This window comes from Alicyclobacillus sp. SP_1 (genome assembly GCF_024706985.1).
Classification (GTDB): domain Bacteria; phylum Bacillota; class Bacilli; order Alicyclobacillales; family Alicyclobacillaceae; genus Alicyclobacillus_I.
The window spans coordinates 1-57,671 of sequence record NZ_JAMCCX010000007.1 but is presented as its reverse complement, the minus strand read 5'-3'; the positions used below and the strand labels follow the sequence as shown (position 1 = coordinate 57,671).

Annotated in this window: 59 protein-coding genes and 1 pseudogene (1 of these 60 running past the window's edge); 48 read left to right on the top strand and 12 right to left on the bottom strand. The window is 51.9% G+C overall.

The features are described 5' to 3' along the window. The 18 genes from M4I36_RS00345 to M4I36_RS00260 form a co-directional block, all read left to right on the top strand. A protein-coding gene (locus M4I36_RS00345; protein ID WP_258109612.1) for an RluA family pseudouridine synthase crosses the window boundary here: on the top strand, positions 1–856 show its 3' portion. It extends 95 nt beyond the left edge of the window; only the last 856 of its 951 coding nucleotides appear in the window; its start codon lies off the left edge, out of view; it ends in the stop codon at positions 854–856. Positions 857–867: 11 nt separating this feature from the next. Continuing rightward, on the top strand, positions 868–1,941 hold the full coding sequence (locus tag M4I36_RS00340; RefSeq protein WP_258109611.1) for a M42 family metallopeptidase: 1,074 nt from the start codon (positions 868–870) through the stop codon (positions 1,939–1,941). Beyond that, positions 1,932–2,957, top strand: coding sequence for a M42 family metallopeptidase (locus M4I36_RS00335; protein ID WP_258109610.1), 1,026 nt, complete (start codon positions 1,932–1,934; stop codon positions 2,955–2,957). The genes M4I36_RS00340 and M4I36_RS00335 overlap by 10 nt, the downstream gene beginning before the upstream one ends. Beyond that, entirely contained in the window at positions 2,954–3,940 is a 987-nt protein-coding gene (locus M4I36_RS00330; protein WP_258109609.1) for a M42 family metallopeptidase, read from the top strand. Before M4I36_RS00335 ends, M4I36_RS00330 begins: the two co-directional genes overlap by 4 nt. Before the next feature lie 19 nt (positions 3,941–3,959). Then, positions 3,960–5,117, top strand: a complete 1,158-nt coding sequence (aroC, locus tag M4I36_RS00325) for a chorismate synthase (protein ID WP_308660920.1) — start codon at positions 3,960–3,962, stop codon at positions 5,115–5,117. Further along, a complete protein-coding gene (gene aroB, locus M4I36_RS00320; RefSeq protein ID WP_258109608.1) occupies positions 5,114–6,199 on the top strand; it encodes a 3-dehydroquinate synthase in 1,086 nt (361 codons plus the stop codon). The genes aroC and aroB overlap by 4 nt, the downstream gene beginning before the upstream one ends. Before the next feature lie 37 nt (positions 6,200–6,236). Beyond that, positions 6,237–6,611 (top strand): chorismate mutase, encoded by a 375-nt coding sequence (aroH, locus tag M4I36_RS00315; RefSeq protein WP_258109607.1) that lies wholly within the window; start codon positions 6,237–6,239, stop codon positions 6,609–6,611. Between the two features lie 388 nt (positions 6,612–6,999). Continuing rightward, a complete protein-coding gene (gene trpD, locus M4I36_RS00310; protein ID WP_258109606.1) occupies positions 7,000–8,043 on the top strand; it encodes an anthranilate phosphoribosyltransferase in 1,044 nt (347 codons plus the stop codon). Continuing rightward, entirely contained in the window at positions 8,040–8,840 is an 801-nt protein-coding gene (trpC, locus tag M4I36_RS00305) for an indole-3-glycerol phosphate synthase TrpC (RefSeq protein ID WP_258109604.1), read from the top strand. The genes trpD and trpC overlap by 4 nt, the downstream gene beginning before the upstream one ends. Then, positions 8,837–9,529, top strand: coding sequence for a phosphoribosylanthranilate isomerase (locus M4I36_RS00300; RefSeq protein WP_258109603.1), 693 nt, complete (start codon positions 8,837–8,839; stop codon positions 9,527–9,529). The genes trpC and M4I36_RS00300 overlap by 4 nt, the downstream gene beginning before the upstream one ends. Further along, on the top strand, positions 9,513–10,730 hold the full coding sequence (trpB, locus tag M4I36_RS00295; protein WP_258109602.1) for a tryptophan synthase subunit beta: 1,218 nt from the start codon (positions 9,513–9,515) through the stop codon (positions 10,728–10,730). Before M4I36_RS00300 ends, trpB begins: the two co-directional genes overlap by 17 nt. Further along, the gene (gene trpA / locus M4I36_RS00290; RefSeq protein ID WP_258109601.1) at positions 10,717–11,544 is read left to right on the top strand and encodes a tryptophan synthase subunit alpha; all 828 of its coding nucleotides are present in this window, start codon (positions 10,717–10,719) and stop codon (positions 11,542–11,544) included. Before trpB ends, trpA begins: the two co-directional genes overlap by 14 nt. A 3-nt stretch (positions 11,545–11,547) precedes the next feature. After that, positions 11,548–12,582, top strand: coding sequence for a 3-deoxy-7-phosphoheptulonate synthase (aroF, locus tag M4I36_RS00285; RefSeq protein ID WP_258109600.1), 1,035 nt, complete (start codon positions 11,548–11,550; stop codon positions 12,580–12,582). After that, a complete protein-coding gene (locus M4I36_RS00280) occupies positions 12,579–13,478 on the top strand; it encodes a prephenate dehydrogenase (RefSeq protein ID WP_258109599.1) in 900 nt (299 codons plus the stop codon). Before aroF ends, M4I36_RS00280 begins: the two co-directional genes overlap by 4 nt. A 1-nt stretch (position 13,479) precedes the next feature. Continuing rightward, a complete protein-coding gene (aroA, locus tag M4I36_RS00275) occupies positions 13,480–14,802 on the top strand; it encodes a 3-phosphoshikimate 1-carboxyvinyltransferase (RefSeq protein WP_258109598.1) in 1,323 nt (440 codons plus the stop codon). 300 nt (positions 14,803–15,102) lie between these two features. Further along, positions 15,103–16,749 (top strand): DEAD/DEAH box helicase family protein, encoded by a 1,647-nt coding sequence (locus M4I36_RS00270; protein WP_258109597.1) that lies wholly within the window; start codon positions 15,103–15,105, stop codon positions 16,747–16,749. Between the two features lie 12 nt (positions 16,750–16,761). Then, entirely contained in the window at positions 16,762–18,174 is a 1,413-nt protein-coding gene (locus M4I36_RS00265; protein WP_258109596.1) for a helicase-associated domain-containing protein, read from the top strand. 137 nt (positions 18,175–18,311) lie between these two features. Continuing rightward, a complete protein-coding gene (locus tag M4I36_RS00260; RefSeq protein ID WP_258109595.1) occupies positions 18,312–18,881 on the top strand; it encodes a YpiB family protein in 570 nt (189 codons plus the stop codon). Between the two features lie 130 nt (positions 18,882–19,011). On the opposite strand, the gene M4I36_RS00255 is transcribed toward M4I36_RS00260, so the two are convergent. Then, positions 19,012–19,869: a YitT family protein gene (locus tag M4I36_RS00255; RefSeq protein ID WP_258109594.1), complete on the bottom strand. Its 858-nt coding sequence runs from the start codon at positions 19,867–19,869 to the stop codon at positions 19,012–19,014. Positions 19,870–19,935: 66 nt separating this feature from the next. Then, a complete protein-coding gene (locus M4I36_RS00250; protein WP_258109593.1) occupies positions 19,936–20,985 on the bottom strand; it encodes a YkvI family membrane protein in 1,050 nt (349 codons plus the stop codon). A gap of 238 nt (positions 20,986–21,223) precedes the next feature. Here M4I36_RS00250 and M4I36_RS00245 point away from each other — a divergent pair, with 238 nt between their 5' ends. Further along, entirely contained in the window at positions 21,224–22,039 is an 816-nt protein-coding gene (locus M4I36_RS00245) for an undecaprenyl-diphosphate phosphatase (RefSeq protein WP_258109592.1), read from the top strand. A gap of 130 nt (positions 22,040–22,169) precedes the next feature. Here the strand turns inward: M4I36_RS00245 and ylbJ are convergent, their stop codons facing one another. Next, positions 22,170–23,501: a sporulation integral membrane protein YlbJ gene (ylbJ, locus tag M4I36_RS00240; protein WP_258109591.1), complete on the bottom strand. Its 1,332-nt coding sequence runs from the start codon at positions 23,499–23,501 to the stop codon at positions 22,170–22,172. A 187-nt stretch (positions 23,502–23,688) separates the two neighbouring features. Here ylbJ and M4I36_RS00235 point away from each other — a divergent pair, with 187 nt between their 5' ends. The 18 genes from M4I36_RS00235 to M4I36_RS00150 all read left to right on the top strand — a co-directional run bounded on the left by M4I36_RS00235 (position 23,689) and on the right by M4I36_RS00150 (position 42,778). Continuing rightward, a complete protein-coding gene (locus tag M4I36_RS00235; RefSeq protein WP_258109590.1) occupies positions 23,689–24,024 on the top strand; it encodes a nucleotide pyrophosphohydrolase in 336 nt (111 codons plus the stop codon). 80 nt (positions 24,025–24,104) lie between these two features. Beyond that, positions 24,105–24,506, top strand: a complete 402-nt coding sequence (locus tag M4I36_RS00230) for a tetratricopeptide repeat protein (RefSeq protein ID WP_258109589.1) — start codon at positions 24,105–24,107, stop codon at positions 24,504–24,506. Beyond that, a complete protein-coding gene (dapB, locus tag M4I36_RS00225) occupies positions 24,507–25,286 on the top strand; it encodes a 4-hydroxy-tetrahydrodipicolinate reductase (protein WP_258109588.1) in 780 nt (259 codons plus the stop codon). Between the two features lie 19 nt (positions 25,287–25,305). After that, positions 25,306–26,451 carry an N-acetyl-alpha-D-glucosaminyl L-malate synthase BshA gene (gene bshA, locus M4I36_RS00220; RefSeq protein WP_258109586.1) on the top strand — a complete coding sequence of 382 codons (1,146 nt, stop codon included), beginning with the start codon at positions 25,306–25,308 and terminating at the stop codon, positions 26,449–26,451. Between the two features lies 1 nt (position 26,452). Beyond that, positions 26,453–27,787 (top strand): CCA tRNA nucleotidyltransferase, encoded by a 1,335-nt coding sequence (locus M4I36_RS00215; protein WP_258109585.1) that lies wholly within the window; start codon positions 26,453–26,455, stop codon positions 27,785–27,787. 6 nt (positions 27,788–27,793) lie between these two features. Beyond that, positions 27,794–28,798, top strand: coding sequence for a biotin--[acetyl-CoA-carboxylase] ligase (locus M4I36_RS00210; RefSeq protein WP_258109584.1), 1,005 nt, complete (start codon positions 27,794–27,796; stop codon positions 28,796–28,798). Between the two features lie 163 nt (positions 28,799–28,961). Then, positions 28,962–31,784, top strand: coding sequence for a helicase C-terminal domain-containing protein (locus M4I36_RS00205; RefSeq protein WP_258109674.1), 2,823 nt, complete (start codon positions 28,962–28,964; stop codon positions 31,782–31,784). Further along, positions 31,781–32,452 (top strand): redox-sensing transcriptional repressor Rex, encoded by a 672-nt coding sequence (locus M4I36_RS00200; RefSeq protein ID WP_258109583.1) that lies wholly within the window; start codon positions 31,781–31,783, stop codon positions 32,450–32,452. The genes M4I36_RS00205 and M4I36_RS00200 overlap by 4 nt, the downstream gene beginning before the upstream one ends. After that, complete coding sequence (gene mtnP, locus M4I36_RS00195; protein ID WP_258109582.1) at positions 32,446–33,264, top strand: S-methyl-5'-thioadenosine phosphorylase; 819 nt, start codon at positions 32,446–32,448, stop codon at positions 33,262–33,264. The genes M4I36_RS00200 and mtnP overlap by 7 nt, the downstream gene beginning before the upstream one ends. Positions 33,265–33,273: 9 nt before the next feature. Continuing rightward, a complete protein-coding gene (gene mtnA, locus M4I36_RS00190; protein ID WP_258109581.1) occupies positions 33,274–34,329 on the top strand; it encodes an S-methyl-5-thioribose-1-phosphate isomerase in 1,056 nt (351 codons plus the stop codon). Between the two features lie 74 nt (positions 34,330–34,403). Continuing rightward, complete coding sequence (locus M4I36_RS00185; RefSeq protein WP_258109580.1) at positions 34,404–35,723, top strand: amidohydrolase; 1,320 nt, start codon at positions 34,404–34,406, stop codon at positions 35,721–35,723. Between the two features lie 174 nt (positions 35,724–35,897). Next, positions 35,898–36,653: a 5'/3'-nucleotidase SurE gene (surE, locus tag M4I36_RS00180; protein ID WP_258109579.1), complete on the top strand. Its 756-nt coding sequence runs from the start codon at positions 35,898–35,900 to the stop codon at positions 36,651–36,653. A 108-nt stretch (positions 36,654–36,761) separates the two neighbouring features. Continuing rightward, complete coding sequence (locus tag M4I36_RS00175; RefSeq protein WP_258109578.1) at positions 36,762–36,947, top strand: YpmA family protein; 186 nt, start codon at positions 36,762–36,764, stop codon at positions 36,945–36,947. A gap of 568 nt (positions 36,948–37,515) precedes the next feature. Then, positions 37,516–38,052, top strand: a complete 537-nt coding sequence (locus M4I36_RS00170) for a hypothetical protein (protein ID WP_258109577.1) — start codon at positions 37,516–37,518, stop codon at positions 38,050–38,052. Between the two features lie 56 nt (positions 38,053–38,108). After that, positions 38,109–39,599 (top strand): AAA family ATPase, encoded by a 1,491-nt coding sequence (locus tag M4I36_RS00165; protein ID WP_258109673.1) that lies wholly within the window; start codon positions 38,109–38,111, stop codon positions 39,597–39,599. A gap of 143 nt (positions 39,600–39,742) precedes the next feature. Next, a complete protein-coding gene (asnS, locus tag M4I36_RS00160; RefSeq protein ID WP_258109576.1) occupies positions 39,743–41,038 on the top strand; it encodes an asparagine--tRNA ligase in 1,296 nt (431 codons plus the stop codon). 59 nt (positions 41,039–41,097) lie between these two features. Next, entirely contained in the window at positions 41,098–41,850 is a 753-nt protein-coding gene (locus tag M4I36_RS00155) for a DnaD domain protein (protein WP_258109575.1), read from the top strand. Positions 41,851–41,884: 34 nt separating this feature from the next. Further along, a complete protein-coding gene (locus tag M4I36_RS00150) occupies positions 41,885–42,778 on the top strand; it encodes a complex I NDUFA9 subunit family protein (protein ID WP_258109573.1) in 894 nt (297 codons plus the stop codon). A gap of 27 nt (positions 42,779–42,805) precedes the next feature. Here M4I36_RS00150 and M4I36_RS00145 read toward each other — a convergent pair whose 3' ends face one another. Further along, positions 42,806–43,978: a D-alanine--D-alanine ligase gene (locus M4I36_RS00145; RefSeq protein WP_308660916.1), complete on the bottom strand. Its 1,173-nt coding sequence runs from the start codon at positions 43,976–43,978 to the stop codon at positions 42,806–42,808. On the opposite strand from M4I36_RS00145, the gene M4I36_RS00140 reads away from it, so the two are divergent. The 7 genes from M4I36_RS00140 (at position 43,967) to M4I36_RS00110 (ending at position 49,378) form a co-directional block, all read left to right on the top strand. After that, on the top strand, positions 43,967–45,415 hold the full coding sequence (locus tag M4I36_RS00140; RefSeq protein ID WP_258109571.1) for a UDP-N-acetylmuramoyl-tripeptide--D-alanyl-D-alanine ligase: 1,449 nt from the start codon (positions 43,967–43,969) through the stop codon (positions 45,413–45,415). The genes M4I36_RS00145 and M4I36_RS00140 overlap by 12 nt on opposite strands. A 154-nt stretch (positions 45,416–45,569) precedes the next feature. Continuing rightward, the gene (locus tag M4I36_RS00135) at positions 45,570–46,220 is read left to right on the top strand and encodes an HlyD family secretion protein (RefSeq protein ID WP_258109570.1); all 651 of its coding nucleotides are present in this window, start codon (positions 45,570–45,572) and stop codon (positions 46,218–46,220) included. 71 nt (positions 46,221–46,291) lie between these two features. Beyond that, positions 46,292–46,621, top strand: coding sequence for a tRNA-binding protein (locus M4I36_RS00130; protein WP_258109672.1), 330 nt, complete (start codon positions 46,292–46,294; stop codon positions 46,619–46,621). 149 nt (positions 46,622–46,770) lie between these two features. Next, a complete protein-coding gene (locus M4I36_RS00125) occupies positions 46,771–47,376 on the top strand; it encodes a CPBP family intramembrane glutamic endopeptidase (protein ID WP_258109569.1) in 606 nt (201 codons plus the stop codon). Between the two features lie 95 nt (positions 47,377–47,471). After that, complete coding sequence (locus M4I36_RS00120) at positions 47,472–47,888, top strand: DUF1284 domain-containing protein (protein ID WP_308660914.1); 417 nt, start codon at positions 47,472–47,474, stop codon at positions 47,886–47,888. An 828-nt stretch (positions 47,889–48,716) separates the two neighbouring features. Continuing rightward, positions 48,717–48,989 carry an AbrB/MazE/SpoVT family DNA-binding domain-containing protein gene (locus M4I36_RS00115; protein WP_258109568.1) on the top strand — a complete coding sequence of 91 codons (273 nt, stop codon included), beginning with the start codon at positions 48,717–48,719 and terminating at the stop codon, positions 48,987–48,989. Further along, on the top strand, positions 48,986–49,378 hold the full coding sequence (locus tag M4I36_RS00110) for a hypothetical protein (protein WP_258109567.1): 393 nt from the start codon (positions 48,986–48,988) through the stop codon (positions 49,376–49,378). Before M4I36_RS00115 ends, M4I36_RS00110 begins: the two co-directional genes overlap by 4 nt. A gap of 261 nt (positions 49,379–49,639) precedes the next feature. Here the strand turns inward: M4I36_RS00110 and M4I36_RS00105 are convergent, their stop codons facing one another. From M4I36_RS00105 to M4I36_RS00080, 6 genes and pseudogenes are all read right to left on the bottom strand, one after another. Beyond that, complete coding sequence (locus M4I36_RS00105) at positions 49,640–50,263, bottom strand: hypothetical protein (RefSeq protein ID WP_258109566.1); 624 nt, start codon at positions 50,261–50,263, stop codon at positions 49,640–49,642. 7 nt (positions 50,264–50,270) lie between these two features. Continuing rightward, positions 50,271–50,931 (bottom strand): annotated as a pseudogene (locus M4I36_RS16960) (transposase); the annotation flags it as partial. A 158-nt stretch (positions 50,932–51,089) separates the two neighbouring features. Beyond that, positions 51,090–51,641 carry a short-chain dehydrogenase gene (locus tag M4I36_RS00090; protein WP_258109563.1) on the bottom strand — a complete coding sequence of 184 codons (552 nt, stop codon included), beginning with the start codon at positions 51,639–51,641 and terminating at the stop codon, positions 51,090–51,092. Between the two features lie 106 nt (positions 51,642–51,747). Further along, positions 51,748–52,029, bottom strand: coding sequence for a CPBP family intramembrane glutamic endopeptidase (locus M4I36_RS16750; RefSeq protein WP_374984997.1), 282 nt, complete (start codon positions 52,027–52,029; stop codon positions 51,748–51,750). Positions 52,030–52,407: 378 nt separating this feature from the next. After that, positions 52,408–53,538, bottom strand: coding sequence for an IS91 family transposase (locus M4I36_RS00085; protein WP_258109562.1), 1,131 nt, complete (start codon positions 53,536–53,538; stop codon positions 52,408–52,410). Continuing rightward, positions 53,531–54,385 carry a tyrosine-type recombinase/integrase gene (locus M4I36_RS00080; protein ID WP_258109561.1) on the bottom strand — a complete coding sequence of 285 codons (855 nt, stop codon included), beginning with the start codon at positions 54,383–54,385 and terminating at the stop codon, positions 53,531–53,533. The genes M4I36_RS00085 and M4I36_RS00080 overlap by 8 nt, the downstream gene beginning before the upstream one ends. A 206-nt stretch (positions 54,386–54,591) precedes the next feature. On the opposite strand from M4I36_RS00080, the gene M4I36_RS00075 reads away from it, so the two are divergent. The 4 genes from M4I36_RS00075 (at position 54,592) to M4I36_RS00065 (ending at position 56,687) form a co-directional block, all read left to right on the top strand. Then, positions 54,592–55,191: a Mu transposase C-terminal domain-containing protein gene (locus tag M4I36_RS00075; RefSeq protein WP_258109560.1), complete on the top strand. Its 600-nt coding sequence runs from the start codon at positions 54,592–54,594 to the stop codon at positions 55,189–55,191. Continuing rightward, positions 55,188–55,985, top strand: a complete 798-nt coding sequence (locus M4I36_RS00070; RefSeq protein WP_258109559.1) for an ExeA family protein — start codon at positions 55,188–55,190, stop codon at positions 55,983–55,985. Before M4I36_RS00075 ends, M4I36_RS00070 begins: the two co-directional genes overlap by 4 nt. After that, positions 55,964–56,224, top strand: a complete 261-nt coding sequence (locus M4I36_RS16745) for a DUF5348 domain-containing protein (RefSeq protein ID WP_374984994.1) — start codon at positions 55,964–55,966, stop codon at positions 56,222–56,224. Before M4I36_RS00070 ends, M4I36_RS16745 begins: the two co-directional genes overlap by 22 nt. Before the next feature lie 142 nt (positions 56,225–56,366). Beyond that, complete coding sequence (locus M4I36_RS00065) at positions 56,367–56,687, top strand: hypothetical protein (RefSeq protein WP_258109558.1); 321 nt, start codon at positions 56,367–56,369, stop codon at positions 56,685–56,687. 144 nt (positions 56,688–56,831) lie between these two features. On the opposite strand, the gene M4I36_RS00060 is transcribed toward M4I36_RS00065, so the two are convergent. Beyond that, a complete protein-coding gene (locus tag M4I36_RS00060; protein ID WP_258109557.1) occupies positions 56,832–57,050 on the bottom strand; it encodes a hypothetical protein in 219 nt (72 codons plus the stop codon). Positions 57,051–57,138: 88 nt separating this feature from the next. Next, positions 57,139–57,671: hypothetical protein (locus M4I36_RS00055; protein ID WP_374984991.1), on the bottom strand; the 533-nt coding region annotated here is incomplete at its 5' end.

The window sequence follows — 57,671 nt, the reverse complement described above, 5'->3', positions numbered from 1 at the left end:
TGACCGACTGTACAGACGGGTCACGCACGGGGATGTTCTCACGGTCCTACTCCCCGAAGAGACAAGCGATATTGCCCCAGAGTCCATGAATCTGGAGGTCTGTTATGAAGATTCTGGTGTTGTCATGGTCAACAAGCCTCCAGGCGTTCTGACGCACCCCACAGCACGGGAACGACGAGGCTCCTTATTGGCGGGAGTCCGAGCTTACTTGGAGCCTGATGGCCTCGTGCCACACTGTATCCATCGGTTGGACCGCGACACCTCGGGACTACTGCTGTTCGCCAAACATGCGTATGTGCACCATTTGTACGACCGATTGGTCCGCAGACATGCTCTTCACCGCGAGTATCTGGCGCTTTGCTACGCGCCAGATACGCGTGGAACCGACGGAACTTGGCAGACCATTCAGTCGTCCATTGCCGGGGACGAATCGAAGCCCTCGCGTCGCGTGCTTGTTGAAACTGGCGGGCAGACAGCGGTCACGCACTACCGAGTACTGGCTCGAACGGCCCGTGCAGCCGTTGTTCAATTGTCACTAGAAACGGGCAGAACGCATCAAATTCGCATTCACCTCGCAAGTGTGGGATTGCCACTCATCGGAGACACAGACTACACGTACCAACTCTATGGCAACGCCCCACGCGATGCAGCGACTTACGCGCACATGGCGAATGGCCAACAGTTGCATGCGTTTCGTCTCTCCTTTTCGACTCCAATCGAGCAACATCCGGTCTGCGTAGAGTCACCACTTCGACCGGAGATGTTGGAACTGTGGGAAATGCTTGGCGGTCATCAGACGGACTGTAACTTAGTCAATTGCGAATTCTTCTGCGGCAATGCTACAGTAGAGGAATGAAGTAGAGAGGAGTGAGTGTCGCAACCGTGGAAAACCATTTAGAAACCTTAAAATCAATGTTGCAGGGACACGGTGGACCTGGTTTTGAGCAGGACATCGCCGGCATCGCAGAAAGTGCATTTCGTACATATACCCCGGATGTTCAGCGAGATACCCTCGGCAACGTGATCGCAACGGTGAGTGGGGAAGGAGCCGGAGTGCGCCCGAGAGTTATGTTGTCAGCGCATATGGACGAGATTGCATTAGTTGTGACCAAAGTGGATAAAGGCGGGTTTTTACGAGTATGGCAGTCGGGTGGATTTGATGCGCGGACACTCGTTGGCCAAGAAGTCATCGTGCATGGGCACGAGCAGCTTCACGGTATCGTCGGGTCCAAACCTCCCCACCTGACAACACCGGAGGAGCGAAGCCAAGCCGCACCCTTGACGGATTTGTTCATCGATGTCGCCATGCCGGAGGATCGCGTTCGAAAACTGGTGGATGTAGGGTCTCGCGTCACGCTCTATCGACAGACGATGGATTTGTTAAATGACCGAATTAGCGGCAAGGCGCTCGATAACCGCACCAGCGTCGCAGTCATCCTCGAATGTCTCAAAGCGCTCAAAAGCTATCACCATTCAGCTGATGTCTTAGCCGTTGCAACGGTTCAAGAAGAAGTGGGTGTGCGTGGAGCACAGACTGCCGCTTATGGACTCCGTCCGGATATCGCGATTGCAATCGATGTCACTTTTGCGGATATGCCAGGGCAGGCGCCAGACGAAAGTTACAAAATAGGCAAGGGGCCCGCAGTCTGTTTTGGACCCAACATTCATCCGAAAGTCTTTAAGGGTCTGCAAGCGACGGCGACTCAATTGCGCATCCCGTACCAATTGGAACTCTCACAGGGTCCAACAGGGACAGATGCACGTGCATTCCAAATTACTCAATCAGGCATCGCTTCAGGATTGGTAGGGATTGCAATCCGCTACATGCACACATCCGTTGAAACGGGAAGTTACAACGACATCGTCGACTGCGGTCGACTGTTGGCCGGATACGTGGCGAGTATCAATCAGGCGTCCGTGGAGGAACTGTCATGCTATTAAAACAATTAACGGAAGCAATGGGTCCATCTGGATTTGAAGACGAAGTGCGGAATCTTCTCCGTGAGCAACTTTCAGACAAAGTCGACCACATGTACACCGATGTCCTCGGCAATTTGTTTGCAGAAAAGCATTCGGACAAAACTGGCCCGCGGGTCATGCTGGATGCGCATATGGATGAAGTGGGTATGATGATTGTCCATGCCGAGGACAACGGATTGCTGCGCTTTCGCCCTCTCGGAGGCATTGACCCACGAGTGCTCGTGTCAAAACCAGTGCGCATCGGGTCCGAAAAACGGTATGGAGTCATCGGGTCAAAACCGATTCACCTCCAAACCATGGAAGAGCGCAAAAAGCCACTTCGTATGGATCAGCTCTATATCGACATCGGAGCTCAGTCAAAAGACGAGGCACTGGCGCACATTCAACTCGGCGACGTGGCTGTCTTTGCCACGGAGTACGCGGAAATTGGCGAGCGTGCCGCAAAGGCAAAGTCTTTTGACGACCGCGTCGGTTGCTCAATCGTTGCAGAAGCCATGGAGCGGCAGTGGCAAATTCCCGTAACTGGCGTTTTCACTGTTCAAGAAGAAATCGGACTGCGTGGAGCGACGGCAGCTGCTTATCGCATCAACCCGGATATTGCCATTGCCGTTGAGGGCACGGTCTGTTTCGACGTCGTGGATGCGCCTTCCCATGGACAGTCGACCGTCCTTGGAAAAGGCCCGGCACTCACCGTGCAAGACGGCCAGACCCTCGCAGACGCACGGTTTCTGGAATTTTTAATCGCCACCGCCGAAAAGCACAATATCCCATGGCAGTTGAGGCGAGTGAAGGGCGGATCGAACGATTTTGGCGCGATTCACAAAGTTCGCGAAGGAATTGTCGGCGGAGCCATTTCCGTGCCCGTTCGCTACATTCACGCTCCCGCACAAATTATTTCTCTCGACGACTATCAAGCCTCTTTGCAACTCGTCTGTGCTGCCATTACGGAAATTCAGGAAGGACGATGGAACGCATGAAAGAATTTATTCGACAACTCGCCAGTCAAATCATCCCCTCCGGATATGAACGCAACGCATTGCCAGACCTTCTTCGGTCCTTGGAAGACATCGCCGATGAGACGCACATCGACGTGCTCGGAAATGGCATCGTCAAGAAAGCAGGTCATGGACCGCACGTAGCTATCTCGGCGCACATCGACGAGCCGGGAGTCATGGTGATTCACGTCGAGGACAACGGCTATCTGCGCATTCTGTCCGTCGGCGACCTGCAGCCTGGCCGTTTGATTGGCCGCCATGTGCAGTTTACGGGCGGCTCTATCGGTATTGTTGGTGTGGAATCGGAAGTGCGTGCGGAAAATGTGACCTACGACCACCTTTATGTCGATCTCGGTTGTCAAACTGCCGCCGAGGCGAATGCCCTTACTCCAATTGGCACGTGCGGCGTTGCCCTGGAACCGGTCGTTGAACTCGAAGGCGATTGCCTTGCGGGACGCGCGCTGGACAATCGCGCTGGCTGTGCTGCAGCCATCGAAGCATTTCGCGCGTTGGCCGGTGAAGGTCGGCGTGTCTCGCTCGTATTGGCGGCCCAGTCTACGGTGGGGGCCCGCGGCGCAAAAACTGCTGCGTTCGCGCTTGAACCGGACGTCGTCTTTGTGATTGATGCTGCTCCTGCAGGCGATATGCCGAAAGCAACTCGTATGGAACTATCGCTTGGCCAAGGGCCCGCCATTAAAATTCTCGATGGAACGATTGTCATTCCGCTCGCGATGAAAGACCTGTTGCGAAAGGCTGCGGATGAAATGAAGATAAACGTCCAGTACGAGGTTTGGCCAAATGGAAAGTCGGATTCGGGGGCTTATCATTTGTCGCAATCCGGAGTGCTGGTAGGCTCCATTTCCTATCCAGCGCGTTACGTCGGCGGCATTTCCACGGTCGTCAACATCAACGATGTGCAAGCTGTCAAAGACTTGGTCATTGCTGCCGCCAAGGCGTATCAATAAGACAACGGAGGGGTTGCCGATGCTGCGTTATTTGTCTGCTGGAGAAAGTCATGGTCCAGAATTGACCGTCATAGTCGATGGAATGCCGAGCGGACTGCAACTCAGCAAGCCGGCTATCGATGAACAGTTGCGGCGTCGGCAACTCGGTTATGGTCGGGGGCGGCGCATGCAAATTGAAACGGACACCGTAGAAATTACCAGCGGCGTCCGGTTTGGGTACACGCTAGGTTCTCCCATTACGATGCATGTCGCCAATCGTGACTTTAAAAATTGGACCGAGAAGATGGCAGTGTGGGATGCTGCTCCGGAAAATCTCCGCGAGGTGAATCGCCCTCGCCCTGGACACGCAGATTTAGCGGGCGGACTAAAATACGAACACGTCGATCTGCGCAACGTGCTCGAACGTGCGAGCGCGCGAAATACAGCTACGATGGTTGCTATCGGAGCCCTCGCCCGCCAACTGCTCGCCGCCTTTTCTATTGACGTGACTGCGTTTGTGACGGAAATCGGTGGAGTACAGGCGACCGTGGACACGAGCGATTGGAGCAAACTGACCGAAGCTACAGCAACCTCTGTGATGCGTACGGCCGATGCTGTAGCAGAGGCGCAAATGATTGCAAAAGTAGACGAAGCCAAAGAGCGCGGAGACACCGTCGGCGGTGTGTACACCGTTGTGGTGCGCGGATGTCCTGTGGGGCTCGGGTCCCATGTACAACCGGATCGCAAGCTGGATGGTCGTTTGGCGGGTGCGTTGATGAGTGTTCAAGCTATGAAAGGCGTGGAAATAGGCGATGGATTTGAAGCGGCCCGGAAATTTGGGTCGGAGGTTCACGATGCCATTCTATATGAGCACGGGAAATATTCGCGACCGACGAATGGAGCTGGCGGAATTGAGGGCGGCATGAGCAATGGCGAAGACATTCTAGTGCGAGTCGCGATGAAGCCCATCTCAACTTTGTACAATCCGCTGCCGAGTGTGGACATGGTCACGAAGGAAGTTCAGTTAGCCAGCATCGAGAGATCAGATCACTGTGCCGTGCCTGCCGCTTCGGTCGTCGGTGAAAATGTGGTGGCATGGGTCATTGCCGAGGCATTTTTAGAGAAATTTGGCGGCGATTCCATGGCGGAAATTAGAACAAACTATCAGTCTTATATGAACCAGGTGGCAAAGCGATGACTCGCTTATGGGTGGAGTCCCAACTCAGAACGTATCCTGTGTTGGTGGAACAGGGGCTGTTGCAGAGAACCGCAGACATTTTACAGTCGGAGGGTCTGTCCTCGCCGATGTTTCTCGTGATTACCGACGACCATGTCGACAGAGCGGGCCACGTTCAGCGAATGGTTAAGTCGCTCGAGGCTGCGTCTTTATTCGTGGACACCATCTCGGTACCCTCTGGAGAAGCCTCCAAGTCGCTAGCCATGGCGGAATTTCTCTACAGTCAATTGGCCACTCGCAGAGTTCGCAGAAATACGGTGATATTGGCTGTGGGCGGAGGAGTCGTGGGGGACTTGGCTGGCTTTGTCGCCTCCACGTACCTGCGAGGAATTCGATACGTTCAAGTTCCGACCACTCTGTTGGCGCATGATAGTGCAATTGGTGGAAAAGTTGGCGTCAATTTAGCGGTGGGGAAAAATTTAGTCGGCTCTTTTTACGCTCCCTGGGCCATCCTTATGGACCCCGAGACACTCGCAACGTTACCAGTCCGGGAATGGAAATCCGGAATGGCGGAAGTCATCAAGCATGCGATTCTTGGAGACGAATCTCTGTTCCAAGAATTGGGTTATGTGCCGTATTCAGAATACCCTGGACCAGAGCGGACGGAGGATTTGCTGACACGGGCGATGCGCGTCAAGGTGAAGGTGGTCTCAGAGGACGAACACGAACAGGGACCGAGGATGCTGCTCAACATTGGCCACAATCTTGGTCATGCGGTTGAATCTTGGAGTCATTATCGATGGTCTCACGGAGAGGCGGTTGCGATTGGGCTCGCCGTTGAAGCTCATCTCGCGGTGCTGATGGGCGTGCTCAGTCCGGCAGACAGAGATGCCATTCAGGATGTCTTGACACGACATGGGTTGCCAATTCGGGCAAAGTCCGTAACGTATGAAGATTTGCGGAGCAAACTGGAGATGGACAAGAAGAACACGACCAGCGGTTGGACATTCGCGTTACCCACGGGCATCGGCAGAGCGGAAATATTTCATGACGTCCCTGAGGCGCTCGTCAAACGCGCGTGGACGGACATGAACGATGCTTGAGTGGCCTCGTTCATATCAGAGAGAGGGAGCAGAGAGAATGAAAGTTCGTGGTCTTCGAGGGGCGACATCGGTGGAAGAAAATACGGAATCAGCCATTTCCTTTGCAACCAGAGAGCTGATGGACACGATTATTCGCGAAAATGAACTGGATGTGGACGACGTTGCCAGCATTTTGTTTACGATGACGCCGGATTTAACGGCGGCATTTCCAGCCAAAGCTGTTCGCTCTCGCCCAGGTTGGCAGTGGGTACCGCTCATGTGCGCGACGGAACTTAACATTGACGGAAGCCAGCCGAAGTGCATTCGCCTGTTGCTCCACATTAACACCGACAAAGAGCAATCTGAGCTCCACCACATCTATCTTCGAGACGCCGTCCATCTACGTCCAGATTTAGTGAAATCCAGCGGTTGAGCTGAGGATAGAGCTCACAAACATCCGGAGGCCAGCGTAAAATCTCAGGAAACGGTTGACGAATACCGTGGATTTGCGTATGATCCGTTAGAAACAGTGAGTGTCTAAATTTCGCGTGTACCGCCCGGGACGTCCGTAGCACGATGTCCGGTGTAGTAGAGCAGAGAGTTAGTTGAGGCGAGCGGAGACGAGACCTGATGTATTGGTGAACCATTTGACATCAGAGCGGAAGTTGCAAAGCTTCCGATTGGGATACGTCCACGCGTTAGGTTGCCTTCCTAACTAGTGGATTTTTTTGTATCTCAGTTCGACTTCTGACATGCCTTAACAGCAAAGTCCTCCGACGGGTTGTGGCCGGAGAAAAGATGAGAGGAGTGGAGCGGAGTTTATGAGCACGATTGAAACAGTGTTACAAACCGTAGGGTCCGGAAAAACGTTGACGTTCGAACTCGCTGAAGCCTTTACCTTAGAACTGATGAGTGGTGGCGTGTCGGAAGTTCAGACAGCCGGGGTATTGGCTGCGATTGCGGTGCGCGGCGAGACACCGGACGAAATCGCCGGCTTCGCAAGTGCCATGCGCTCGCACGGTATTACTGTACAAGCAGACCTAGGCGCAGTCGACACATGTGGAACTGGTGGAGATGGTTTGAACACCTTTAATATATCGACGGCTGCGGCTATCGTGGCTGCTGCGGCCGGTGTACCGATTGCCAAACACGGTAATCGTGCAGCGACGAGCAAAAGTGGCAGTGCAGACGTCCTTGAGGCGCTTGGCGTACAAGTGGATTCTCAACCAGCGTCCGCGAGAGCCTGCTTAGAGTCTTGCGGAATTTGTTTCCTCTTTGCCCGCAATTACCATCCAGCCATGAAATATGCGGCGGGTCCTAGAAAACAACTGGGATTTCGAACCATTTTTAATGTCCTTGGTCCCTTGACAAATCCCGCAGGAGTTAAGAGACAGGTGCTTGGCGTATATGCCGAGCGGCTCGTACCGATTGTCGCGGAAGCCCTTCGGCAGTTGCAGAGCGAGCATGCACTAGTCGTGCACGGTCAAGACGGTTTGGACGAATTTTCTTTGTCGGGCCCAACTTATGTGGCAGAATTAAAACATGGAACTGTACAGCTTTACGAAATCTCTCCATCCGATGTCGGATTGAACGCGGCTCCGGTCAGTACGTTGGCGGGCGGAACAGCAGTGGAAAATGCGTCCATCGTCGAGGCCATTCTGTCCGGAGAGCAGCGCGGACCTACTCGTGACGCTGTACTGTTCAATGCAGGTGCCGCCCTCTACGTAGGAGGTCGCGCATCGTCCATTCGCGAGGGAGTATGTTTAGCTGCCGATACCATCGATTGCGGTCGGGCACAAACGACACTCAAGCAATTGGTTCGAGCGTCCCGTCAGACAGACTTCTCCGAGGCGGTGAGTCATTGAATACGTTTTTGGAACGCATTTTGCAGACAAAAGAGGCCGAAGTCGCCTCCTTAAAATCGCACCGAGTCACACAAACAAGGGCGTTTCCACGGCCGGAACATCGGTTTTCTCAGGCAGTAACTCGAGGTGACCATCTGCAAATTATTGCGGAAGTGAAGAAAGCGAGTCCGTCAAAAGGTGCCATTGCGTTAAAGGTCGTTCCCAGAGAACGTGCTGCACAGTACGCTGAGGCTGGCGCTGCAGCCGTGTCAGTACTGACGGATAGAACCTATTTTCAAGGCTCCATAGACGATTTGGTATCGGTTCGCGGTGCCGTCTCTCTACCTATTTTGCGAAAGGATTTTATTGTCGACGAAGTGCAAATTGACGAGGCGTACGAAGCCGGAGCCGATGCAATTCTGTTAATTGTGGCAGCCCTGCCAAGCAATCGCCTCGTGGAATTGAGCGAGTATGCGAAGCATCTCGGTCTGGATGTATTGGTTGAAGTCCATGAAGAGGAGGAATTAGACTCTGCCTTGACTGTGAATCCGGACGTTCTTGGCATCAATCACCGCAATCTGCACACATTTGAGGTCTCTCTAGAGACAACTGAGCGGTTAATGCCGCTGATTCCCACAGGAATCCCGGTTATTTCCGAGAGTGGAATTCGCAGCCGCGAAGACGCCCGGCGCATGGCGAATGCCGGAGCGCAAGGATTGCTGGTAGGGGAAACACTGATGTTACAAGGCGAAGAAGGACTAGCGGGAATGCTCGAGACGTTACGTGTGCCTCGTCTACGGATGGCCGATAGGTCATGAAATCAACGATTCAACTGAAGATTTGCGGCTTACAACCGGGGGACGACCTGTCTTTTACGGAACATCCTGCGGTAACCCATATCGGATTCATTCGTGTCCCTGCCAGTCGTCGATGCGTTTCGCGTGAAGCGATGAGGTCGATGGTCGATGATGTCCGCGATACCGTACAAACCGTGGCAGTCTATGTCGATGAATCGCCGGAGACTATTTTAGCAGAGCGCGAAATGGCACACTTTGATATCGTGCAGCTTCACGGGAAGGAATCGATAGCGGATTGTTCATATCTCCGTCAACAAGGATTGCGACTGTGGAAGTCTGTTTCTGTCAAGAACTTTACGTCGGTTGAGGATGTCAATGCTCAAATTGCTGCCTATTCTGGCCATGTGGAGGCTGTTTTACTGGACGCGATGCCTTCCTCACCACGGCAATTCGAACTGCAGCCATCTCTGACGGGCGGGAACGGTGAAGTCTTTGATTGGAACATCCTACCGCAGATAAAAACCACTCCGGCGAGCCCAAATATCTGGGTTGCGGGCGGGATTCGACCAGAAAACGCGCACCAGTTACTGAACATCTTTCGGCCCATCGGAATTGACGTTTCGTCCGGTGTTGAGAAAAATGGACGAAAGTCCAATGAGCGAATTGACCAACTGATAAAGGCGGTGACAAGTGATGTCGGTCCAAAGTGATAGGATTTTCCCAGATCAGCATGGACGATTCGGAGCGTACGGCGGACGCTATGTTCCAGAAACCCTGATGTCCGCGCTCCATCAACTAGAACGCGACTATGACCGCCTGATGAGTGACGCAAACTTTCAGCGGGAACTCAACTACCACTTGAAAACTTTCGCTGGCCGCCCTTCCGGACTCTACTATGCGGACCGATTGACGCGCGAACTGGGTGGTCCACGAATTTATCTAAAGCGCGAAGATTTAAACCATACAGGTGCGCATAAGATCAACAACACAATTGGACAGGCACTGCTCGCTATTCATACTGGGAAGAAACGAATTATTGCGGAGACGGGTGCTGGACAACACGGCGTAGCTTCCGCTACTGTGGCTGCGAAATTTGGGCTTTCCTGCACCGTATTCATGGGTGAGGAGGACATGCGCCGTCAAGCGTTGAACGTATTTCGTATGCGGATGTTGGGAGCCGAAGTCGTACCCGCAGTGTCCGGGACGCGAACACTCAAAGACGCCACAAACGAAGCCATTCGCCATTGGGTGGAACACGTGGAGGATACGTATTACATCATCGGGTCCGTCGTGGGGCCACACCCGTATCCGCGCATTGTCCGAGATTTCCAGCGGGTCATCGGCGATGAGACGAAAGACGCCATACTTGAGTTAGAAGGTCGACTTCCCGACCGGATTTATGCCTGCGTCGGCGGTGGCAGCAATGCGATGGGCATGTTCTACCCCTTCTTGGAAGATGAGGAAGTGGCGCTCGTGGCGTGTGAAGCGGCAGGTCGAGGCGTAGACACGACAGAACATGCTGCCTCCATTCATCGCGGTCGGCCTGGTATTCTCCATGGCTCGCTAACCTACTTGCTCCAGGATGAGTTCGGTCAGGTCACACCTGCTCACAGCATCTCTGCGGGACTAGACTATCCAGGGATTGGCCCAGAACATGCCTGGTTGCACGACATGGGCCGCGCCCGTTACGTTCCAGTGACGGACCGTGAGGCACTCGACGCTTTTTACCTTCTGTCCAAGTTGGAGGGTATCATTCCCGCTTTGGAAAGCGCTCATGCCGTAGCTCAAGTGGTCAAAGAAGCACCGCACATGACGCCAGACGAGATTGTAGTCATTTGTCTGTCCGGTCGAGGCGACAAAGATGTCGAACAGATTGCTACCATGGAGGAGGCGCCTCATGGAGAGAATTGAACAGTCTTTTCAGAGCCGCGTCGGACAGTCTGCACTCATTCCATTTTTAACAGCAGGAGACCCGACCTTCGAGGACTCTCTGCAACTCTTTCGCGCCCTGCTCCGTGCTGGCGCCGATGTGATAGAAATTGGCATCCCTTATTCCGATCCGCTTGCGGACGGCCCGGTCATTCAAGCCGCAGCGCTGCGCAGTTTGAGTCACGGTTTTACGCTTCCTCGGGCATTTGAACTAACAGCCGCTCTGCGAAAAGAAACGAACAAAGCTCTCATTCTCTTTACGTACGTCAACCCACTCCTGCAATACGGCTACGACAAATTTTTCCGAGATGCTGCGTCGGCTGGCGCAGACGGGGTGATTGTTCCCGACTTGCCCTACGAAGAAAGTTCTCCGGTCAGAGCCTACGCGGATGCAGCCAACGTGGCACTGATTCCTTTAGTCACGCCGACCTCTGGAGCAGAACGCATCGAAGCGATTGCTAAGCAAGCACGTGGTTTCGTCTACTGTGTCTCGTCTTTAGGGGTCACTGGAGAACGGGCTCAAATGTCCGCACGAGTTCAGGATTCCGTGCGTACGGTACGACAATTCACCTCCTTGCCAGTAGCGGTTGGGTTCGGAGTGTCTAGTGTGGAACAAGCTCGCTACGTCTCCACCTTTGCCGATGGAGTCATTGTCGGCAGCGCATTGGTCCGCCGAGTGGAAGAGAGCACCGAGAGCCCATCCGCCTCCACGGTGTCACGGGTCGAGGACTTTTGCAAGGAACTGTCGCAGGCCGTTGTAGGGGACAAAATTCACTTACAGGAGAAAGAGGGATGACGAATGATCGTGGTGATGAAGTCCGGCGCAACGGAGGAAGAGATTGAGGTTGTTCGAAAACTTTTGGAAAACAAAGGTCTGGGTGTTCACGTTTCGGCAGGAGTAGAAAAGACTATTATCGGCGTAATCGGGTCTAAAGATCGCGTCCGGGAATTGGCGGTGGAGTCTATGCCTAGTGTAGAAAAAGTAGTGACGGTCAGCAATCCATTCAAATTAGCTTCTCGTGATTTTCATCCCTTAGATACTGTGGTTCGCGTAGGTGATTTGGAAATTGGAACTGACAATCCAGTCATCATGGCTGGCCCGTGCTCAGTCGAGTCGAAAGAAGGCATCATCGACATCGCTCGTCGCGTCAAGAAAGCAGGCGGCCAAGTGTTGCGCGGTGGTGCGTTTAAACCGAGATCGTCCCCGTACTCGTTTCAAGGGCTTGGTGAAGAAGGTTTAAAGTACATGGCCATGGCGCGTGAGGAGACGGGTCTGCCCATTGTCAGCGAAGTGATGGAGCCAGACACCGTAAACCTGATGGTATCGTATGTAGACATTTTGCAAATTGGTGCCCGCAACATGCAAAACTATCCTTTGCTGCGCGCTGTTGGAAAAACCGAAACTCCTGTGCTGTTGAAGCGTGGTTTCAGCAACACGATGGAAGAATGGCTGATGTCAGCAGAGTACATCTTGGCAGAGGGCAACCGTAATGTCATTCTTTGCGAACGAGGTATTCGCACATTTGAGACATACACACGAAATACGCTCGACTTGAATGCCGTTCCAGTCATTCGGCACCTTTCTCACTTGCCAATTATTGTCGATCCGTCCCATGGCGTCGGCAAATGGCGCTACGTGACGGCTATGAGTCGTGCGGCGATTGCGGCGGGTGCTCACGGTGTCATTGTCGAAGTGCATCCAAAACCGGAAGAAGCTCTGTCTGATGGAGCACAATCACTGACATTGGAGAAATTCGAATCGATGGTCAAAGAAGTAGAACTGCTGGCCGACGCCATGCGGAGCATACATCCGGAAGTGATTGCCAGCCGATGAGTGGCAACATCATCCGCATTCTGGTGGTGGGCTGCGGCTTGATGGGAACCTCTCTGGCCCTTCGGTGGAAAGAAAGTACGACTCTCCATGTACGATTGACCGGAGTGGAACCCTGCCAAGGCCACCGCCAGGCTCTACTTTCTTGTGGTGCCTTCGACGATGTCTACGCATCCCTCGAGGCGCTATCCGAAACGGAGCAGAACTTGCAGAAGTTTGACTACGCGGTGCTAGCCACCCCTGTCACTGCTGCCTGTGAGATTTTAGAACGCGTGCAGAAGATATCCACTTGGATGATGGACATCTGTTCGGTCAAGACGTCGGTCTGCCAAACTGCATCGCATCTTGGTCTGTTCGAGACATTTTTACCAGCACACCCAATGGCCGGGCTGGCGCAGGAAGGGCCATTGGCAGCACATCCGAAGCTATACGAAGGAACTCATTTTCTCTATATAGAATCGTGGCCAGCCATTCACGCTTGGAGACCTCTCCTTGAAGAGACCGGGGCAGAGTTATTTTCGATGCCATCCGCCGAAGAGCACGACCGTGCCATGAGTGTGGTCTCCCACTCCATTCACGTGACCTCTCTGGCGCTTATGAATATGTACGGGTCGATGGTCAAAGAGGCAGAGAACTCATATCGTGGTTCGGGACAGGCCAAACTTCACAGCGTGACAGGACCAGCTTTTCGAGATTTGACTCGGTTGGCCGCCTCTCCTATTGAATTTTGGGCGGACACCTTGCTCGAAAATGCTTCACATACATCAGATGCCCTGTGTGCGATTACGCGTCAGATGGGTCGATTTCAGGTGGCCCTTGCAAACAGAGACAGAGGCGCACTTGTGGAGCTTCTGAAAGAAGCGAAAAACACTCGCCAAGAGTGGGAAGGAGAGCACTGAGATGATCTTACACCACTCCGAGTCGGACATTGTTTCTGTCTCGCGCGCCCGTCAGATATCGGGTACGGTTCGTGTACCTGGCGACAAGTCCATCACACACCGCGCGATTCTTCTCGGAATGCTCGCAGAGGGCAGAACGACCGTAGAAGGTTGGCTTGACGCAGCGGACTGTCGTTCGTCCATCGCAATCGCCAAGCTGCTTGGAGCTCAGATTGAAGTCGAGCCTGACGTGTTGCACATCGACGGGTGTGGCGGACAGGTTACAGAACCGTCGGATGTGCTCGATTGCGGCAATTCGGGAACGACCATGCGTTTATTCCTCGGCGCTATTGCAGGACGAGTACCATACGCAGTCTTTACGGGCGATCCATCCCTCCGTAGCCGACCCATGCGCCGCGTGGTCCAACCTTTGTCAGCTATGGGCGCAAGCATTCATCAACGAAGCAATGGATGTGCCCCCATCACGGTCACTCGAAGCGACCTCGAGAGCATGACTTATCGACTGCCGGTCGCAAGTGCGCAAGTGAAGTCTGCCATTCTACTGGCTGGCTTATCGACTCAAACGGGCCATACGGTCGTCGTTGAGCCCATTTTAACCCGCGACCATACCGAACGTTTACTCGATGGATTTCAAGCGAAAGTAAACATCTACGAGGAGAATTGCGAACGTCACATTGCCGTTCGGGGGGGACAGACTCTCCAGGGAACCAGCGTGCACGTACCTGGAGACGTCTCCTCAGCAGCGTTTCTTCTTGTTGCTGCCGCCATTGTTCCTGGCAGTGACCTCACCATCGTGGGAGTTGGATTGAACGAGACGCGTACGGGAGCATTAAGCGTGTTGCAACGAATGGGCGCCGATATCCAACTGAAAAATGTACGCGAAATTGCAGGAGAGCGCATTGGTGACATCCGGGTCCGTTCTTCTAGCCTTTCCGGCACCAACATCGAGGCAGAAGAAATACCGTCATTGGTCGACGAGATTCCAATTTTGTCTGTCGCGGCAGCTGCCGCTCATGGCACGACGACAGTTCGCGGAGCACAGGAGCTGCGCGTCAAAGAAACAGACCGAATTACGGCCATAGTCCATGGATTACAGCAATTGGGTGTTGACGCATTAGAACAACCCGATGGACTCATCATACATGGCAACGGGATGATCGGTGGAGGACGGGTCGACAGTTATCACGACCATCGAATCGCAATGAGCTTCGCGGTGGCCGCACTGATAGCTCGCCATTCTGTGGAAATCGCACACTGGTCCGCTGTGGATATTTCATTTCCGACCTTCTCCACTCTGTTAAAAGCGGTGGCAGACCCGGAATAACTTCTGGTGCGCAAAATCCCCATTGACAGCGCTTCCATTACAGGTTATTCTACATTTCGAAGGGTGATTGTTCTGATTTCTCTCCACTCCTAGCAACTACGCTTGGCCCGCGATGAGCGGGCTCTTTTTTATAGATGGTCATCGTAGTCCTGTGGTCCTCGCGTTCGGTTTTAGAAAAGTAACGGACTAAATGGCCATAAACTTGTGTTCTGCGAACATTTCCCACATTTCAACGTATAGCGATACGGCGCTCGACCATACTGGAAAATAAATCGATCTCGTTCACAAAGGAGGAGACCCTTGTTTCCAGTAGTGTACGCGCGTGGAGACCGAACACTACTCGTAACGACAGACGGTGACAAGGCCGCTGACATCCCTTCTGTTCTTACAGATATTGCTGAATTGGTGCGCGTATCCGACCAAGTTCTCGAATTTGAACTGCGTGACGAGTCGCTGTGGCAGTCCGCCGCCCTTGGCAAAACGGCCAATGACGTATTGCAGCAACTCAAAAACGTCTTGTCCGCGCCGATGCCGCATGCTATGCAAAAACGGATTTGGGACACGATGTCCGCGTATGGACAGTTGACATTAGACAGCGCTCCTCAGGGATTGGTCCGTGTCTCTGGTACGTGGTCTGCGGCTGCGAAAGACCTCATTCAAAAGTACGGACGAGTGGCACAGTGGCACAACCAATCGGTGTACATCGAGCGAACCTTCATCTCGCAAATCAAACAGGAGTTTTTCCACAACAACATACCGGTACAAGACCGGACAACGGTCGAAGTCCCGAGATCTGCTCTTTGCGGACGGTGGAAGGCCCACGCCGCACTAAGGCCTTACCAACAGGAGGCAATCGATGCTTTCCTGAACTCTCCGGAGCCAGGAAATCTCATCGTCTTACCGTGCGGATCCGGAAAGACTTTAGTGGGAGTGGGAGTTCTTCTGTCCATCTCTACAACCACGCTGATTGTCGTTCCAAATCGAGAGTGTGCACGCCAATGGAAGAAGACCTTGCACGACGATACTACGCTTGCTCCGGAGACCATCGGAGTCTACGGAGAGACAAAAAATCTCTCTCCCATCACTTTGGTCACATACTCCACGATTTGCAGCAAACGTACGCAAGACGAAACGTTTCGGCATCTGGAAAATCTACTTCAGAAAGAGTGGGGGCTTGTCATATATGACGAAGTCCACCAATTACCCGCTCCGTTGTTTCGTTTAGCAGCCTTGCTCTGCTCGTCTCGCCGGTTGGGACTGACAGCAACCCTAGTTCGAGAGGACGGGAGAGAAAGGGATGTCTACAGCTTAATCGGCCCAAAGTGTTACTCAATTCCTTGGAGACATCTGGAACGTAACGGTTTCCTGTCTCCGGTGCGTTGCTTTGAAGTCCGAGTTTCATGGAATCGAGTGGAGCAGAGCGAATACGAAGCCGCGCCACTTCGTCAAAAACATCCACTTGCCGCGAAAAATCCCAGAAAGCTCGCCGTGTTAAAACGCCTGCTTCAACACTTTCCCAGGGACCCAACGCTGATCCTCGGACAATACGTAGACTCTTTGCGGATGGCGGCCAGCATGCTCGGTTGCCCGATGATTTCCGGCAGTACCAAAGCCACAGAGCGCTCGAGACTTTACGACGAATTTCGCTCCGGCAACATCCAAACGCTGATTCTCTCCCGGGTGGGCAACACCGCCATCGATCTACCGTCTGCTTCATTGCTCGTCCAACTTTCAGGGCTCTTTTCGTCGCGACAAGAAGAGGCGCAGCGATTAGGAAGAATTTTGCGCCCATGCGAGAGAAAGGCGCATTTTTTCACGTTGGTTTCTCACCCCTCCATCGAAACCGACATGGCATTGCATAGACAACGGTTCCTTGTGGAGCAGGGGTACCCATACCATGTGCTAGACGAGGCGGACGAACTGAATACAGTCATCAGACATCCTTAGGAGGTATGCACGATGCGCATTGCCGATTGTGTGGTCAATGCCGATGTCCGCATCTTACAGGCAATTGCCAGACGGCATCAGCTACATTGCCCGCTCTATTCGAAGCACGAATTGATTCAAGCCATTCTGTATGCATTCCAATCGCCGACGTTTGTCGAAACGAAACTGCGTGAGTCCAAACAGTGGGAACACCCGGCTTGGATGCGCATCGCGTTCAGTCCCAATATTAAGTTTCCGTCCGAAGAAGTTTACGCACTATTTCAAGTGCAAGGCTTTCGAGACGTCGCATTTCAAGAAGTGTTGTCTGAAGGGTGGATATATCCGGTCTGTGGACGCTTCGGAGAGACTTTCTTTGCCATTCCGTCGGAGTTACAAATGCCGATGCGTCACGCGATTGTTGACTTTCTTCGGTCAAAACTAAGCTATCGAGAAGACGACCCACCCGTATTTCATGAAGAAGAACTATGTATCATTCGCGACCTATCGGTCTTTTTGGCGTACGTTCGAAACCATGAAGTGCTCCTGACCACGACCGGATCGATGTATAAGAGAAGTGTTCTCAAGCTCTTGGAGTTGTTTGAAATTGCCGAGGACCTGCCGGAAGAGACATGGCGCTTTGGCTACGGGCGCCGATTTCACGATTATCCGGACCGGCTAGCTTTAATCTACGACTTTGCTTATCACCATGGACTGATTGTCGAAGAAAACGGCGGTAAGTTATGTACCACTTCCGCTGCCGATGCGTGGGAGTCCATTCCACCTAAAGAGAGACAGAGGCGTATCTTTCAGTTCTATATACGTGTGTATCGACGACCCCTCCCGAGACTGCCACTGATTGTCAAAGTACTCATCGATGTCGCGGAGACTTGGGTAGCGTCCGATACGGTTCTCGATGCTCTTCGACCGTATGTGCAGTCGTTTCATTACGACACGGTGGAAGATGTCTGGGAGCGACGGATTGTCAAAATGCTGCGTCATCTGGGCGTACTCCGAGTGGCCGAGAAAAGTTCGAATGACTACGCGGCACAGTGGTTTCAAATCAGCAAACTCGGTCTACAATTGCTACTAGGGGATGCGGCACTCGCTGACGATACAGAGCGAGGTGACCGAATTCTGCTGGTGCAGCCAAACTTCGAAATTTTAGTCACTGCGGCAAATCATCCCTTCATGGTCGAACTTGGACGATTTACAGAACTAAAGGAATCCGGAAGCCTATCCACCTTTCGCATGACAGAGAACCGTGTCCGCGAATCTCTTGAGCAGGGACACGACCTTCTTCGGTGGATGGACCAACTCGCCAGTTTCTCGAATAATGCGTTGCCGGGGAACGTGGAAAGTATGCTGAAATACTGGGCGAGGTTATACGGCAGTACCGCGACAGAAGAGAGGAGTGACATTGAAACTTCGCCAGCAGAGACCCAATAATTTCGTGAAAATTAGGCAGGTCTTTGGCGAAAATAGCAGGAAAACCGGACGGCGCTCTCGAATAAAATACACAAACAATTCTCATTAATCGTTAGCGACACCTATCTGATGCACCGCTTTTGAAGGAGGAGTCGGCTATGGCCACGACCGTTACAGTCGCTGAGAAAAAGCATTTTCTCCGTTGGTTTCTCGCGAATTACCAGTTGCAGAGTCGTGAAGCCGAGATGCTGGTCCGGTACATGATGACGCGCGAGAATGTTTTGAGGCGAGTTCACTTTGTGGATAATTTCCGCCATTTGCCACGGGTGATGGTTGTCTCTACAACGTGTGTACAAGTCGCTCCCTTCCGCTATTATAGGAGAAACAAGCCCGTCAGTACGGACGTAGAACAGGCTTTTCTCGATTTATATCAACATCCCGATGAAGACGTGTACGTGGGTCTGTTTTTCAAGGAGCGCGCCACCAGTGCAGAATATGCTTCGGTCTTAGAAGAAACAACTTCTGCAGAATTGGAGCCCGCTGTCAAGGAACTTATCTCGTTGCAAGCTGAGTGGATGATTGACTTGTCGCTGCGGAACTTCCGCCGTGAGGAACTGATGCAGGCCGTCGATGAAGCGCTCGATGGAGGCGACAGGCAGGCGTTCATCGATGCAAGCCGTGCCTTGATTGAATTTGACCAGACACAGGCCCTAGCCACCGCCAACTGAATGTATTCTCACCCATCACAAAATTGACGCGTTGCAACCCAGTCAAAGGGGGGCAACGCGTTTTCGCATGGCTCTTCTTGCCGGTTCGTGCGACCCTATCTCTGTATTCTGCGTTCTGACCATGCCATGCCTATTCGACCGGATGTTTTATCGGTGGAGAATCGTAGGAGAATCCTTCTCCCAGAACTTCGTGAACATCATTGACGATGACGAATGCCGTTGGGTCGATGTTGGCGACAATCCTTTGCACTCGAAGTACCTCATCGCGCGACACGACACAATACACGACCGGACGAATTTGTCCAGTATAGCCACCCTGAGCCTGCAGTAGCGTAGTTCCACGACCCAGGTGTTCGTGGATGGCGTCAATGATTTGTTCATACTCCGAAGAAATGACATGCAAGGCTTTGCTTCGGGAAAGTCCTTCAATCACAAAATCAATCACTCGGCTAGAAACAAATAAAGCGACCAAAGAATACATCGCAATTACATATCCCACCAGCCATCCAACCAAAACAATGACCAGTACATCGATGGCGAACATCGTTTTGCCCATGGCGATGCCCCGATATTGACGCATCATGCGAGCGATGATGTCGGCGCCGCCCGTTGTGCCTCCAACCCGGAATATGAGTCCCAAGCCAATACCGGTGATGACACCTGCGTAAAGAGCTGCCAAAAGTTTGTCGTGAGTCACCACTGTCAAATGACTCGTCAATTCAGTAAACAAAGACACCGAGACCACGCCGAGCGTCGTCTTCCACACAAATTGATGACCAAATTGACGCCAAGCCAATAGAAGCAGAGGGATGTTAAGAACGAGAAACGAAATACTGATAGGGATGTTCAATTTGTACAACAACAAGACAGAGATGCCTATAAATCCACCTTCCGCGAGGTGATTGGCTACGAGGAACAAGTTAAGTCCCAGCGAATACACAAATCCCCCCACGATAATCAGCCCGTACTCCTGCATCTTCTGCCACACAATGGACCGCCTCCGATTTGCCCAAGCCGACTCCATCATAGTATGGCCAAAAGTGAGGGGTCAAGGTCAATCTGAAGAGTTAGGCCGCTGTGGTAGCAGCAAAGCTCCAAGAAAAAGTAGTGACGCGACACCAAACGCAGTGTATCCATACGCAACCACCGAACGAAATCCCACGCTGGATAATACCCCCGCCGTCACGAGGCACGCGAGAAGCACCATATCGCGCCGCCCCTGCTCTCTTTTCACAAGCGATGAAATGGCATACAAGTTGCTAACGAGTGTTGAATAAATCTCAGCCAACAGCACCAGTGGAAATGCAATTTGAAACCAAGGTCCAATTCGTGTAGCAATATAAGCCATAGGTAGTGCATGCAGCAAGGCCGCTGGTCCGTAAGCGAAGAGTATAAAGGTCACAACCGACAACATCAACCCGAGTGCCGTCGCGCCAAACAGCGCTCCTAATTGTAATTCCCGAGTGGATTTAGCCACCGTTCCAAGTGGAACGAGCACGCCAATCGAAAGGCCCACGTTGAGACCAGCATAAAGTACACCGGACAGGACGGATGACAGAAAGGAATGTGGCGGTATCCGCAGAGCCGATTGCCAAGCGTCTGACCACGAATGGTGACGAAGCGTCACCACCCCCGCATAGAGCACGAATAGAATCATGGTTGGAACTATGACCACGTTGGCTCTCAACAATCCGTTGATGCCGCGCCGAACCGTTAAAAATGTCACGGCTGCAACTGCGATGACCCCCATAAAATAAGGTGCCCCAAAACGCTCGGAGAACAGTTCACCAGACCCTGCCAACATGGCCACCGTCAGTCCATACATCATGAACAAATAGAGAATATCCACCAAAATTGACCCGTATTTGCCAAACATCTGGGATGTGGCATCGCGAAATGACGTAGCTTGCAAAATACGTCCAAATCGCAACATCCGGTAACCGAAAAAGGCTAACAGAAGTGTCGTAAAGCAAATCATGGCATATGCCGGAACGCCAAACCGAGCAAAAAATTGGTCAATTTCTCGTCCCGATGCAAAACCAGCTCCGACGACCGTCCCTACGTAAACACAGGCAACTTGCAGGCTTCGCCAAAAAGATGACATCGCAAGCTGTCCCTCCTATTCATTTCATGTGTATGAAAGGTTGGACAATTCATGCTTGACACGACGATTTCGCGTTGCGTTGTTGGTTCGAGAATACCGGGTTGTCTCATATACATCTAGCGAATACATGCTTGTCCGTTCAGAAGGAGGCGACTGCTCGATTTGGACGGATCGCCCGACCGTTCAAACCTACGAAAAGGCCCCTATCTGAACATGGACCAAAGGAGAGGGGTTTCGAATGACCGCACTGCAAGCCATCTTACTTGGCATCGTGCAAGGGGCTACCGAATTTTTGCCAGTGTCTTCTTCGGGGCATTTGGTCATCATGGCACACATCTGGAAGTTAGGTGCGGTTGCATCGGGAACGTTATTCATCCTATTGCTTCATGTGGGTACATTGGCAGCCGTCATCTACGCAATGCGGCGGGAGCTGTTGTGGTGGTATCGCCACCCGAAGTCCCGGTTGACCTGGGTAGTTGCTCTCGCACTGTTGCCGACCGCCGTGGTTGGAGCTCTGTTTGAAGAATGGTTTGAAGACCTATTTCACTCTGGAGCTACCGTCGGATTGGAGTTCGTCATAACGGGTTGTATTCTCTGGTGGATGGACTCCCAATCGCACGGTAAAAAGGATGAGGACACGTTAAGCGTGCGTGACAGCTTGTGGATTGGAGCCTTACAAGGAGCAGCCATCCTGCCGGCACTTTCTCGCTCAGGATTGACAATTGGCGGCGGACTGTGGCGGGGAATGGACCGTGAGGCCGCAGCCAGATTCTCATTTTTACTCGCAATTCCCGCCATTCTCGGGGGCGTCTTAGTCAAGCTGGATGATTTATTGGAGGATCCGCTGAAAACAGCCCATCTTCCTTGGGGTGCAATGGGGCTCGGTGCCATCGCGGCAGCCATCTCTGGCTACATCGGCGTCCGTATCACCTTTCGGCTCCTCAAGCACAGCCGAATGCGTTATTTCGCCATTTACACCTGGATGATTGCGGCGTTTGTGCTCGCCGACCAACTTTTTGTCCATCAGTGGTTTCCCCCGCTCTTTCACGGATGACCATGCACAGGTCGAGTTTCATCCATTGCGGTACCCGTGTCGAGCAGAAAGGCTTCCCATGAAAAAGTCCCCCGCCGTGGACGACTGTCCGGCGGGGGACTTTTTATCGGGGAACGGCTTCAAGTCAAGATTATCGAGAAGAACCGAATCCACCAGAGCCATAGGGCGGGTTTCTGCGCTGCCGCATGCTCGAGATAAGTAAGGAAAGAACAACTAAGGCAGCCAGAAAACTCAGCCACAAATCCAGTCCATGCTCGGCAATCGCGAAAAACGATGGCATGGTGGGGGAGACAGCAAAGGCCGCCAAGGTAGGCGCTACGTCTCGAATCATGCTCCAAGCTGGTGCACCCATTCCCAACTTAAAGAGAACCACGGTCAAAACAGCGGCGAGGACAGCGTGAAGTAATCGCGCAAGAAAATAGGGCCTCATACGAATGTCTGTTTGCGTCAGCACACTCGCGACTTGAGCGTGTACGGCGAGACCACTCCAAGCGATGATGCCACTAATCACGGCAACCTTTTGCAACAACGGAGCGGAAACAGCAGCGGCTTGAGCGGATCCGATGTCGAGTTCGAGCAAACCAGCCAACGTTGGATGAACCAAGGAAGTCTTGACCCCGATAAAATGGTAAATAAACGCTACCGGTATTCCTGCGATAGCCAAGATACCAGACAGTTGGAGAATTTGAATGAGCACGGCAAAGAAAACGATGAAACCACAAATCATAAAGAGAGTTGCGATGGACTCGGTGACGGCATTGCCTAAAAGCTTGCCAAACGGTCTTCCATCTTCTTCGCGCGCATCAATCATCGCTTGATAAGCACGGACGACAATGTGGTGTCGAGAACCGTGGGATTCGGGGGACAGTCGGTCGTTGGACACGTTTCCTTCCGCTCCGCCGTCCTGCAACTGTCGGAGTCGCTCCTGTCGCTCTTCCTTTCGTCCCCACAGTTTGAAGGTGATGCCGACAAGAAACGCTGAGACATAGTGGGCGACTGCAATCAGTGCTCCCAGCGCTGGGGATTTCAACATCCCGACCGCAACAGCGCCGAACATAAAGAGCGGATCCGCCGTATTGGTAAAAGCCAAAAGGCGTTCCCCTTCGATGCGCGAACATTGCTTGGTCTCCCGAAAGCGCGCGGTGATGACTGCATCCATCGGATATCCAGCCGCAAGACCCATAGAGAGGGCAAACGCACCGACGCCTGGCACGCTGAAAAGCGGACGCATCAAGGGTTCTAAGAGCACTCCGAAACCGCGCACCACGCCCAGCCCAAGCAAGAGTTCGGAGAGAATAAAAAAAGGGAGCAAGGAAGGGAAGACAACGTCCCAAAACACTTTCAAGCCAGACATGCCCGCCTCGAAGCCCTGTTTGGGATAAATACACAATGCCAGTGTGAAAATAATTGCAACGGCGGCAAGAAGTACTGTGGACACTTGACGTTTTCTAGCTACACTCAACACTTCCCACTCCTTTAGCATCCTGTTGGCCCACATGTCCAGGATTGTCCGTAAAGTTTATGAGCGAGGTGGACAAATATGTAGGTGAAAGTGACATAGGCTTCGTCTGGGTGCCAACCTGTCTTTGCACAGAGGCCGAGTATCTCTATAATGAAGAACGATAGTCGGCGAGGCAGGTGAGAGTTCTGTGGAGATAGACGAATTGCAACAGCGCGTGCATGAGTACATAAGTCAATTTGAGGAAGGTTACTTTTCGCCGATGACACTTGTGGTCAGGCTATCCGAAGAACTTGGAGAATTGGCCCGTGAAATCAATCACACATACGGTGAAAAGCCCAAAAAGCCAGAGGAGGCTCCGGGTAATATTGCCCTCGAACTGGGGGACCTTCTGTTTGTTATCGCCTGTATGGCGAATCGACTCGATATCCGTCTTGACAATGCATTTCGCGACGTCATGCTCAAATTTGAAACGCGAGACGCCTGTCGTTGGACAAAAATCTCTGGTCCGGACGAAACAGGCTGATGTCCATTCCAGACGTCGGCTAGGCAACGGTACAAACTCTCTCCGATTCGGGACATACACTGGGTCTAGGAGGGAGTTCTATGGATGGGGACTATTTTATGCGCAAAGGGTACGCTCATCTCTACGACCAACACTTTGACTTAGCGCGGGAGGCTTTTTTGCAAGCGATTGCCTGTAATCCAACGAATCCAGACTATTACTTTCATGCTTCCGTCACTCTACATCGCAATGGACAGTTGCAAGAGGCCTTGACTTTGGCCGAACGAGCGGCAACGCTTTGTCCTGAGAATGACCTTTACCGGCAGCACCGAGAAGAGGTCATCGCATCTCTGCTGGTAGAAGATGCAAAACACTGGCTATCCAAGCGCCGATACGAGGAAGCTCTGCGGTGTTATGCAGAGGCTAAGATGTGGGATCCGCTCAATGAACAGGCGTCACTTGGCAGTGAACATCTTCAAAGTTACGGAGAGGAGGGTATTTGATTGTCAAACAATCCACGGCCAGTCCGCGTTGGAGTAGCGGGTGCGGCGGGGAAAATGGGCCGCGCGGCCATCGAAGCCATCCAATCGGACCCGCGACTGACGTTGGCCGGCCTGCTTTATCGGGAAGAGCCGGTGACCGCGTTGGTGGTCGATGTACCGGCCTTCACACACCCACTTGACATGCTCACCGATGCGAACCTTGATGTCTTCCTTGACCTAACCAACGCGGACAGTGTGGTTGCCAACGTCGATCTCGCGATAGCCCACCGCGTCTCGCCCGTAGTGGGTGCCACCGGATATTCATCAGATGACATTCAACGCTGGGACATTCTTTGCAGAGAGAATGGCGTGGGTGGCATTGCGTGTCCCAATTTTTCGGTTGGTGCGCTTTTAATGATGCGTTTCGCCAGCGAAGCAGCACGTTTCTTCACACATGCCGAGGTCATCGAACTCCACCATGACGGAAAGCGGGATGCACCATCGGGAACGGCACTGCGGACTGTCGAAGCCATGGTAGCCGCTGGTGCAAAGACATCCTCAGGGAGCGGACAAGCTCCACCGTCCCGCGGACTGATGAGTGCTGGCGTACCCATTCACAGTGTCCGCCTACCCGGACTCGTGGCTCATCAAGAAGTGCTCTTCGGCGGCTTGGGGGAAATTCTCACCATTCGTCACGACTCCCTGTCTCGAGACAGTTTTATGCCTGGCCTATTAGAAGCCTGTGCCACCGTACCGTCTCTTTCGGGAATGGTGTACGGACTCGAAAAAATTCTGTTTTAGCGCCGAAGGGTGGATCTCGATGAAAATTGGCATTAGTTGCTATCCGACCGTCGGGGGGTCTGGTGCAGTCGCCACAGAACTAGGCAAAGCTCTCGCCAAACGTGGTCATCAGGTACATTTCATCGTGTCGGACGTTCCGTTTCGATTGGGAGAGTTCAATCAAAATATATTTATTCATGAAGTCGACACCGTATCTTACCCGGTCCTTCGCACGCCCCCTTACGATTTTTCCTTGGCGGCAAAGATGGCGGACGTGGTACAGCAATTTGAGTTGGACGTGCTGCACGCCCACTACGCGTTGCCTTTTGCTGTCTGTGCTTTCCTCGCCCGCGAAATGCTGCGCGGTCAGTCGAATAGTCCACCGGTCAAAATTGTCACCACTCTGCACGGCACCGATGTGACCATATTAGCACAAGACCGCAGCCTGAAAGAAGTCATGCGCCTCGGTATGGAACAGAGCGACGCCGTCACAGCTGTCTCTAAAAATCTCATTGCCGAAACGCGCGAACTGTTTGGCACAACTCGAGAGATTGACTGTGTTTACAATTTTGTCGATCCCGCTCAGTTTCACCCAGAAGCCGGATCATCCGCTCGTTCATGCCTGACCAGCGCTGGTGAAAAAGTTCTGCTTCACGTCTCTAATTTCCGGCCCGTGAAGCGCATTAACGATGTCATTCAAATCTTTCAACGCGTGCATCGGCAGATGCCAAGTCGTCTCTGGTTGGTCGGAGAAGGGCCAGAACTCGCGAATGCACGCAAGCAGGTCGTCGACTCAGGACTCGAAAAGTCAGTGCACTTTCTCGGTCGCCAAGACGAGGTCGCCTCGCTGTTTGCCGGGGCAGACCTGTTGCTGTTGCCTTCGGAAAAAGAGAGCTTTGGACTCGTGGCGCTGGAAAGCATGGCTTGCGGAGTGCCTGTCATCGGATCGACCGCAGGAGGCATCCCGGAAGTAGTGGTTCAGGGGGAGACTGGCATGTTGCGCCCTGTCGGTGATGTCGACGGAATGGCCGCGGATGCCGTGCACCTATTAACCGACGAAGCTCTGTATCGCCGCGTGTCGCTGGCGGCACGACGGCTCGCCGCCGAGGAATTCAATGTGGAGCGGAGAGTCGCAGAGTACGAGGCTATCTACCAGAGACTCTGCCGAACGCCCGCCTCCGTGTGAGATGAAAACTTGCGTTGATTTCGTTCCACCGGAGATTGTCGAGGTCATCCGTGCACTGGAAGACCGTCACTACGAAACGGTCTTAGTCGGAGGATGCGTTCGCAATCATCTTCTGGGATTGCCCGTAGTAGATTTCGATCTCGCCACCGCCGCAACACCAGACGTCTTATTGAAAATGTTTCCGCGGGCGATTCCGACAGGACTTCGCCATGGAACCGTCACGTTGCCTTTGGCAACGACCTCTTGCGAAGTGACCACTTTTCGCGAGGAGGGAGGATACTCTGATGGACGTCACCCAGACTCCGTGCATTTTACAAAGTCTCTCGCTGCCGACCTCATGCGCCGCGACTTCACGGTGAATGCGATGGCTCTGAGGCTCTCCGGGGACCTTGTGGACCCCCTCCAGGGACGGACGGACCTTCAGCAGCGAACGCTTCGCGCCGTGGGCCGACCGGTCGATCGAATGGCGGAAGATGGACTTCGCATCCTCCGCGCCTTCCGACTGGCAGCACAATACGAGTTAGACATTCACGATGACACGTTCGCGGCCATGCTCAGTGTTCCGAAGGCGCTGACTAACATTGCGATGGAACGGATCGGCCGCGAATTACTTCTCTTTGGCGAAGGAAATTGGCCGCGGCTCGCTGCGCAACTTGCCGAAGGGCGATGGTTGGTTTACGCGGATTCTGACCGTGAGACGTCTGAACGGCACCATGCCGCAGAGATTCTGCAGCGCGCTTTGCAGGAATGCACAGACAGTTATCAGACCATGTGGAAGGAGCGTGCAGGTTCTCTCGGCGCCGTCCATCGTCAGTGGACAGCTCTGACCCTTTGGACGAGCATCGGCGGTGGCAGCAGCGGGGAAGTGGTTGAATGGCTGAAGCTTCGCAAAATGTACGCTAAAACGGTGGCTCGGACTTTGCAACTGTCGTTATGTCCGATGGAGACCTGGTCCTGGAGCGACTGGCACACCGCTTTATACGAACAGGGATGGCTCATAACGCGCCTGGCCGTGACCGTCCGGTCGATGGCGCAGAACTTGAACTACCACGAACTCTCGTCACGTGCCGTCGTGGCTCTTCGTACTCAGCCTCTTTGGAGACGAACGGATCTGCCACTTCGCGGGCAGGACGTCCAGGCTTGGACGCAGAGAACAGGGCCGGAAATTGGGGATATCTTGGACTGGGTCGTAACCGAAGTTCTGTCGGGGAGGCTGGACGGTCGCAGTCGGTCGTCCGTTCGGGAAGCCGTGACCCACTCCTTTCGCACTTCGAGAGAATCTGTGCTTCGGGACATCAAATTTCACCCCAGATACACGCACAGAGACGGGAGGTAGAGTACCATGTCTTGGCGGACTCCGGCAGACGCACTTCGAAATGAATTGATTGAACTGTTCTTAAACCATCCCACGGAATCTTTGTCTGGAGAAACGATATCAGAGCACTTTCATATATCTCGCACCGCTATTTGGAAACATTTAGAACACCTTGAAAGCCTCGGATTTGTTTTCGATGCGGCTCCCCGTCGAGGCTACCGTCTCTTATCAACGCCAGACATTCTCTTTGAACCGCTTCTCCAGCCACACTTGTCGACTCACTCATTGGGTCGGTCCGTTCTCTATCGACCCGTCATTGACTCCACCAATCGGTGGGCGATGGAACTGGCGGAGCATGGAGCTCCGCACGGCACCGTGGCCAGCGCAAAGGAGCAATCTGCGGGAAAAGGGCGGCGCGGTCGAATGTGGGCTTCTCCCGAAGGTGGACTCTGGATGACGCTTGTCCTGACGAAACCAATTCCCTTGTCGCGGGCTGGCGAACTGACTCTTCTCGCTGGAGTTGCTGCAGCGCAATCGCTTCGCACTTTGACCGGATTAGACATTCGTATCAAGTGGCCCAACGACCTTCTCCTGAATGGCCGCAAACTGTGCGGCATCCTTGCAGAAATTCGAGCCGAGGCAGAGACCGTGCACACGGCGGTGTTAGGCATTGGCTTGAACCTGACCGTCGCTCGAGAAGACGTACCTGCGCTCCTTCAAGAAACGATGATTTCGCTCTCGCCTTCAACTTCATCGCCGTGGACGAAAGCTCGCGTAGCAGGTGCCATCCTGTCGGCGCTGGAACCACTGTACGACAGTCTTTGTCAAGACGCCGCCGGATTTTCCGGAGTTCGCAGCGAATGGATAGCCCTCTGTGCACACATGCAACGCACCATCACGGTGCGGCTCGGAGAACAAGTGGTCACGGGAACGTGTGTCGACATCGACGAACGCGGAACTCTAACGATAGAGGTCGAGGGAAAACGAGTTCAGGTACCGTCTGGCGAAATCGTGCGCACCGAAGTCTGGTAGAGATTCGTTGTAAAGTGAGAACAGCCGATCCGCCGTTCGAGACAAACAGCAGTTGGACGCGGGACGGATCTTTGCACGCATTTCCACATAATGATTGCACCCATGGTAGAATGTTTAAAATGAGCTGCAAAGAGAAGGTCTGGAGGGCATTCGGTTGGAATTCGTGGTTATTGACTTGGAGACGACCGGTTTTCGGCCCGACTTCGATGAAATTATAGAGTTTGCGGCGGTCCACGTCCGCGATGGCGACATCGTTTCCGAGATGAGTACCTTAGTCCGCCCAAAACGGAGCATTCCAATGGTGGTCTCAGATTTGACTGGCATCGATGACGCTATGGTTCGAGATGCACCGAGTCTTGCAGATGCTCTGCGCACATTCATGGATTTTATCGGACCATACAACATCGCAGGCCACAACGTGGCATTCGATTTAAAATTTGTGGAAACGGCTTGTGATGCTTGCTTCTTCCCGCAACAGCCAACATCATTGTCTCTCGATTCGTTGGCCTTAGCCCGCATTGTCCTTCCTCGTCAAGGCGAATATGGGCTCGGCGCTCTCACGAAGTCTCTTAGCCTCGAGCACGACGACAAACATCGAGCCTTGGCCGATGCACGCGCGACAGCCCACCTACTGTATGCGTTGAGGAACATCGCCACAAAAAAATTCTCAGAAGACACGATTCATGAGTTGTGCCGACTGGCAGGAAATGTCTCGCCGCTGTATGCGGCTTGGTTTGATGACGTCCGAAATCACCTGGAACCCACCCATCCCGTTCGGAGGCTTCAAGTGATTCAAGGGCTTGCCTTTACCGCAGTGGCGCCAGATTCCGAAAGTGGACCGAAAAGGAATGCGCAGTCGGACAATCCGCTCCCGGCCGCTGACCATTCGTCCACCTTGCTGTCGGAAGACGGCCCGCTACCTACGATTTTCCCTCAATTCGAAGCTCGGGAATCACAGCAAAAGATGGCAGAAGCGATTGCAACCGCCCTGACCAACAGTCAACATCTGATGGTTGAGGCCGGAACCGGAACTGGGAAATCTTTGGCATACCTTGTGCCCGCAGCTCTCCATGCACACCAGCATGATAAGCGCGTAGTGGTCGCGACCCATACTCTGGCACTCCAAGACCAAATTGAGCATCGAGACTTCTCGATTTTGAAGAGAATTCTTCCGTTTGAGGCGAAGTTGGCTATCTTCAAAGGTCGCACCAACTATCTCTGTCTTCGAAAAGTGCGTCAAGAGACGGATGGCGTTGTGTTGACATCCAATCCAATCGACACACAGGTATTGATGATGCTGGTTGCGTGGCTCGCCGAGACAAGCCATGGCCTGCGCGAAGAACTCTCTATTTCCAATGCCGTCTCGACCGTTTGGCAACGCGTTCAAAGTGAAAGTGAGTCCTGTATTGGCAAACGCTGCGCTTTTTTCAAAGGGTGCTACTATTTTCGTGCAAAGAATGAAGCAAGCAACGCAGACATTGTGGTGACCAACCATTCTCTTGTTTTTTCCGACATCCGCGCCGGCAACCGAATTTTACCAACCTATGATGACCTGATTTTGGACGAAGCGCATCACGTCGCCGAAGTTGCCACCAAACATCTCGGAGCAGAACTCTACTTGGCCGCATTTCACAGTGGGATTGGCCGACTGTGGCGGGAAGGTGGTCGAGGCGGAGTCTTGGCGGATATCCGGCGCCGCTATCAGGGGGACTCCCGAGAAGCCGAGATGCAAGCCGAATTGGAGCGTATCGAAGCCGGATTGTCGACACTTCGCTCGCTGGCCGATGCCTGTTTCACTGCATTGGCTGTCCTCTTGCCGGACAAAGTATCAGAATATCGGCTGACGGGCAACATTGCGGGAACAGAAGCATGGATGACCTTTCAAGATCTCGTCGCACAAATTGCGCGCGAACGTGTGACATTGAACGAACGTGTGAATTGGCTGGAGACGTTTGCGGAGCGTGATCCTGATACAGACCGCAGCGCACGGGTACTCGATGCGTCAGGATTTCTGTCTGCGGTGACGGAGCAGGTGAGCGTACTCGAACAGGCTGTCAATTTGCCCGCGGACGAGGTGGTTTGGTTGGAGCGAAGTGGCCCAAAGGACAGGCCATTCTGGTCCATTCACCTCGCACCCATCTCTGTCGCGAGTCGTCTGCGAGAATCCATTTTCGAAGCGAAAGACTCTGTCGTCATGACGTCTGCCACGCTGATGGTCGACGGGGGGTTTCAGTATGTCATGAGCCAACTCGGTCTGGACAGAGCAGAGGACACGGGTCGGCTACAGACGATGACAGTGTCTTCTCCCTTCAATCTGCGACGGCAGGCGCGTCTGTGCGTGCCCTCGGACATTCCTGACATGGCGCGCCTCAGTCCGGACGAAGCGGCCACCTGGCTGAGTGAAGCTCTGTACAAACTCGCTCTCTGCAGCTCTGGTCGCCTACTCGCCCTGTTTACAAGTCACGCACTCATCAAAGCGACCGCGTCGCGATTAAGAACTCCGCTGCAAACGAGCGGTCTTGCACTCTACGCGCAAGGGGTAACAGGGAACCGAACTCAAGTCCTACGCGCGTTTAAGGATAATCCCGAGTCGGTCTTATTGGGTGCTCAGTCATTTTGGGAAGGAATTGATTTGCCTGGGGACGAATTGACAACACTGGTCATCGTTCGCTTACCGTTTACCCCTCCGACCCATCCTGTGACGGAAGCTCGACATGAACGGATTCAGACCAGTGGGGGCAATCCATTCCTAGAAGACAGCCTTCCAGAAGCCATCGTTCGCTTCCGCCAAGGATTTGGTCGCTTGATTCGAACCGCGACGGACAAGGGAGTGGTCGTTGTCTATGACCGACGCATCATTGCATCTCGGTATGGAAAGTCGTTTCTTCGATCCGTTCCAGACGTCTCGACGGTCATTGCACCGGAGACAGAAGTCTATGAACAGGTTCGCACATTTTTACGTCCGGGCGGGGGTGAGTTGGAGTGAAAGAGTCATCCATCCCGAAAAGTGTCATTTTGCGCTTACCCCTGTATCTTCGACATCTGGAAGAATTAAATCAAAGAGGAATCCCAACGGTCTCGTCACAAGTATTGGGAGATGAATTAGATTTGAATCCGGCCCAAATCCGAAAAGATTTGGCCTTCTTTGGGGATTTTGGACGCAAGGGGATTGGTTATAACGTCTCATTCCTAACTCAGAACATTCAGCATATCTTGCGCCTTGATGAATCATGGGATGTGGCCCTGGCAGGAGTTGGGCGACTGGGAATGGCACTCTGCGATTACAGCAAAAGTCGCCATCGGGCGCTCACTATCACGCATGCATTTGATGCCAACGAAGAGAAAGTGGGGATGGTCGTAGGCGACGTAACCATCCTCTCTGCGCGCACCATGTCTACTGTTTTGCGACAGTCCAACATCCGCATCGGAGTCATTGCTGTGCCGGCAAGCGCCGCCCAACAGGTCTGCGAAGAGATGGTGGACGCTGGAGTTACTGCTCTCTTGAACTTTGCGCCGGTGCTCTTGAAAGTTCCGAAACACGTCCACGTTCGGTCGGCAGACTTCACCAGCGAATTGCAGAGTTTGGCTTACTATGCCAGTGGTGCCAATAGTCATTCGTCATCTGGAAAGGGGACTGTACACGAAAAATGGTAGATATCAAAGCCGACTACGCGATTATTGGGGGTACCGGGGTTTACGATCCGCGCTTTTTCGTAGACGCAATCGACTGCACCATAGAAACTCCTTATGGTAATGCAACTGCGACGATTGGCACGTATGGAGGCAAGCGCGTAGCATTCCTGGCTCGGCATGGTACCGGACATCAGGTTCCGCCACACTTGGTCAACTATCGAGCGAATATCTATGCACTGCACACCATCGGGGTGCAGACCCTATGTGCAACAGCAGCTGTCGGTTCGCTGCGGCCAGATTTGACGCCGGGTAGCCTGCTCTTGGCTGACGATTTCCTAGATTTCACAAAGAGCCGTCCTGCCACTTTCACCGGTCCTGGGGCCGTGACTCATGCAGACATGACCGACCCATACTGCCCCGGGGTACGCGCGCGCATCAGCAAGGCCGCAGCCGAACTCGGCCATTCCATTCATCCTCATGGGACCTATGTCTGTACCGAAGGTCCACGATTTGAAACAGCCGCAGAAATCCGCTTTTATTCCGGTTTAGGGGCCTCTGTGGTGGGTATGACGAGCGTTCCCGAAGTCGTTCTTGCGCGGGAACTCGGCATGTGCTACGCGACGATTTGTATTGTGACTAATTTTGCCGCGGGTATATCGGGAGCCCCCCTTACACATAAAGAGGTCGTGGACACTATGTCAGAAAATATTAACTCTATTAGGGACATCTTGGCCAAGTGGATTGACGAAGATACCATAGGCGACAACGCGTGTCACTGTCGTGACCACATTGTGCATGATGTCTCCCTTCATGACGCAGCCAGTTCTAGCTAGGAGGCCCATATGACACTTTCTGCTATAGAATTTGAACAAAATCAATTGACGCTTTTAGACCAGCGAACCTTGCCCCACAATACCTCTTATATCACCTGCCGAACGAGTCGTGACGTGGCCGAAGCTATTCTCAACATGACCGTCCGCGGTGCACCTGCCATTGCCGTTTCGGCTGCTTACGGCGTCGTATTGTCAGCAAAGGCGGCACTCAGCAATGGGGGCGATATCCATACGGCCGTGACTGTTGCCGTCTCGGAACTCATGCAGACTCGGCCCACCGCGGTCAATTTGCGCTATGCCATGCGGAGAATGCAACAGTGCCTGGACGTGCATGCGAACGAGTCACCGAACCTCATAGTAGACGCATTGTTACAAGAAGCGCACGCCATGGCAAGAGAGGACATGGCAACGAACCAAGCCATCGGAACCCACGGGCAAGCTGCTTTCCAATCCGTTCTGGAGAGTGTCCACATCTTGACTCACTGTAACACGGGTTCCTTGGCAACGGTATCGTACGGAACTGCGCTTGGTGTCATCCGAGCACTGCACGCGAACGGAAGGTTAGCCCAGGTTTTCGTCGATGAGACGCGGCCGTATCTCCAGGGAGCGCGCCTTACGGCGTTCGAATTGGAGGCGGAGGGAATTCCTTATACTCTCATTGCTGACAATATGGCTGCATGGTTGATGGCCACGAAACGAGTCGACGGCGTTGTCGTCGGAGCGGACCGCATTGCTGCAAACGGAGACACCGCCAACAAGATTGGCACGTATGGACTGGCCGTACTCGCTGCTGCTCATCACGTCCCGTTTTATGTTGCGGCGCCGCTGTCTACGTTCGACCTAGAGGCAAAAAGTGGGCAAGACATCCCGATTGAAGAGCGGTCGGCGGACGAAGTGAGGGAAGTGTTTGGACAGAAGATTGCACCAGCCAATGCGCCAGTGTGGAATCCGGCTTTTGACATCACGCCAGCCCATCTCATCACTGGCATTGTCACGGAGGTCGGTATGATCGACAGCCCCAATACGGAAACAGTTGCACGACACCTGAACGCTCAACAGGCGTGAATCAGAGATCGTGCTGTGAGTTAATAGCGCGATCGATATATAGATAATACGACTTGTACAGGGAGGACTTGCATTTGGAAAGAACCGTTATTGAAGTAGGCGCGCTCGTACTCGATTCTATGCACGTCTACAATGGACCCGCATACTTAGCGTGGGAAGAAGGGCGCATTGTAGAGGTTGGAAAAGGCGTCTATCAGGACCATTCAGGTCCGCCGGTTAAGCGACTGGCGAAGCCCCGGTCACTAGCGATGCCCGGTTTGGTCAATGCGCACGGCCACGCCGCTATGACTCTTCTGCGCGGTGCAGGCGACGACATGCCGCTCATGAATTGGCTCAACGAGCGAATCTTCCCACTTGAGGCCAAGCTAGGCGCAGAAGCGGTGTATACTGGAACACTGTTAGCCTGTTGGGAAATGTTGCGATCCGGTACCACTTTCTATACAGACATGTACATGTTCATGGAGAGCGCGGCCAAGGCTGTATCAGAAGCTGGCATGAGAGCCTTGCTTTCCTCTGGAGCCGTAGGCTTCGATGAACAGAGTCGACTGCGCGGGCTAGAACGAACCACGGAACTGGTCAAGGCCTGGGAGGGTGGCAACAACGGTCGGATTCGCACTTCAGTCGGACCCCACGCGCCTTACACCTGTCCCCCAGACTACTTGCATCGCTTGGCTGGCTTGGCTGACGAACTGTCCGTCCCTTTGCAGATTCATCTCTCTGAAACGCGTGTGGAAGTTGAAAATTCTTATGCTGAATTCGGAAAGTCTCCAATTCTGCATGCAGCAGACTGCGGCGTATTTGACGTGCCGACATTGGCTGCACACTGCGTCCACGTCGACGAACAAGACATAGAAATCTTAGCTGCGAACAATGTTCATGTGGCGCACAACCCACAAAGTAATCTCAAACTAGGCTCGGGCATCGCTCCATTGCAAGCGCTCCTGTCCAAAAATATTTGCGTCGGACTCGGAACCGACGGAGCCGCAAGCAACAACAATCTCGACATGTTTGAAGAACTTCGGTTAGCATCCACTCTACACAAGGGAGTCTTGGAAGATGCTACCGCCATCCCGGCGGCGAAAGCCCTATATCTGGCAACCGAAGGAAGTGCGCTTTCCTGTTTTCGAGAAAGTGGTGCGGGTACCCTAAACATAGGCAGGGAGGCAGACTTTATCCTTGTCAATTTAGACAGCCCGCACATGACCCCGCGGTTTGACCTGATATCGAACCTTGTGTACGCCTGCGGATCCGATGACGTTACGGATGTCTTTATCGCCGGCGAGCATGTTCTCTCGGGAGGAGTGCCAACTCGATTCGACCACGAGCGGGTGCTCTACGACGCTCGCCGCATCGCTGCATCTTTTGGTGTCTCACTCAATCAAAACGAAGCGTGAGCCCATGGTGCGATTCGTCCTGCGCCAAGTTTTTCCCTGGTCTGTGCACCTTTATCAGCGATTTCTTAAGGATTGCCAGTTTCATGAGAAGGCGTTAGTATGGGTGGGTAAACAGAGAAACGGGGAATAGAGAACTGAACTTGCCCCTGTTGCCAAGGAGAAAAGGAGAGTCCGATGCGAATTCTCATTAGCAATGACGACGGAATAGACGGAGCGGGACTGGCTGCCTTGGCAGAAATAGCAGTCACAATGGGAGAAGTTTTGGTGGTGGCACCAGACAGACAAAAGAGCGCCTCCAGTCACTCCATTTCCATTCGCTCCCGACTCTATGCAGAGGAAGTGAATTTGTTTATTCCTGGTGTGCGAGCTTTTCAAATATCCGGAACTCCGGTCGATTGTGTGAAGTGGGCTTGTGTGCACCTCGCACCCTTCGACTTAATGCTGTCAGGAATCAACGAGGGAGCCAATTTGGCTGCAGATGTCCTCTACTCGGGAACCGTTGCTGCAGCAGGTGAGGCTGCACTGCAAGGTGTTCCCTCCATCGCGCTGTCTCTATGTGGTCCACCCTACGACTTTTCGTCCGCAGCGGAAAGAGTTCTACCGGTACTCAACACGCTCGCCAAAGAAGGTTTTCCCAGAGATTCATTTCTCAATATCAATATACCTTCGGAGGAAAGTAGAGGAAGCGAATTTTTCATCACAGAACTCGGTGCACGGTCATATCGAGATTCATTTGTACAAAAGGAAGATGATGCCGGACGCACGTATTATCGGTATACTGGAGAAGAAGTAGAAGAAACTTTTGGAGACAGAAAAGACGTACTTGCGGTACGAGATGGATATATCTCGGTCACTCCGATGCGATATCAATTCACTCACTCTGACTGGTTTACACGATTGACAAGAAGTTTAGAAAGCTCGGATGCGTGACGCAGGTTGAACAGACTGTAGAAGAAAAAACGCCATAAGTTCCGACAGACTGAAAACAGGTAAGATGGTCTGAAAAAAGATGAGTTTTGACACTTAGAAAGGCCGATGATGATGGATACTCACCTACAAATTATTGCTACGCAAGAATGCACGGCGACCGAGGACTTGTACTTACTGGTGGATTTTCTCAATCGAAACTTGCGAGACAAAGATGTCGTGTTTGGACTATCCAAGGCTGGAGCGGCAGAAGGTAAGATGACCGTCACTTTGTACCGCTCATCGTCGGTGCTATGAGTCGACTTCGCATGCTAACTGTCCTTGGTGCTTGCATGGCTGTCTTTTTGCTAGCCATAGCTTTTACATTTTTTATCGTATTTTGGAACAATTTAAAATCAGAGTGGGACATAGAAGCGACTGATGCACAGTATGTGCTCAATCATTCCCCTCTCAATCATATCGAGAGCGAGTCCGTCTTTACAGCATCAGGAGTAGAACATGTGTTTCGAGGTTTCGACGTTTTTGGACGTTCATGGTACGCCATCATGTCAGATTCATCGCGGACAATACACGCAGTCCCCACATCGACTTTAGTTTCAACCTCGCTCATTCGCCATATGGCAACAATGCGCTCTGTGAAGTTGACATCCGTTCATTTTGGATGGCTTTCAACTTCGACTGCAACACGTATGAATACTCATGCGGGACCTGTCTATGAGGTCTTTGGAACAGAGGACCATCGCCCTGTTTACCTCTATTTTCAAGCAACCACGGGACGCCTCATTTGCCAATATGTACTCCACCGTCAGAAACTCTAGAGTGATATACTGAGGTACAGAAACATCGAGAGTGGAGGGGTGAGAAGTTGTCCAGAGTTCGCCTCGTGCCTGTACTGGTCATAGCGTTGATTTCGCTGGCCGTTTTATTCGGCTTTTGGCAAGCGTATCAGCATTATAAGTTGTTTGGACCCTTGGAGTCAGAACTCCGGGACATTCCCGGTGTCAGTCATATTGCCTTGAACACAGCCAGTGGAAATAGCGTGGTTGTGCAACTGGGCCCCTTTCATACATTGGAAAACGGTGACTTACAGACGACGTATGAAAGCATCGAGTCGAAAGTGCGTTCAACACTTGGAACAACCGAATCCATTGTTTTGGAAGATAAAAGTAATGCCTTCCTGAGCAATGAATACGTCAACTTGGAGCCAATGATTTTTGAGGGAATTCGCGATGGTCAATACACCCAGATGATTCAGTCTGTCGAAAAAAGCGCAAATTCACAAGGCGTTGCAGCCCGCATCACGATGGATGCCCATCACTTCTTTATTCAATTGCAATATGGTAGCCACTATTTCTACAAAGTCCTGTCGTACCAGTTGAACGGGGGAGGGGCTTCAAGTTGATCAAAGAATGGCTAATTGGTGTAGGAATCGCCGTCGTCGTTTTCATCGGCTTGTTTATGAATGTGAATATTTTGCCACTCCTATTCTTGGTAGCACTGTGCGTCGGTGTGTGGGTGATGATGGATCGTCGAACCGCAGTAGCAGGCGCCAGTCGAGAAGCGCCAGTCAGGCATCAGGTGTCGTTTGATCAAATTGGTGGGCAGGAGCATGCAAAAAGAGAACTCCGAGAAGCTCTTGATTTTCTGCGCTATCGAGATCGGATTAAATCTCTGGGAATCAGACCTTTAAAGGGAATTTTGCTCACTGGACCTCCTGGTACGGGAAAGACGTTGATGGCAAAAGCTGCTGCCACGTATACAGATTCTGTGTTTCTGGCGGCATCCGGTAGTGAGTTTGTCGAAATGTACGTCGGCGTTGGCGCACAGCGCGTTCGTGAGCTCTTTCGCAAGGCTCGTCAACAAGCGAAGAAAGAGAACAAGGATAGCGCGATTATTTTCATCGACGAGATTGACGTGGTGGGAGGTAGAAGGGGGCAGCACAGCCATCAAGAGTACGATCAAACTCTCAATCAACTACTAACAGAAATGGATGGAATGTCAACGACACAGTCCCCGTTAGTTCTGGTTATGGCGGCTACCAACCGCGCCGATATCTTAGACTCTGCTCTACTGCGTCCAGGACGCTTTGACCGACAAATTCAGGTGGATTTGCCAGACAAAGAGGGCAGACTACACATCTTACGGATTCAAACTGCGGGTAAGCCATTGCGGCGGGACGTCAGCCTGGAGCACATCGCTCGAGAGACCTTTGGTTTTTCAGGAGCACAACTTGAAGCGTTGGTCAACGAAGCGGCGATTGCCGCTTTGCGCGCTGGCGAACAGCAGATTAATCAAGAGATGTTTCGCGATTCAGTGGATAAAGTCTTGATGGGCGAACGAACTGGGCGCAGGCCCACAGATGACGAGCTGCAGCGGGTGGCAGTGCACGAACTTGGCCATGCCATTGTCAGCGAACTGATGCGGCCGGGTACCGTCTCTCACATCACGATTGCTCCGCGCGGAAACGCTCTCGGATTTGTCAGGCAAATTCCCGAGGCTGACCGATATCTGTACACTTTGGAGCAGCTTCAAGAGCAAGTCAATGTGGCCCTCGGGGGTTGCTTGGCAGAAGAACATCACTACGGAAATCGGTCGACTGGCGCCCAAAATGACTTTGTTCAGGCATCGTCCTTAGCGCGTACGATTGTCGTTTGCGGACTTTCCAGGATTGGCATTGTCGATGAAGAACATCTTCCCGAAGCCGTCCTGGACACTGAAGTTCGATTCATTTTAGCGGAGCAAGAGCGCATCACCAGAGAAATTCTGCGCCCCTATCGAGAAGACATTGCCGAATTTGCGGCGGACATTGTGCGCGATGAGAGTCTCGATGGCAGTGCTTTTCGTGAATGGCTGACGAAAGTGCAAACGAAAAAATCAGTTCCGAGTCCAACATCTTCGGACGTTGTATCGGTTCCCTATGTGGCTTCGACTGAATTGACGTTGCAGTAGGAGACGGAAAACTGTTTCATCGATATCAAGGAATAACTTAGTCAACTTTATGGCGATAGAAAAACATAGTAGACTATGCTTCAATACAGTGCATGCCCTGACAGCACTGTATCTACATATCTTTCGAAAGCGGGGACACAAGCGTGACCACCAAAACATCCATTGACCATATTGGCGACTATGTGGGACAAACTGTTTGCCTAGAAGGATGGTTGTACAACAAACGTTCCAGTGGAAAAATCGTGTTTTTACAATTGCGGGATGGTTCTGGTTGGATACAATGCGTGGCTGTGCGCTCAGAGTTGCCGGAAGCACAGTTCTCCGCATGTCAGAATGTGACACAAGAATCTTCTCTGCGAGTCACCGGTACAGTTCGAGCCGAAGCGCGCTCGCAAAGTGGTTACGAGATGTCTATTGAATCGGTGGAAATTGTCGGACATGCTTCGGATTATCCGGTCACTCTGAAAGAGCATGGTGTCGATTTCTTGCTCGACCATCGTCATCTGTGGATTAGAACGCCGCGCCAACGGTCGATATTGAAAATTCGTTCGGAAATTCTTCTTGCCATGACCGAATTCTTTGCCAACAACGGTTTTACTCGGGTCGATCCGCCGATACTCACGCCAACCTCCTGTGAAGGCACATCCGAGTTGTTTCACACAAAATACTTCGAGGAGGATGCGTTCCTCACCCAAAGTGGCCAGATGTACATGGAGGCGGCAGCCATGGCCTTAGGCAAAGTTTACTCTATGGGCCCGACGTTCCGTGCGGAAAAATCTAAGACGCGCCGACACCTGATTGAATTCTGGATGATTGAGCCGGAAATGGCCTATGTAACGCATGCGCAAAACTTGGAAGTGCAGGAGCAGTTTATATCGCACATTGTTCAGCACGTGCTGGAGAACTGTTCAGCAGAACTGCACGTGTTAGAGCGGGATGTCTCTAAATTGACGTCCGTAACGACACCGTTTCCCAGACTGACGTACGACGATGCCATCGCTTGGCTTCAGGAAAACGGGCATGAAATTTCCTGGGGTGAAGATTTTGGGGCCCCACATGAAGCGGCCATTGCATCCGCATATGACCGGCCAGTCTTCATTGAAAAATTCCCAACTGCCATCAAGGCTTTCTATATGCAACCGGACCCTGACCGTCCCGAAGTTGCTCTCTGTGCGGACCTATTGGCTCCCGAAGGATATGGAGAAATTGTCGGTGGCAGCGAGCGTATACACGACTATAACCTATTGCTGAAACGATTTGAAGAACATCACCTGCCTCTCGAAGATTATCAATGGTATCTCGACTTAAGAAGATATGGCAGCGTTCCGCATTCTGGTTTCGGCATCGGACTGGAGCGAACGGTCGCTTGGATATGTGGGTTGGAGCACGTGCGCGAAGCATCCGCATTTCCGCGTATGCTCTATCGCCTAACGCCCTGAATGACCTTTTCGGGGAGCGGCGGCAAAACCTGACTGTCGTGGAGAAAGGAGTACCTGCTATGCGCCCATTCGTCCCGTCTCCCGACGACATCGACTTTCTTGGCCGAGCGTTTGTCTCTGTTCCGTTAGACCTCTTAGAGCGTTATGGAGAATGGGATATGGAGCCTCAAGCGTTTATCCTTCTCCTTTCCATTCTGTCTGCTTCACAATTGGAAGGTTCGACTGATCTCTCGACTGTTCGCCTGGCAGAGCGCTGCAAAATGTCGTCTAATGATGTCTTGCGCTATTTAGAGCAACTTGTACAAGGCGGATTTTTGTCCATTGGCGAACGATTGGATACTGAGGGGACACATAGTACATACTTTGACTTGCGTCCGCTCTGGAGGCGAATTCGCCAAAAGGATGCTGGAAAATCTCCCTATCAAGACTGGCGGAGAGACCCTGTAACGTTGTTCGAAGAAGAATTTGGTCGACCGCTGTCCGGTTTGGAACTCGACCAAATTCGTCAGTGGTTAGAGGAAGACCGCGTTCCAGAATGGATGATCGTCGAAGCTCTCCGTGAAGCGGTCTATGCAAACAAATTTGCATTTAAATATATTGACCGAGTGTTGTTTGACTGGCAAAAAAATCACATTCGTACAAAGCAGGAACTTGACGACTATCGGGAACGGTTCCGAACCACGAACAAATCGCAGACATCCAGTAAATCACAAAGTGGTAAGGCTGATGCATCTGGGTATCCGCAGAAAGCCCGGCCAACTAACAAAGACGACCGCTATAGCGCATTTTATGAACTATTTCCAGATGCTTAGTAGGGACATCCGGAAACAGGGTGGGTGAGATTCGATGAAGGTTCTGGTTGCAGGTGGAACAGGATACATTGGAGTGCCCGTCGTTCGCGAGATCCTTGCCCGCGGACATCAAGTCCGAGTGTTGTCCCGGCAGAAATTGCCGAGCGAACTGTCCGCACTTGGCGCTGAATGGATGCCAGGAGACATCGTGCGCACCAGTCAAACAGACCTCGCAAAAACATTCGAAACCTGTGATGCCGCTATCAATTTAGTAGGCATCATTCGTGAACACATACCATCGGGTCGTACCATGAGTGCCGTCCATCACATCGGATCAGAAAACTTCGTCCGCGCTGCAAAAGCACACGGTTCTTTGCAACGGTATCTGCACATGAGCGCACTTGGAGCGCGACCGCACGCAGTCTCTAAGTATCACCGCTCTAAGTGGGAGGGAGAAAGGGCCGTGGTGGAGAGTGGATTGCCTTTTACCATTTTCCGCCCTTCCGTGGTTTTTGGCATTGGAGGTCCAGGCCCGAACTTCTTGCGACAATTGGCAGACCTTGTGGAGTCGGTTCCTGTTGTCCCAATTATTGGGCGTGGAGAGTCGAAGCTTCAACCCGTCTCCGTCCAGACCGTTGCGGAAGCATTTGCAACCTGTCTGGACACAGCCGATGCGGTGGGGCAAACGTATGACGTGGCTGGACCGGAGGTGGTGTCGTACCGAGACATCTTGACACGAGTAGCGAAAAGCCTATCGAAACCTCTGCGCACCCTTTACATACCCATGGCAGCCATGAAGACGATAGCCGCTCGACTGGACCGATATCCATGGTTTCCTATCACCATGGACCAACTCGTCATGCTTGAAGAGGGCAATACGTCCGCAAACTGGCGGTCCCTATACTCAGACCTAGGACTGACAGAAATCCCGTTTCGCGCAGAATTCTAGGGGGCGACAACGGACATCGCCCTTTCTTCAACTTTCGGGAATCTGAAACTCCGTGACATTGCGCCGCACCTCTTCGTGTCTCTCGAGGGCGCATTGAATAAGTTCTTCGACCAACTGAGCGTACGAGAGACCCGTTGTTTCCCATAATTTTGGATACATGCTGTATTCCGTGAATCCGGGCATAGTGTTGATCTCGTTTAACAACACGCGACCAGTGCTTCGCTCAACGAAGAAATCGATACGCGCCAATCCAGCACAATCTGCTGCAAGGTAAGCCCGAATGGCGAGATCCGCAATCTCTTTCCGTTGCTCTTCACTCACCACTGCGGGTATCATCAATGCGGAGTCTCCACTAATATATTTAGCTCGATAATCGTAGAATTCACCGGAAGGAATTATCTCACCAGGGACTGAGACCTTCGGGTAATCGTTTCCGAGGACGCCAATCTCGATTTCCCGGACATCTAACCCTTCCTCTACCAACAGACGGCGGTCATACTGTGCAGCATCAGACAGTGCCGTTTTCAGGGTGTCTCGAGAATTCGCTTTGGAAATGCCGACACTCGACCCGAGATTCGCGGGTTTGACGAAACATGGATATCCGATGGTCCTTTCGATGTGCGCAATCACTTCCGAGACGTCAGTTTCGACTTGACGGCGCGTCAAGGATTCAAAGCGAACTTGAGGAAAGCCATGTGCCTGAAACAACTTTTTCATCATAATTTTGTCCATACAGACTGCCGATGCCAGAACTCCAGAACCGACGTATGGTAGCGACGCCAACTCGAGTAGTCCCTGAATAGTCCCGTCTTCTCCGAACGATCCGTGAAGGACCGGAAATACGACGTCTAGTTTGCCAGCTCTCGTGATATCGGACAATACAGGAAAGTTACTCTTCATATCCGGGATGGTGTCCGACATTGTATCCGGGATAGTGAAGGCTGCAATCGAATCATTGTCCTGTACGCAACCGTCCTCGAGGCTCTTCATGGCCTGCGGTCCAGGAATGAAATTGCCGGATTTACTGATGCCGATTGGAACTACTTCATATTTATCAGGATTTAAAGCTCTCAGGACAGACTGAGCTGACATGACAGACACCTCATGTTCTCCTGTCTTTCCGCCAAATAACACGCCAACACGCAAGCGATGAGTCAAAAGGGTACAACTCCTTTGCAGATAGACTTCTTGATAAATCACAACGAACAAGAAGTCGCTGTGGATGGACTGCCGACGAAAGGGGATAAATCCATGCTGCCAACAACCATTTCAAGTATTTTAGAACTCAGCGAACTGGAGTGGATGCAAGGTTCGCTCGACACACGGGTGACGGGTGTTTCCATCGACACGCGCACTCTCCAAGCGGGTGATTTATTTGTGGCCTTCGCCGGAGAAAAAGTAGACGGTCACCAATACCTCGACCAGGCAAGACATCTAGGAGCCAGCGGAGCCATTGTAACGAATCCCGAGCAGGTGAGACAATCCCCGGTCGCTTGGTCCGATTTTCCGATACTTGTCACGGCCAATCCCATACATGCCATTCGGCAGCTCGCCATCCGCGAAAGAAATCAGTTTCAAGGACCGGTTTTCGCAGTTACGGGAAGCAATGGCAAGACGACCACGAAGGAAATGATGTTTGCCGCATACTCTCCTTCCGTCACTTGTTTAGCTACCCGTGGAAACTTGAACAATGAATTGGGCCTGCCTCTAACCATTCTACAACGAACGGACACACATGGTGCCATGGTTTTAGAGATGGGAATGCGTGCGCGCGGGCAAATTTCCGACTTGTGTGAAATAGCCCGTCCGACAGCTGGAATGATAACAAATATTGGCCATAGTCATTTGGAAACTTTGGGTAGTCAACAGAATATTGCACTCGCGAAAGGCGAACTGTTGGAGCATCTCAGTGACCGATATGCGGCACTCATCAAGGAAGACCCTTGGTTATGGAAATTAGGACAACGGGGTGGGGCGAAAATTCTCTGGTGCAGCTTACAGGATGGGTCGGCTCACGCATATTTTCAGAACATCGAACAACACCCAAGGTATATCCGTGGGACCGTTGAAATTCTCGGCCATGTTTCTGACTTCTACCTTCCGTCGCCTGGTTTGCATAATGCCCAAAATGCTCTGTTGGTTCTCGCAATTGGTGTGTCCGAAGGATATTCTTTAGACTCAATGGTCGAAGGCCTTAAGACATATTCCGCTCAAGAAGGCCGCCTGCACATAATAGAGACCAAACGCGGGCAAACCATTCTCGATGATTGCTACAATGCCTCGCCTTTGTCGATGAAGGCGAGTTTGGATGTTCTCGTTCAAGTAGCAGGTAATCGACCAAAAGTCGCGATTCTTGGTGATATGTTCGAACTTGGAGATTACGCCGTGACGGGTCACAAAGAAGTCGGTGACTATGCTGTCGCTCTAGGCGTGCAGGTGATGAGCGTTGGTTCCTTAGCCAAATACATCAGCGGACAGTATCGTGTCTCTGGCAAACCCGTGGTGCATTTTGACAGTGTCGAAGGTATGCTGCATGATCTCCCTAACCTTATCCCAGATGAGGCTACGGTGCTCGTCAAAGCCTCACGAGGAATGCATTTAGAAACCATTGTGAGAGCTTTGGTGGAACAAAGATAATAATACGGCCGATCATCTCAGAGAGACGGTCACGAGAGAACACGAAATCTAAGCGCAACAAATTGTTGTTTGTTCACATAGTAGCTCTTGACATGAATATTGCAAGTGATAAATAATACAGTGTCTAAACTAAACAAGGAGGTACCACCTCTCTATGAGTGCTCGACGCCTTTTTATTGTCAATGTAATCATCTTACTTGTGATTGTCATCGCGGGGTTCGTTGGATATTACTTTTATAACCAATCGACACTCTATCTGACAACCGACGACGCATCCGTCAGTGGCACTCAAATTGTCATTGCTGCGCCAACTTCCGGGAAGTTAGTCAACTGGAATGGAACTTTCAGTCGTTCATTCAATGAGGGTGACACCGTTGGCGACATAGACATGATGCAAGGCGACAAAAAAGTGGACTTTCCTATTCCCATGCCACAGGATGGCACCATTGTTCAAAACGATGCCGTTGACAACGAGTTTGTAGCCCCCGGTACGCCACTCGCATACGCCTATAACATGCATCATCTGTATGTGACCGCAAACATTAAGGAAACTCAGATCAGCGACATTAAGGTAGGTCAAAATGTAGACATCTACGTGGATGCATTCCCGGGTATCACGATTAAAGGCACGGTCAGTGAAATCGGACTGGCGACAGCAAGCACATTTTCTTTACTCCCTACTCAGAGTACAACTGCCGATTTCACAAAAGTGACGCAAGTGATTCCTGTGAGAATCAGCTTGCAAGGATATCAGGGCATTGGGCTAACACCTGGAATGAGCGCGACTGTCAAAATTGACAAATGAGTTCTGACTCGTTAGTCTAAAGGAATCATCATACGGGGGGTGTTGAGGTGAATCGTGACTCATCACCTCCCGTGCTTTCTAAAGAGGATTTGTTCCGTGTAGACATAAGAGTTGGTACGATACTTGATGCACGCATATTTCCCGAAGCAAGAAAGCCTGCCTATCAACTTCAGATTGACTTTGGACCGCTGGGCATTAAGACATCCAGTGCGCAGATAACGAAACGTTACCGTCTTGAAGATATTATCGGACGACAAATTATTGCGGTGGTCAATTTGCGACCGATGAGAATCGCAAATTATACATCGGAAGTCCTCGTTCTAGGTGGAGTCCCCGAAGAAGGGGACGTAGTCCTGCTCAACGCAGACATGCCTCTGCCGAATGGAACCAAGATTTCCTGATTAAGTACTATCGAGTTGAAATTTTCCTTTCGTAAGTTCTCCGGTTAATCGGAAAAAGACGCCAAGAGGACGTTCTTTAGGACCGCTAACGGGTCATGCAATGTGTTGTCTCATGCACTTTCTCTGGGAGAAAGGAAAGCGCTGCTACCGTGTTGACTCTTCTGCAGCTCGTCACAGGAACTGCCTGTGGTGCCCTATTGATTTTATTAGTCACTGGTATTCTCTATTTTAGTAAAAGCATTTCTGTTTCGAGGCCCGGTTCAATTAAGCCCAGCCCATATCGTTGGATGACGCATCCGCTACCTTTGTTCATCTTCGCAGCCCTAGAAGAACTGTTTGCACGAGCGTTTCTCATCGGCTGGCTACAAAAATTAACTGGATTAGACATTGCATTTGCAATATCGGTTATTGTTTTTACGCTACTTCATGTTCCAAATCGCAAGCCAACGGTCATCTCGATACTCAATCTGGTCGCAATCTCTGTGCTATTTGGGGATATCTACTTGCAATACGGCCTATGGGCGGTCGTCGGAGTTCACTACGGATGGAATCTCACTCAATGGACTCTTCTTGGCTATCCGATGTATGGGAATTCGGTGGGACGTGTGACCGAAATATCCCCCTCGAATACGGTGCCTCAGTGGCTCCATGGGGGAGATTGTGGACCTGAGTTCAGCGCCATTGCACTAGTAGTGATTGTCTCTGCACTGTCTTTTATTTATACCCATGGTACGATAGGCAAGCTTCTCGTATAGAGACAGTGACAGACTTCTCTCAGGTGCGTGTAAAGACCGCTTCCAACCGAAGCCCCCAAACAGAGAGACAATCTTATTCCTGAGGAGTGCGCTAAATGTATTCTCTCCGCGGACATCATCTACTGTGCCTGTTAGGCTACGAGGGAATGGGCTACTCGAAAGAATATGCGGACAACATGACATTTCTTCATCAATCTTTGCGCAAACACCCAGAACAGGATATTTCCATCGTGGAAGGGCCTGACGATTTGTGCGCACACTTCCCACCAAACGTCCCTCATCATTGCACAGATACGAACGTCGCTCAACGCGATCGTGCTATTTTAGAAAAACTCGACCTACGTGTTGGAACTACTCTGCCATGGAGCGACATTCTGCGCAGAATATCGTCGCACATCCACTCGACTCAGCTTCCTGCCATCTGCTCGACATGCCCATGGCTGTCGTACGGAACATGCCAACGAGGTTTACAACGAGTGAATCAGGGCGAGGAACCGCTGATAGAATTGTAAAAAGACGTTTCACCCTCTGAACCCACGTTCGTGATAGTGTTCTCAATCCGATTCATGCGACAACTAAAGTACTCACATTGGCCGGGCGGCCCGTGAACTGTATTACGGGTCTGTTTCGAATCGTTCGCCCGCGACGTCCCGTATGTAAAGCGAGCCAAGTAGTCGTGGCGGGAGTGGGCGATATGGAGCAATCTAAGTTGACTGGATTTGTATGAACACGCGCTAGCTCTCTTGTGCTGTGGGACTCTCGGGGGCAAAGATGAAGTGCCCAGCGAGAGCAGCGGAAGTGCGTCGGTAAATAGCGCGATCAGACGTGTGGGAGATGCGTCATCGGGCGGAATAGCCCAAGCCCTTGCGCTCGAAGGCAAAGGACATCGGTATCGGATTGTGACGGTTAAATGGAATTGTAGCGCAGCCTACCAACATGGATGACCACCGTACTATGAACAGAGGTTGTGTCGATACAATCCATAGGCACAATGGCTTGGCATCGATAGACATACATACATTCTGTAGGATGACAAATGTCTTTTATTTCATCTGCATATCGAGTACGATGCAACACCATGCATCTTACGTTCAAGCGCTCATTGGTACGACATCGTGAAATCTTCGTACCAACACCCACGCTCAGCAATTCGCACAAAGGACAGCAGAATTCCAGGGGACTTTTAGCTCTCTTTTTAACTATTGATAATTTAAAGGTATCGCTAGTCATGTTGTAGTGTCTGTTTTTTCTGGTATCTCCGTTTTGACGGACCGATCGCTTCCGGATTCGTATGATATACTTCAAGGAGACTTCTCAATCTGCCTGCGGAGGCGAATCTCATGTTGTCGATCGTACGGCTCTCGCCACGCTATCAACTCACCTTACCGCAAGAAGTTCGACAGGCGCTCGGATGCGAAGTCAGCGATCGCATTGCGTTTCGCTCGGATGTATCCGGACGCATCTACATCGAGAACATGAAGGCGATCGACATCGCTTCGGTGCGCGGTTTACTTCGTGCGGAAGAAAATATGTTGACTGACGGTCACGACTTAGTCCGTACAGAAGACCTTTCGCAGAATCATTCGCTCCTGAAAGGAGACTCATCTAAGTGAACAACAAAATTCTCACTGCCGACATCATTGTAGACTTCCTGCTGGACGGTGCCAGTGCCGCGGTCCTGGAGAATGAACTACAATCTGCAGAAAACGGTCAGCCAAAGTTGTGGGTCGATTCGGTGGCCATCTCCGAGTGCTATCGCCTGCTGGAGTTGGTCGATCCGGTTCTCTCTCCTCGGACGATTGCAGACGCCCTCGCCCGATTCCTCATCCTCCCCGGCATCCGAAGCACAGAACGAGAGGCGTTGCTCAATGCGCTCGACGAGTATGGCCGAACGGATCGCTCGTTTCCGGAAGCTTGGTGGAACCAGCAGGCCGCGCTTGCCGCTGCCACGCCGTTGTCTGCGACGGTGCACATGGAGGATGAGATGGAGCGTACGGTGTGACGAGACCGACAGAGGCCATATCCTCCTACCCCACGCTCGCAGAAAGCTTGATAATCGAATCAGCGTCGTGAGCGGTTCACAAAAAAGGCAGGTGAGATTGGGGAAAGACATAGCGTGAGACAAGCGAGGTTCCCCTGCCCTGTCCAGATTCTTTGACCCACTATACTTGACAATGGAGTCAACTTTAAGATTTCGCGAAGATTTCGCGTCCAAAGACCGAAACCCTTGTATTTACTAGACCTTTCAACCATTCAGCGAACCCTAGTTAGATAAAGATATTTTCCACTTATATCCGTTCCACGTTGAATTAATGAACAATCTTTTTTGCAAAAATAAGCTCGCATAATAAATCGGCACATACGTCGTATTTACACCGCTAAACGGGTCTTTTGCGACCAATTTGGGAGATCTTAAGAAGCCATCTACATCTGATTCGATAGAAAACTGCATTTCCCCTAATGGTATGGATCCCGAAATTAAAGTACCAGTCAAATTGACTTTCTGTTTCTTGGGAATATATGAAATGTACAGATTATCTCCATTAACCCACTTTGTTTGAATCCTAACTGAATTTAAAACCTCTTGCAAATAAAATACAGGAACCCAGCTTGTTGCCTTTCCCGACCAAGGGTCGTTGGAAACAATGTGCACAGTATCTATCGTTAAATGTCCGGAAATTGTCATTTTCGTTTTTGCATAATGAATAATTGGGGCTTGGGTCCCGACTGCTGGCGTTGTGTGACTACCTGTTGTGGCCAGATTCCCAGCAGAAGGTGTTGTGTGAGAATTGGAATTGGATGCCGCATAGACAGTCATTGGCGATAGGATTTGCGTAACAACACCCCCAACCACAATCATCGCATATTTATACAGCTTTAGCTTCACTTGAGAATCATCCTCCCTCAAAACAGATCACCAGTTGCCCTAAGATCTGACCCCAGTTCGCCACTCGCATAGTCCACTTGCGCGTCACTTCCATCGTCGGCAGGTACAGCATTTTCGTCAGCGCTTCATCGTTCGGGAAAATACTCTTGCCCTTCGTCGCCTTGCGTAACTGCCAGTGGTATACTTCGATGATATTCGTCGTATACATCACCCGCCGCATCTCCACAGGATAGCGGTAAAACGTCGCGAGCTCGGCCCAATTCTCTCGCCATGTGCGCACAGACAGGGGGTACTTCTTGCCCCATTCCTGCTCAAACCGATTCAGTTCCAAGAGTCGGTGCCTTTTGCATCGAATTCAGAGAGGCAGTGAGTTCTTTGTAGTCCTTATAGGTAGCCCTGCTTTGTACGGCCCCCTGTTTGCGCACTTTGTCATGACACGATCGAACACATCGTCTGCAAGGGCCGACTCTGACACTCCTGAACGCATGGCAACAATCTGTCCGTCAAAATTGCGACAAGGGAGGCGAGATGTCGACACCGTGAATCTGGTGCAGATGAGCTCCTATATCTCGCGTACTGACACCGCGCGCATACAGGGCGATCACCTGGTCTTCCATGCTGGGCATTGGTCTTTGGTGCTTCTTAACGATGACGCAATCAAACTCGCCTCACCGATCTCGTGAGAGAGCAAATGATGCCGTCGGTCAGATTCTACGTCTTTACCGAACTTCAAAACTACTTCGAGCGACCCCTACAGTGATTTTGTCATAGCCTCTTTGCAGTGTCTAAAGCAAAGCAATCGTTCGTACACTTGTCTTTCGCCTGCTTACCTTGGTCGTTCCTCCCATGGTTCGACTGTACCGACGATCGTTCGCTCCTGATCATGTTGGATCGCTTCAATAACGCCGGTACATATTTCGCGATGGGTTAGCCATCTCGAGCCACCGTCTTCACATATGAATCCGAGAACGACTTCCCGATACCCACAATTCGGCGGCAGGGCTGGTGGATTGGGTTCTATATGGGCCGTACTTCCTCGCACGTGAAACAGCCGCCACGGCACTTTCGTATTTCTGTCAATCTCATCTGCAATCACTTGAAATGCGTCGGGGGCATCCGAATGAATCCAGAATACGGCTAGTTCAATCGGCCCGCGTAAACGTATTGCTTGTTGGATGCATCGTTCTAAGTCATTGGAATTTAAATAGTTGGTGCCAACCGGATGAATCCGGGCAGCCGCTGAAAGCGCATCGTAAAGGAGAGACTTCCATCGAGGGGAATGTATTCTGGCAATGACCGAAACCTCATGTCCCTGATTGGCCAACCATAGGGACACCTCCTTCAACATGCCAGTCCCTCCGACAACCAGTACGTGCATCAGATAACCCCCTTCCTAAAGGCGCCACGAATGATTACGCTCTGTCACATCAGTCTGATATCCCCATAGTGGTTCTGGTGTAATAACACGCAGACTGCTAAGACGGTTAGATGAATCCCGGAGATGATGCTGGGGCCGTCCATAGGATTGAACGTCCAAGCCCAACAATTATGCTAAACACAAGACCAAACAATAATGCCTGACCGAGTGCAATAAAGTACCCCTGTAAAAACGGTTTTTGCTCTCCAACGAGAACAAACTCTGCCCAGTGGAATACGGCAAACAAAACCGAGACGATCAGTACAGCCCACACAATACCCAATCGATCTTTGAATACCCCTGTCAAACATCTCCGAAAAATCCATTCCTCAGAATATCCAGCAATCATGTTTGAGCTATGGTTTTGCGATCCGCTTACCTCAGCGACCGTACAGCAACGACTCTTTCGCCTTACTCTTTTCGCTTTTGTCTGCCTTTTGACGTCCTCGTTGGCGGTATTAAGAAGCATTATGAATAGAGAATTATCGAAAATCGAGTAAAAGAGGTGACATTCCGTGAAGGAATGCCGATTTTGGATAATTCTATTGGACTAAACTGCGGTCGCCAGCCACTATGGGGAAAGAATCAGGCTTATGGTGTCTTGGTAAGCCGATGTTACAGGTTCAGTGAGTGAAGCTAATTGGCGTGAAACAGGCGGTGATTGGCCATAGAATATGGCCAGCGGGTACAGTTTCCCCCTCCCCAATCAAGAGGCGCTCAAACGAGACTATGCAATTCCTTGTTCTGGTGAAGCTCTGAGATGACCCATACCGCAACAAGGACAAACGGTGAAATCTCTGCCCGTCAGCTTCTCCAAGAATTCCAGCGCGGATAACTTGGCGATTGGACTGGTTCTTATGACGGTCTTCGTGAGCCTTTTACACAATTTCAGCTTGGTCGCTTTGTTTCTGGGACTGAGTAGCCCGTAGTGCCGGATCCTCGTGAACCCGGTCGGCAATACATGAACCAAAAAACGACGAATGAATTCATCCGCGGTCAGACGCATCTCTTTCTGTTGGTTGTTATCTCTGTAGTCACGCCACTTGAACGTCACCATACCATCTTTTAAATTGACAATACGCTGATTGGAAATGGCCACGCGGTGGGTGTAGCGTCCGAGATATTCCACAACGTATCCAGCATTTTTGAAGGGCGGTTTGCAGTAGACCACCCAATCCTTTTGGTATAAGGTGGACATCCAATCCTGAAATCGACTCTGCTCTTGCAAATGCACAATGGAGCCGTAAAATTCAAGTTTGGCCTGTTTCAAATAATGCAGGAACTTACCTCTGAATTTCCGAGACAACACCTTCACGGGAATGAAAAATTTCTTTCGCGAGTTCACCCACCTTCCATTAGAAGTCAGCCCGCCACCGGACACAATGCAGTGCAGATGAGGATGGTGCATCAAGTTTTGCCCCCATGTATGGAGGACGCCTGTGAAGCCAATTTGCGCGCCCAAATATTTGGGGTCAGCGGAGAGTTCGGATAGAGTTTCTGCCGCCGCCTTGAAGAGAAGGCCATAGACGGTCTTGGGATTTTGATACGCAACGGAATTGAGTAGGTCAGGTAGGGTAAACACCACATGAAAATAGCCCACATTGAGCAAGTCGTCTTTTCGAGCCTCAATCCAACGTTCCTTAGTGAGCGTTTGGCATTTGGGACAATGACGATTGCGACACGAATTGTAAGAGACCCGCACGAATCCGCATTCGTCACATTCATCCACATGTCCACCTAACGCAGCGGTTCTACAGTTTCGAATCGCGCGGATCACTTTCTGCTGGTCCGGTGGAAGACGGTGTTCGACTTGATACGCTTCTCCATGCTGTGCAAAGATGTCTTGTAATTCAGGCATGTGAAGAAACCTCAAACCGAGCGTCTGTAGAGTGATTATCCAGCGGACTGGCGACGCCAGATGGCATATTCGCTAGATGCAAATAGATTGTTGTGGACTGAACATTGGCATGTCCCAGCAATGATTTGATCTGCAATAGTGTGGCGCCGTCTTCCAGTAGGTGAGTTGCAAAGGAGTGTCTCAGCGTGTGGATGGACGCTTGTTTCCTGATGTTCGTTCTTTTGACCGCCTCATTGAAAGCATACTCGATTCCTGCAGAGGTTATATGGGATACATTGTATGTGCCAAGAAACAGCCAGCCTTCGGGGTGCGCTGGCCTGTACGCCTTCCAGTACTCCCGTAACACGCTTAGACAAGTTCCTGAGAGTAGAGTGTAACGATCCTTGCCACCCTTACCGTTTTGCACAAACAAGCGCATGTTTTTCGAATCAATATGGTGGATTTTGAGAGCTGCGGCCTCGCTGACTCGCAGCCCTGAACTATAGACCACTGTCAACATGGCCCTATGCTTGAGGTTTCGGCAGCCTTCCAGAATGGAAAATACTTCATCTTTCGTGAACACTTCAGGCAGGGTCTTGCGCTTCTTCTGACGAGGGATTTGGAGGTAGTTTAATGTACGGTTCAAGGTGACAGCAAAGAGAAAACGAATCGCAGCGCTATAGACGTTGACGGTTCCAGGCGACACCTTCTTTTCATGGATTAAATGCAGCAGAAATCGGCGGATGTCTTCTGTATTCAGTTGGTCTATCGGTCGGTGGCCACAAAACTCCAGGAATATCCTCGCGTGCGTGGTATAGCTCTCTAGCGTATTCGGCGATAACCCCCGGAGCCGAATATCTTCTGCCAACCGTTTTAACACTTGTTGTCTTTGTTCGTCCATCTGGCATTCTCCTCAAGATTCATTTGCAGTCGAAATAGGGCTGCATAGCGCGAATCCTAAGGGAATTTCGGATGCAAGGAAAGTAACTTCAGTGGACACAGGTTAATGCATGGCACGGTTTCTTACCACCGCGCAGCGGTTTAGTCCAACCGCGCATATGTGAATCTCCACATATGCGCGGGAAATTAGAAAAATTCTTCGGTTATATGGAACGCTCGTTTCGGCCGGAAGCTGAGCTCTGTGTGCAACGCGGGACAATTTCGAATCTCGACGATTTGAACCACTACTTTGCTGCGTGGTTAGAAAAAATGTACCACCAACGCGTCCACAGCACACTGAAAAAGCGGCCAGTTGTGGTCATGGAATCCCATGGCCCCCTGCGCCTCGTTGACCCAGTCGTTCTTGAGGATGCGTTTCAGTGGACGTATTCCGCCAAAGTGGACAAAACAGCATGTATTCGGGTGCAAGGCAACACTTATGAGGTTGAACCGATTTTGGTCAGTCAGACCATTTCTCTTCGTTACGACCCTTACAACCTTGCCCACATCCAAGTCTGGTGGGATGGCAAGCAATATGCAGATGCTGTCCCTCTCAAGCTGCGCCGTCACACCGACAAACGTGTAACCCAGGCTGATGCAAAGACGGAGGAACCAACCGTAAAACCGGGCATCTCTTTCCTTGAAACCATTTCTACGCGGAGAGAGCAGGAACGAAAAGAGAGGTTAGGCCGGACGTCATTTGTGCGCACGACCAAAGAAGGTGAACGGACATGATGACTGAGTTCTTTCGTTTTACAAGAGAACCGTTTGACCGGGATATCCCTGTTGAGGATTTGGTGTTGTTTCACAACCACAATGAACTCTGTGCGAGGCTCATGTACGCAGCAGAACACCGCCAAATTGCTTTGGTCACTGGCGACACCGGTACTGGTAAAACAACAGCAATCCGTGCGGTCATGAAACGAATGGATGACAGCCGGTACCGATTTCTGTACATTGCCAACGCAGGACTGACACCAAAGACTCTATACCGTGTCATCCTAGAACGCCTACAGATTCAACCAAAATTCCGGCAGGTGGACAACCAGGTACTCACTCACCAGGTTCTCGAAGAGAGCTACCAGAAAGGTCGCCAAGTTGTCATTGTCGTAGACGAGGCTCAAGACTTAGATCCACAGATGCTCGCTGAATTTCGGTTCCTGAACAACTTTAAAGCAGACTCATTTTCTCCGATTTCCCTTTGGTTGGTGGGCCAGAGCGAACTGCGGGAAACAATGAAGCTTCGAATTCTTTCTGCTCTGTCGGGGCGTATTCAAATCCGTTACCACATGACTGGACTCACTGAATCCGAGGTTCATGACTATATCTCAAAACAGTTAGCCTGTGTTGGCGAAGAGAAAATGATCTTTTCCGCAGATGCAGTGAAACTGATTGCGAAGACGAGTCAGGGGAATCCGCGAATGATGAATACGTTGTGCCGTGGTGCGCTACTGGACGCAGCAACCCGTGAAGAACAGGTTGTCGATACAAGCCACGTGGAACGGGCATGGATGGAGGTGAATGGCTAATGAAAGGGCATCTTGAGTTCAGCCCACTTTTCGGACGATGGTATTTCATGAACGAGGAGACGGAGTGTCCTCTACACTGTGGCTATGCCGTAGAATTACGAGTGGGAGACAGATACTACCCTGGGAGAATGGAGTTCTGTGACGAGGGCTGGTATGTAATCCTTCAGGAGGACCCACGTAGACGCGTATCTTTCGTGCTAAAACGTAAGTGTACCTATGCAGCCAGACTTCCGTGGTAGCCGTTCAACAAAACATCCCTGTGGCCTGCCGCAAGCAGGCCTTTTCTGTCTTTACCGTCACTTCGCTCAGAATGCACGGTGATTCCAGATGTCATTGTCATCTGGAATTTCACCGACAAACAATCTGAGCGGGGACAGTGCGATGGGCCTTGTTTCTGTGTCGAATTCTGTCGAGATTGGTCATGTTTTCTGGAAGCGTTGCAGAATTCTTCTGGTTCGGTACCATGGCCTCGATGTCGAACCGAAAGGCAGGTTGCCCGTGAGTCCGTTGCCGAGCACCGATACGATTCTAACGATTCTGCGCACCTTTTCCGACGCTGCTCTCGAAGACCTGCTCTGCATCTTGCAGTACACCTTGACCCACGAGGACGGACGTTTCCCCCGAAGCGATGCCGAAGTCCTGTACCCGTTTCTTCTCGCCGAACTGGAGAAGCGAGGCATCCCGGTGGAGGACGACGTCTGAGTGCCGTGTGGTACACTGGATGTGCCGTGGCGGACCACCCTAGACACAACACACCCTGCGGAACGCACATACGCCACGGCTTCCCCATACGTCGCCCCTATACCGATGCAGACAGCCCTTCGCACAGTTCTGCGACACCGCGCTTCATCCCAATCGTTTTCCATCACTATCCCCGGACAGCGACATCGGAGCGGACATAGGTACGCCATCTACGCCCCCTCGCTCCACAAAGGCGTAGACACGCCGGACGCGTAGGCGTGCTTGGGGTTGCTGCGCTTTCCAGGCTCTGCGACGTTCTCTCGCTTCGGCCAACTCCACCTCTTCCCGTATCGTTCGCATCACCGCTTGGACCAGTCGGTACACGTGCATCCGGTCCAGGTAGTCGCTGCGACGTTCTCTACATGGAGCGTATCACGTGGGTTGACGATAAAAGCGCCAAGTTTACGTCAATTTATAGGGAGTCGGGAAAGGGCTTGTAGAAATTGTCATAGCGGGGATCTCGGACTCCCGAGACCGCGGCCGTGGGGCGACCTGCGAGGGCGGACACGGGCATGGTTTTGACGAGTTCCTTGGCATAGTTCTCTTTGAGAATGTCCGCCACATAGGCGAAGCTGCGGATACGCCTTGGTTCTTTGTGCGTTCGAAAGACGTCGCGAATGCCCTCGACGATGAATTCGAGGGGGATGCCGCTGTCAAGCATGGGCTTGAGCACGACGTAGTCGCCCCGCTGCGTGCGATAGGCGTAGTTGTCCATGGCCACTTGCATGGCCCGGTCGACCTCGGCGTAGGGGTCTCGCGCCTCGATGGACGTCTTGGCAGGCAACGACGGCACCGTCCGCATCGGTCGTTCCTCGGGTTCCTCCAGACACAGCGAAGCCCGTATCTGGTCTGGTCCGACGTAGGACCCATCGATCACGCGTTGGCTCTGCAGAAAGTCCAAGCGCCCGATGAGATACTCATGCTCCCATCCGGTGTCCGTGCGAA

Coding starts and splice junctions, on each gene's coding strand:
- M4I36_RS00250 (WP_258109593.1), bottom strand. CDS start 20,985: ATGTCATCTTTTTGGCGAAGCCTGCAAGTTGCCTGTGTTTACGTAGGG.
- M4I36_RS00215 (WP_258109585.1), top strand. CDS start 26,453: ATGAAAACTTGCGTTGATTTCGTTCCACCGGAGATTGTCGAGGTCATC.
- M4I36_RS00065 (WP_258109558.1), top strand. CDS start 56,367: ATGGGCCTTGTTTCTGTGTCGAATTCTGTCGAGATTGGTCATGTTTTC.
- mtnP (WP_258109582.1), top strand. CDS start 32,446: ATGGTAGATATCAAAGCCGACTACGCGATTATTGGGGGTACCGGGGTT.
- M4I36_RS00075 (WP_258109560.1), top strand. CDS start 54,592: ATGCGCGGGAAATTAGAAAAATTCTTCGGTTATATGGAACGCTCGTTT.
- M4I36_RS00150 (WP_258109573.1), top strand. CDS start 41,885: ATGAAGGTTCTGGTTGCAGGTGGAACAGGATACATTGGAGTGCCCGTC.
- trpD (WP_258109606.1), top strand. CDS start 7,000: ATGAGCACGATTGAAACAGTGTTACAAACCGTAGGGTCCGGAAAAACG.
- bshA (WP_258109586.1), top strand. CDS start 25,306: ATGAAAATTGGCATTAGTTGCTATCCGACCGTCGGGGGGTCTGGTGCA.
- surE (WP_258109579.1), top strand. CDS start 35,898: ATGCGAATTCTCATTAGCAATGACGACGGAATAGACGGAGCGGGACTG.
- M4I36_RS00210 (WP_258109584.1), top strand. CDS start 27,794: ATGTCTTGGCGGACTCCGGCAGACGCACTTCGAAATGAATTGATTGAA.
- M4I36_RS00335 (WP_258109610.1), top strand. CDS start 1,932: ATGCTATTAAAACAATTAACGGAAGCAATGGGTCCATCTGGATTTGAA.
- M4I36_RS00300 (WP_258109603.1), top strand. CDS start 8,837: ATGAAATCAACGATTCAACTGAAGATTTGCGGCTTACAACCGGGGGAC.
- trpB (WP_258109602.1), top strand. CDS start 9,513: ATGTCGGTCCAAAGTGATAGGATTTTCCCAGATCAGCATGGACGATTC.
- M4I36_RS00120 (WP_308660914.1), top strand. CDS start 47,472: ATGTATTCTCTCCGCGGACATCATCTACTGTGCCTGTTAGGCTACGAG.
- M4I36_RS00265 (WP_258109596.1), top strand. CDS start 16,762: ATGCGCATTGCCGATTGTGTGGTCAATGCCGATGTCCGCATCTTACAG.
- M4I36_RS00135 (WP_258109570.1), top strand. CDS start 45,570: ATGAGTGCTCGACGCCTTTTTATTGTCAATGTAATCATCTTACTTGTG.
- M4I36_RS00230 (WP_258109589.1), top strand. CDS start 24,105: ATGGATGGGGACTATTTTATGCGCAAAGGGTACGCTCATCTCTACGAC.
- M4I36_RS00090 (WP_258109563.1), bottom strand. CDS start 51,641: ATGCACGTACTGGTTGTCGGAGGGACTGGCATGTTGAAGGAGGTGTCC.
- M4I36_RS00165 (WP_258109673.1), top strand. CDS start 38,109: ATGAATGTGAATATTTTGCCACTCCTATTCTTGGTAGCACTGTGCGTC.
- M4I36_RS00280 (WP_258109599.1), top strand. CDS start 12,579: ATGAGTGGCAACATCATCCGCATTCTGGTGGTGGGCTGCGGCTTGATG.
- M4I36_RS00115 (WP_258109568.1), top strand. CDS start 48,717: ATGTTGTCGATCGTACGGCTCTCGCCACGCTATCAACTCACCTTACCG.
- aroA (WP_258109598.1), top strand. CDS start 13,480: ATGATCTTACACCACTCCGAGTCGGACATTGTTTCTGTCTCGCGCGCC.
- M4I36_RS16750 (WP_374984997.1), bottom strand. CDS start 52,029: ATGATTGCTGGATATTCTGAGGAATGGATTTTTCGGAGATGTTTGACA.
- aroF (WP_258109600.1), top strand. CDS start 11,548: ATGATCGTGGTGATGAAGTCCGGCGCAACGGAGGAAGAGATTGAGGTT.
- aroB (WP_258109608.1), top strand. CDS start 5,114: ATGACTCGCTTATGGGTGGAGTCCCAACTCAGAACGTATCCTGTGTTG.
- M4I36_RS00260 (WP_258109595.1), top strand. CDS start 18,312: ATGGCCACGACCGTTACAGTCGCTGAGAAAAAGCATTTTCTCCGTTGG.
- M4I36_RS00330 (WP_258109609.1), top strand. CDS start 2,954: ATGAAAGAATTTATTCGACAACTCGCCAGTCAAATCATCCCCTCCGGA.
- M4I36_RS16745 (WP_374984994.1), top strand. CDS start 55,964: ATGGATGGAGGTGAATGGCTAATGAAAGGGCATCTTGAGTTCAGCCCA.
- mtnA (WP_258109581.1), top strand. CDS start 33,274: ATGACACTTTCTGCTATAGAATTTGAACAAAATCAATTGACGCTTTTA.
- trpA (WP_258109601.1), top strand. CDS start 10,717: ATGGAGAGAATTGAACAGTCTTTTCAGAGCCGCGTCGGACAGTCTGCA.
- M4I36_RS00245 (WP_258109592.1), top strand. CDS start 21,224: ATGACCGCACTGCAAGCCATCTTACTTGGCATCGTGCAAGGGGCTACC.
- M4I36_RS00070 (WP_258109559.1), top strand. CDS start 55,188: ATGATGACTGAGTTCTTTCGTTTTACAAGAGAACCGTTTGACCGGGAT.
- M4I36_RS00155 (WP_258109575.1), top strand. CDS start 41,098: ATGCGCCCATTCGTCCCGTCTCCCGACGACATCGACTTTCTTGGCCGA.
- aroH (WP_258109607.1), top strand. CDS start 6,237: ATGAAAGTTCGTGGTCTTCGAGGGGCGACATCGGTGGAAGAAAATACG.
- M4I36_RS00085 (WP_258109562.1), bottom strand. CDS start 53,538: ATGCCTGAATTACAAGACATCTTTGCACAGCATGGAGAAGCGTATCAA.
- M4I36_RS00175 (WP_258109578.1), top strand. CDS start 36,762: ATGATGGATACTCACCTACAAATTATTGCTACGCAAGAATGCACGGCG.
- aroC (WP_308660920.1), top strand. CDS start 3,960: ATGCTGCGTTATTTGTCTGCTGGAGAAAGTCATGGTCCAGAATTGACC.